This is a genomic window from Sporosarcina sp. AD_1, assembly GCF_057373025.1.
In genome coordinates, this window is record NZ_JBPVIR010000003.1 from 170,291 (window position 1) to 227,167 (window position 56,877).

The 56,877-nt window shown below is 45.7% G+C and carries 69 protein-coding genes (2 of these 69 only partly in view); 7 read left to right on the forward strand and 62 right to left on the reverse strand.

The features are described from left to right. Positions 1-594 carry the 3' portion of a polysaccharide deacetylase family protein gene (locus ACSW3C_RS07035; RefSeq protein ID WP_486561744.1) on the forward strand. 66 nt of this gene lie to the left of the window's left edge, so 594 of the gene's 660 nt are visible here — the last part of the coding sequence; its start codon lies off the left edge, out of view; it ends in the stop codon at positions 592-594. Between the two features lie 85 nt (positions 595-679). Here ACSW3C_RS07035 and ACSW3C_RS07040 read toward each other — a convergent pair whose 3' ends face one another. Then, complete coding sequence (locus tag ACSW3C_RS07040) at positions 680-1,345, reverse strand: KinB-signaling pathway activation protein (RefSeq protein ID WP_486561745.1); 666 nt, start codon at positions 1,343-1,345, stop codon at positions 680-682. 141 nt (positions 1,346-1,486) lie between these two features. On the opposite strand from ACSW3C_RS07040, the gene gerD reads away from it, so the two are divergent. Then, complete coding sequence (gene gerD, locus ACSW3C_RS07045; protein WP_486561746.1) at positions 1,487-2,086, forward strand: spore germination lipoprotein GerD; 600 nt, start codon at positions 1,487-1,489, stop codon at positions 2,084-2,086. 16 nt (positions 2,087-2,102) lie between these two features. Here the strand turns inward: gerD and ACSW3C_RS07050 are convergent, their stop codons facing one another. Next, complete coding sequence (locus ACSW3C_RS07050; RefSeq protein ID WP_238083614.1) at positions 2,103-3,158, reverse strand: Mrp/NBP35 family ATP-binding protein; 1,056 nt, start codon at positions 3,156-3,158, stop codon at positions 2,103-2,105. 76 nt (positions 3,159-3,234) lie between these two features. Continuing rightward, complete coding sequence (locus ACSW3C_RS07055; protein ID WP_486562110.1) at positions 3,235-3,948, reverse strand: N-acetylmuramoyl-L-alanine amidase; 714 nt, start codon at positions 3,946-3,948, stop codon at positions 3,235-3,237. Between the two features lie 273 nt (positions 3,949-4,221). Between ACSW3C_RS07055 and ACSW3C_RS07060 the strand changes: the two genes are divergently transcribed. Then, positions 4,222-4,758, forward strand: coding sequence for a YceI family protein (locus tag ACSW3C_RS07060; protein ID WP_486561747.1), 537 nt, complete (start codon positions 4,222-4,224; stop codon positions 4,756-4,758). Positions 4,759-4,912: 154 nt separating this feature from the next. Here ACSW3C_RS07060 and ACSW3C_RS07065 read toward each other — a convergent pair whose 3' ends face one another. The 11 genes from ACSW3C_RS07065 to ACSW3C_RS07115 form a co-directional block, all read right to left on the reverse strand. Further along, entirely contained in the window at positions 4,913-5,209 is a 297-nt protein-coding gene (locus tag ACSW3C_RS07065; protein ID WP_486561748.1) for a rhodanese-like domain-containing protein, read from the reverse strand. Between the two features lie 80 nt (positions 5,210-5,289). Further along, positions 5,290-6,351 carry a suppressor of fused domain protein gene (locus ACSW3C_RS07070; RefSeq protein ID WP_486561749.1) on the reverse strand — a complete coding sequence of 354 codons (1,062 nt, stop codon included), beginning with the start codon at positions 6,349-6,351 and terminating at the stop codon, positions 5,290-5,292. Between the two features lie 361 nt (positions 6,352-6,712). Next, complete coding sequence (locus ACSW3C_RS07075) at positions 6,713-6,904, reverse strand: hypothetical protein (protein ID WP_486561750.1); 192 nt, start codon at positions 6,902-6,904, stop codon at positions 6,713-6,715. A 224-nt stretch (positions 6,905-7,128) separates the two neighbouring features. Next, entirely contained in the window at positions 7,129-9,510 is a 2,382-nt protein-coding gene (locus ACSW3C_RS07080) for a S8 family serine peptidase (RefSeq protein ID WP_486561751.1), read from the reverse strand. Positions 9,511-9,546: 36 nt separating this feature from the next. After that, positions 9,547-10,821, reverse strand: a complete 1,275-nt coding sequence (locus tag ACSW3C_RS07085; protein WP_486561752.1) for an L-cysteine desulfidase family protein — start codon at positions 10,819-10,821, stop codon at positions 9,547-9,549. Positions 10,822-11,069: 248 nt separating this feature from the next. Next, entirely contained in the window at positions 11,070-11,450 is a 381-nt protein-coding gene (locus tag ACSW3C_RS07090) for a MerR family transcriptional regulator (RefSeq protein WP_486561753.1), read from the reverse strand. A 12-nt stretch (positions 11,451-11,462) separates the two neighbouring features. Then, positions 11,463-12,569 carry an FAD-dependent oxidoreductase gene (locus tag ACSW3C_RS07095; RefSeq protein WP_486561754.1) on the reverse strand — a complete coding sequence of 369 codons (1,107 nt, stop codon included), beginning with the start codon at positions 12,567-12,569 and terminating at the stop codon, positions 11,463-11,465. A gap of 208 nt (positions 12,570-12,777) precedes the next feature. Beyond that, positions 12,778-13,182 (reverse strand): disulfide oxidoreductase, encoded by a 405-nt coding sequence (locus ACSW3C_RS07100; RefSeq protein ID WP_486561755.1) that lies wholly within the window; start codon positions 13,180-13,182, stop codon positions 12,778-12,780. Then, a complete protein-coding gene (locus tag ACSW3C_RS07105) occupies positions 13,172-13,825 on the reverse strand; it encodes a DsbA family protein (RefSeq protein ID WP_486561756.1) in 654 nt (217 codons plus the stop codon). The genes ACSW3C_RS07100 and ACSW3C_RS07105 overlap by 11 nt, the downstream gene beginning before the upstream one ends. A gap of 44 nt (positions 13,826-13,869) precedes the next feature. After that, positions 13,870-14,718: a M56 family metallopeptidase gene (locus ACSW3C_RS07110; RefSeq protein WP_486561757.1), complete on the reverse strand. Its 849-nt coding sequence runs from the start codon at positions 14,716-14,718 to the stop codon at positions 13,870-13,872. Positions 14,719-14,721: 3 nt separating this feature from the next. Continuing rightward, complete coding sequence (locus ACSW3C_RS07115) at positions 14,722-15,135, reverse strand: BlaI/MecI/CopY family transcriptional regulator (protein ID WP_486561758.1); 414 nt, start codon at positions 15,133-15,135, stop codon at positions 14,722-14,724. 295 nt (positions 15,136-15,430) lie between these two features. Between ACSW3C_RS07115 and helD the strand changes: the two genes are divergently transcribed. Beyond that, positions 15,431-17,767 (forward strand): RNA polymerase recycling motor HelD, encoded by a 2,337-nt coding sequence (gene helD, locus ACSW3C_RS07120; protein WP_486561759.1) that lies wholly within the window; start codon positions 15,431-15,433, stop codon positions 17,765-17,767. A 63-nt stretch (positions 17,768-17,830) separates the two neighbouring features. Here the strand turns inward: helD and ACSW3C_RS07125 are convergent, their stop codons facing one another. The 7 genes from ACSW3C_RS07125 to fdrA all read right to left on the reverse strand — a co-directional run bounded on the left by ACSW3C_RS07125 (position 17,831) and on the right by fdrA (position 27,691). Then, entirely contained in the window at positions 17,831-19,087 is a 1,257-nt protein-coding gene (locus ACSW3C_RS07125) for an MFS transporter (RefSeq protein ID WP_486561760.1), read from the reverse strand. Between the two features lie 238 nt (positions 19,088-19,325). Then, positions 19,326-20,045, reverse strand: coding sequence for a response regulator transcription factor (locus ACSW3C_RS07130; RefSeq protein ID WP_486561761.1), 720 nt, complete (start codon positions 20,043-20,045; stop codon positions 19,326-19,328). Continuing rightward, on the reverse strand, positions 20,042-22,669 hold the full coding sequence (locus ACSW3C_RS07135; RefSeq protein WP_486561762.1) for an ATP-binding protein: 2,628 nt from the start codon (positions 22,667-22,669) through the stop codon (positions 20,042-20,044). Before ACSW3C_RS07135 ends, ACSW3C_RS07130 begins: the two co-directional genes overlap by 4 nt. A 63-nt stretch (positions 22,670-22,732) precedes the next feature. After that, complete coding sequence (gene arcC / locus ACSW3C_RS07140) at positions 22,733-23,671, reverse strand: carbamate kinase (protein ID WP_486561763.1); 939 nt, start codon at positions 23,669-23,671, stop codon at positions 22,733-22,735. Between the two features lie 4 nt (positions 23,672-23,675). Then, entirely contained in the window at positions 23,676-24,590 is a 915-nt protein-coding gene (locus ACSW3C_RS07145; protein ID WP_486561764.1) for an oxamate carbamoyltransferase subunit AllH family protein, read from the reverse strand. Then, positions 24,590-25,852, reverse strand: a complete 1,263-nt coding sequence (locus ACSW3C_RS07150) for a YlbE family protein (protein WP_486561765.1) — start codon at positions 25,850-25,852, stop codon at positions 24,590-24,592. The genes ACSW3C_RS07145 and ACSW3C_RS07150 overlap by 1 nt, the downstream gene beginning before the upstream one ends. 90 nt (positions 25,853-25,942) lie before the next feature. Beyond that, positions 25,943-27,691 (reverse strand): acyl-CoA synthetase FdrA, encoded by a 1,749-nt coding sequence (fdrA, locus tag ACSW3C_RS07155; protein ID WP_486561766.1) that lies wholly within the window; start codon positions 27,689-27,691, stop codon positions 25,943-25,945. 297 nt (positions 27,692-27,988) lie between these two features. Between fdrA and ACSW3C_RS07160 the strand changes: the two genes are divergently transcribed. Both ACSW3C_RS07160 and allD read left to right on the forward strand, forming a co-directional pair. Then, positions 27,989-28,870 carry an alpha/beta hydrolase gene (locus ACSW3C_RS07160; protein ID WP_486561767.1) on the forward strand — a complete coding sequence of 294 codons (882 nt, stop codon included), beginning with the start codon at positions 27,989-27,991 and terminating at the stop codon, positions 28,868-28,870. 18 nt (positions 28,871-28,888) lie between these two features. Further along, entirely contained in the window at positions 28,889-29,938 is a 1,050-nt protein-coding gene (gene allD, locus ACSW3C_RS07165) for an ureidoglycolate dehydrogenase (RefSeq protein ID WP_486561768.1), read from the forward strand. 48 nt (positions 29,939-29,986) lie between these two features. Here the strand turns inward: allD and ACSW3C_RS07170 are convergent, their stop codons facing one another. Continuing rightward, on the reverse strand, positions 29,987-31,222 hold the full coding sequence (locus ACSW3C_RS07170) for an allantoate amidohydrolase (RefSeq protein WP_486561769.1): 1,236 nt from the start codon (positions 31,220-31,222) through the stop codon (positions 29,987-29,989). A 151-nt stretch (positions 31,223-31,373) separates the two neighbouring features. After that, entirely contained in the window at positions 31,374-32,345 is a 972-nt protein-coding gene (locus tag ACSW3C_RS07175; protein ID WP_486561770.1) for an alpha/beta fold hydrolase, read from the reverse strand. A 579-nt stretch (positions 32,346-32,924) separates the two neighbouring features. On the opposite strand from ACSW3C_RS07175, the gene ACSW3C_RS07180 reads away from it, so the two are divergent. Then, positions 32,925-33,071 carry a tyrosine-type recombinase/integrase gene (locus ACSW3C_RS07180; RefSeq protein WP_486561771.1) on the forward strand — a complete coding sequence of 49 codons (147 nt, stop codon included), beginning with the start codon at positions 32,925-32,927 and terminating at the stop codon, positions 33,069-33,071. Positions 33,072-33,189: 118 nt separating this feature from the next. On the opposite strand, the gene rpsI is transcribed toward ACSW3C_RS07180, so the two are convergent. From rpsI to rpsL, 39 genes are all read right to left on the reverse strand, one after another. Further along, positions 33,190-33,582, reverse strand: a complete 393-nt coding sequence (gene rpsI / locus ACSW3C_RS07185) for a 30S ribosomal protein S9 (protein ID WP_238080276.1) — start codon at positions 33,580-33,582, stop codon at positions 33,190-33,192. 19 nt (positions 33,583-33,601) lie between these two features. Then, positions 33,602-34,039: a 50S ribosomal protein L13 gene (gene rplM / locus ACSW3C_RS07190; RefSeq protein WP_238080277.1), complete on the reverse strand. Its 438-nt coding sequence runs from the start codon at positions 34,037-34,039 to the stop codon at positions 33,602-33,604. A 166-nt stretch (positions 34,040-34,205) separates the two neighbouring features. Beyond that, positions 34,206-34,952 carry a tRNA pseudouridine(38-40) synthase TruA gene (gene truA / locus ACSW3C_RS07195; protein ID WP_486561772.1) on the reverse strand — a complete coding sequence of 249 codons (747 nt, stop codon included), beginning with the start codon at positions 34,950-34,952 and terminating at the stop codon, positions 34,206-34,208. 10 nt (positions 34,953-34,962) lie between these two features. Further along, positions 34,963-35,760, reverse strand: a complete 798-nt coding sequence (locus tag ACSW3C_RS07200; protein ID WP_486561773.1) for an energy-coupling factor transporter transmembrane component T family protein — start codon at positions 35,758-35,760, stop codon at positions 34,963-34,965. Further along, complete coding sequence (locus tag ACSW3C_RS07205; protein WP_486561774.1) at positions 35,757-36,629, reverse strand: energy-coupling factor ABC transporter ATP-binding protein; 873 nt, start codon at positions 36,627-36,629, stop codon at positions 35,757-35,759. Before ACSW3C_RS07205 ends, ACSW3C_RS07200 begins: the two co-directional genes overlap by 4 nt. Continuing rightward, positions 36,605-37,453, reverse strand: coding sequence for an energy-coupling factor ABC transporter ATP-binding protein (locus ACSW3C_RS07210; protein WP_486561775.1), 849 nt, complete (start codon positions 37,451-37,453; stop codon positions 36,605-36,607). The genes ACSW3C_RS07205 and ACSW3C_RS07210 overlap by 25 nt, the downstream gene beginning before the upstream one ends. Positions 37,454-37,887: 434 nt before the next feature. After that, positions 37,888-38,268, reverse strand: coding sequence for a 50S ribosomal protein L17 (gene rplQ / locus ACSW3C_RS07215; RefSeq protein ID WP_207959134.1), 381 nt, complete (start codon positions 38,266-38,268; stop codon positions 37,888-37,890). A 27-nt stretch (positions 38,269-38,295) separates the two neighbouring features. Next, on the reverse strand, positions 38,296-39,240 hold the full coding sequence (locus ACSW3C_RS07220) for a DNA-directed RNA polymerase subunit alpha (RefSeq protein WP_184209307.1): 945 nt from the start codon (positions 39,238-39,240) through the stop codon (positions 38,296-38,298). A 135-nt stretch (positions 39,241-39,375) separates the two neighbouring features. After that, the gene (rpsK, locus tag ACSW3C_RS07225) at positions 39,376-39,765 is read right to left on the reverse strand and encodes a 30S ribosomal protein S11 (RefSeq protein ID WP_184209308.1); all 390 of its coding nucleotides are present in this window, start codon (positions 39,763-39,765) and stop codon (positions 39,376-39,378) included. Positions 39,766-39,788: 23 nt separating this feature from the next. Beyond that, positions 39,789-40,154 carry a 30S ribosomal protein S13 gene (gene rpsM, locus ACSW3C_RS07230; RefSeq protein ID WP_238080282.1) on the reverse strand — a complete coding sequence of 122 codons (366 nt, stop codon included), beginning with the start codon at positions 40,152-40,154 and terminating at the stop codon, positions 39,789-39,791. 24 nt (positions 40,155-40,178) lie between these two features. Then, on the reverse strand, positions 40,179-40,292 hold the full coding sequence (gene rpmJ / locus ACSW3C_RS07235) for a 50S ribosomal protein L36 (RefSeq protein ID WP_076758849.1): 114 nt from the start codon (positions 40,290-40,292) through the stop codon (positions 40,179-40,181). A gap of 39 nt (positions 40,293-40,331) precedes the next feature. Then, entirely contained in the window at positions 40,332-40,550 is a 219-nt protein-coding gene (infA, locus tag ACSW3C_RS07240; RefSeq protein WP_184209310.1) for a translation initiation factor IF-1, read from the reverse strand. A 417-nt stretch (positions 40,551-40,967) separates the two neighbouring features. Continuing rightward, complete coding sequence (locus ACSW3C_RS07245) at positions 40,968-41,621, reverse strand: adenylate kinase (protein ID WP_207959135.1); 654 nt, start codon at positions 41,619-41,621, stop codon at positions 40,968-40,970. A gap of 51 nt (positions 41,622-41,672) precedes the next feature. After that, positions 41,673-42,965 (reverse strand): preprotein translocase subunit SecY, encoded by a 1,293-nt coding sequence (gene secY, locus ACSW3C_RS07250; protein WP_238080284.1) that lies wholly within the window; start codon positions 42,963-42,965, stop codon positions 41,673-41,675. Continuing rightward, the gene (gene rplO, locus ACSW3C_RS07255) at positions 42,965-43,405 is read right to left on the reverse strand and encodes a 50S ribosomal protein L15 (RefSeq protein ID WP_207959137.1); all 441 of its coding nucleotides are present in this window, start codon (positions 43,403-43,405) and stop codon (positions 42,965-42,967) included. Before rplO ends, secY begins: the two co-directional genes overlap by 1 nt. Before the next feature lie 33 nt (positions 43,406-43,438). Then, complete coding sequence (gene rpmD / locus ACSW3C_RS07260; RefSeq protein WP_238080285.1) at positions 43,439-43,621, reverse strand: 50S ribosomal protein L30; 183 nt, start codon at positions 43,619-43,621, stop codon at positions 43,439-43,441. Positions 43,622-43,634: 13 nt separating this feature from the next. After that, positions 43,635-44,135 carry a 30S ribosomal protein S5 gene (rpsE, locus tag ACSW3C_RS07265; RefSeq protein WP_207959138.1) on the reverse strand — a complete coding sequence of 167 codons (501 nt, stop codon included), beginning with the start codon at positions 44,133-44,135 and terminating at the stop codon, positions 43,635-43,637. Between the two features lie 22 nt (positions 44,136-44,157). After that, positions 44,158-44,520 (reverse strand): 50S ribosomal protein L18, encoded by a 363-nt coding sequence (gene rplR / locus ACSW3C_RS07270; RefSeq protein ID WP_486561776.1) that lies wholly within the window; start codon positions 44,518-44,520, stop codon positions 44,158-44,160. A 33-nt stretch (positions 44,521-44,553) separates the two neighbouring features. After that, positions 44,554-45,093, reverse strand: a complete 540-nt coding sequence (rplF, locus tag ACSW3C_RS07275; protein ID WP_486561777.1) for a 50S ribosomal protein L6 — start codon at positions 45,091-45,093, stop codon at positions 44,554-44,556. A 30-nt stretch (positions 45,094-45,123) separates the two neighbouring features. Further along, positions 45,124-45,522 carry a 30S ribosomal protein S8 gene (rpsH, locus tag ACSW3C_RS07280; RefSeq protein ID WP_184209324.1) on the reverse strand — a complete coding sequence of 133 codons (399 nt, stop codon included), beginning with the start codon at positions 45,520-45,522 and terminating at the stop codon, positions 45,124-45,126. 29 nt (positions 45,523-45,551) lie between these two features. Continuing rightward, on the reverse strand, positions 45,552-45,737 hold the full coding sequence (rpsN, locus tag ACSW3C_RS07285; protein WP_066366377.1) for a 30S ribosomal protein S14: 186 nt from the start codon (positions 45,735-45,737) through the stop codon (positions 45,552-45,554). 19 nt (positions 45,738-45,756) lie between these two features. After that, on the reverse strand, positions 45,757-46,296 hold the full coding sequence (gene rplE, locus ACSW3C_RS07290; RefSeq protein WP_486561778.1) for a 50S ribosomal protein L5: 540 nt from the start codon (positions 46,294-46,296) through the stop codon (positions 45,757-45,759). A 27-nt stretch (positions 46,297-46,323) separates the two neighbouring features. After that, complete coding sequence (rplX, locus tag ACSW3C_RS07295; RefSeq protein WP_238080289.1) at positions 46,324-46,689, reverse strand: 50S ribosomal protein L24; 366 nt, start codon at positions 46,687-46,689, stop codon at positions 46,324-46,326. 35 nt (positions 46,690-46,724) lie between these two features. Further along, positions 46,725-47,093 (reverse strand): 50S ribosomal protein L14, encoded by a 369-nt coding sequence (gene rplN / locus ACSW3C_RS07300; protein ID WP_184209331.1) that lies wholly within the window; start codon positions 47,091-47,093, stop codon positions 46,725-46,727. 39 nt (positions 47,094-47,132) lie between these two features. After that, positions 47,133-47,396 carry a 30S ribosomal protein S17 gene (rpsQ, locus tag ACSW3C_RS07305; protein ID WP_184209333.1) on the reverse strand — a complete coding sequence of 88 codons (264 nt, stop codon included), beginning with the start codon at positions 47,394-47,396 and terminating at the stop codon, positions 47,133-47,135. Positions 47,397-47,413: 17 nt separating this feature from the next. Beyond that, positions 47,414-47,614, reverse strand: a complete 201-nt coding sequence (rpmC, locus tag ACSW3C_RS07310; RefSeq protein ID WP_025783856.1) for a 50S ribosomal protein L29 — start codon at positions 47,612-47,614, stop codon at positions 47,414-47,416. Further along, a complete protein-coding gene (gene rplP / locus ACSW3C_RS07315; protein WP_184209335.1) occupies positions 47,604-48,038 on the reverse strand; it encodes a 50S ribosomal protein L16 in 435 nt (144 codons plus the stop codon). The genes rpmC and rplP overlap by 11 nt, the downstream gene beginning before the upstream one ends. Before the next feature lies 1 nt (position 48,039). After that, positions 48,040-48,696: a 30S ribosomal protein S3 gene (gene rpsC, locus ACSW3C_RS07320; protein ID WP_184209337.1), complete on the reverse strand. Its 657-nt coding sequence runs from the start codon at positions 48,694-48,696 to the stop codon at positions 48,040-48,042. A gap of 3 nt (positions 48,697-48,699) precedes the next feature. Next, entirely contained in the window at positions 48,700-49,044 is a 345-nt protein-coding gene (rplV, locus tag ACSW3C_RS07325) for a 50S ribosomal protein L22 (RefSeq protein WP_238080290.1), read from the reverse strand. Positions 49,045-49,063: 19 nt separating this feature from the next. Then, positions 49,064-49,342, reverse strand: coding sequence for a 30S ribosomal protein S19 (rpsS, locus tag ACSW3C_RS07330; protein WP_191693410.1), 279 nt, complete (start codon positions 49,340-49,342; stop codon positions 49,064-49,066). A 60-nt stretch (positions 49,343-49,402) separates the two neighbouring features. Then, complete coding sequence (gene rplB / locus ACSW3C_RS07335) at positions 49,403-50,233, reverse strand: 50S ribosomal protein L2 (RefSeq protein WP_486561779.1); 831 nt, start codon at positions 50,231-50,233, stop codon at positions 49,403-49,405. Between the two features lie 33 nt (positions 50,234-50,266). Further along, on the reverse strand, positions 50,267-50,551 hold the full coding sequence (gene rplW / locus ACSW3C_RS07340; RefSeq protein ID WP_238080292.1) for a 50S ribosomal protein L23: 285 nt from the start codon (positions 50,549-50,551) through the stop codon (positions 50,267-50,269). Then, entirely contained in the window at positions 50,551-51,174 is a 624-nt protein-coding gene (gene rplD, locus ACSW3C_RS07345; protein WP_238080293.1) for a 50S ribosomal protein L4, read from the reverse strand. Before rplD ends, rplW begins: the two co-directional genes overlap by 1 nt. A 25-nt stretch (positions 51,175-51,199) precedes the next feature. Beyond that, positions 51,200-51,829, reverse strand: coding sequence for a 50S ribosomal protein L3 (gene rplC, locus ACSW3C_RS07350; protein WP_486561780.1), 630 nt, complete (start codon positions 51,827-51,829; stop codon positions 51,200-51,202). Between the two features lie 41 nt (positions 51,830-51,870). Further along, complete coding sequence (rpsJ, locus tag ACSW3C_RS07355) at positions 51,871-52,179, reverse strand: 30S ribosomal protein S10 (RefSeq protein ID WP_042478628.1); 309 nt, start codon at positions 52,177-52,179, stop codon at positions 51,871-51,873. A 531-nt stretch (positions 52,180-52,710) separates the two neighbouring features. Then, positions 52,711-53,898: an elongation factor Tu gene (gene tuf, locus ACSW3C_RS07360; RefSeq protein ID WP_184209352.1), complete on the reverse strand. Its 1,188-nt coding sequence runs from the start codon at positions 53,896-53,898 to the stop codon at positions 52,711-52,713. A gap of 124 nt (positions 53,899-54,022) precedes the next feature. Beyond that, on the reverse strand, positions 54,023-56,101 hold the full coding sequence (gene fusA / locus ACSW3C_RS07365; RefSeq protein ID WP_486561781.1) for an elongation factor G: 2,079 nt from the start codon (positions 56,099-56,101) through the stop codon (positions 54,023-54,025). Positions 56,102-56,298: 197 nt separating this feature from the next. Then, the gene (gene rpsG, locus ACSW3C_RS07370; protein ID WP_207959161.1) at positions 56,299-56,769 is read right to left on the reverse strand and encodes a 30S ribosomal protein S7; all 471 of its coding nucleotides are present in this window, start codon (positions 56,767-56,769) and stop codon (positions 56,299-56,301) included. A gap of 35 nt (positions 56,770-56,804) precedes the next feature. After that, positions 56,805-56,877, reverse strand: the 3' end of a protein-coding gene (rpsL, locus tag ACSW3C_RS07375) for a 30S ribosomal protein S12 (RefSeq protein ID WP_486561782.1). It continues 350 nt past the right edge of the window; the window shows 73 of its 423 coding nt (coding positions 351-423); its start codon lies beyond the right edge, outside the window — the gene reads right to left on this strand; it ends in the stop codon at positions 56,805-56,807.

The following is a 56,877-nucleotide window of genomic DNA, read 5'->3' on the forward strand; positions in this document are numbered from 1 at the left end:
AAACCTGCATTACTGTCCGTCTTCAAGTTGACGGAGGAGCCGGAACATATTATCGTGCGCGGATCATCCGGTTCGGCTTTAACTGTCAATATTTCATTTGGAGACGTGGAGGTCGAAAATTGGATCGCAAATTTAAACGCCCCCTATCCGCTCTTGTTTCTCGATATGGACTGGGTCGATCGCTTTCCGGAGACAGTGGAGTTGATCAAAGAGAAAAACATTCCGGTGGCTCTATTAGGACATCCCGGGGAAGCATATCACCAAAATACTGAATTGCTGATTGGCCAATTGGAACGGTTTGAAAAAGTTTTCGGTACACAACCTCTCTGGTTCCGAACGGCGGATGAGGATTTTCCTTATCCACTTCGCACTGCATTATGGGAAGCGGAAGTCAATGCCCTTGGCTCTTCTGCCATTTACACTGGCGGAGAAGTTCCACCTGTCATCGAGGGGGAAATTCTATCTGTGCCGCTGCATCGTGATGTCCGAGTATCGTTCGGAGATTTGAAGAACTTAATGGATAGCAGGGAATTTCACCCATTGGAAGATGTACTGTTTGCCATGTCAGTAAAAGTGAAGAAAATACCGAATTAGGGTAGATGCTCCTTCCACTTCGGAAAGAACCTCTATACAAAAGGCGGCTTGGAATCTAAAGATCCAACCGCCTTTTTCATGTTTATTATGATTTCGCCAATTTCCGTGCTTTTCGGCGCTCCTCCAATTTGGCTTTGTCCTCGTCAGATTTCCGATTATACTTCGGCAGCATTAATAATTGATATGCATTAACCGCAAGCAATGGGAATAATAAGATCGTCACCCATGAATCAATATTGCCCGAGCGAACCATTAACGCAGGCAACCATTCAAGTGTCGTAATGACAATCATGAAAAACAAGGCGGAGATAAGGGCGTGTTTTTTAGTCCACTGCGCTTTGTAATAAGCTGTGACAATGGAAGTAGCCAATAGTGTGAACAGCAACACTAAATATAATACCGTCCGTCCCGTATTTCCAGACGTCAGTTCAAATCTGAAGAAGATAAGATCAAACAGGACAACCGCGATGATCAGCAGCTGAACCCAATTCCATAACGTTAACGAGCGGAACATGTTCACCCCGAATTGGTGTACTGTCAAATAAGCAAAAAAGCCCATTTGTGCTACAACACTCATTGTAAAACCGAGAAAGATCATCCATAAGAAAGCGCCGATAAATTCCAGATATTCTCCGGACGCCACATATTGCGAGAAGAATTCCCACCGGACAATCAACCCTACGATTGCCGTGATCCCTCCTCCAATCAACAATGCATTAAAAAAGAACTTTACCCAATTTCGTATTGTCACTACATCGTTCCCCTTTTCAATTGCTTCCATAAGTGTATCAACGTTTTTGCAAAAAATCTATTTCATTGTGCTATCTATGCATATTACGCACCATATTGTGAACAATAATTGAAAAAGCAGCTGGAAGGGAATTTGATATCCATGAGAAAGAAGTGGATCTTTATCGTCGCTTGCGCGTTTCTGCTGATGGGCTGTACTCAGCAGCAGCAGAATCCGAATTATGACGAAATGAAAAAGATGATGACCGATGCACTGCAAACCGAAGATGGTAAAAAAGCACTCCGGAAAACATTAAGTGACCCTGAATTTCGGGAGCTGATTGTGTTGGAGCAGCCGGAAGTGAAAAAGTCCATTGAAGATACACTGCTGTCGAAAAAGGGCGAGGATTTCTGGAAACATGCGTTTGAGGATCCGAAATTTACAGAAGCTATTGCCAAAAGTATGAAAAAACAACAACAAGACATCATGACACAACTCATGAATGATTCATCATTCCAGAAGGAAATGCAGGATTTCTTTGCTCAACCGGATATGCAGAAGCAAATGGAAACGATATTAAAGTCATCCGAGTTGAAAAAACAAATGGAAAAATCCGTCGAGGATACGATCAACAATCCACTCATGCAAGCCAAGTGGCAGGAATTAATTTTAAAAGCCGGAGAAGTCACACCGACTAAAGGTGAAAAAGGCGGGGGCGGCCAAGGTGGCGGAGGAGGAGGAAAAGGCGGAGGAGGCCAATAAGCCTTCCCCGCCGTTTTTATTTCGTCTTTTCAATTACTTCTGAAGCGATCTGCTTGTAAATGGAGCCAATTGGATGATCTTCCGCATATACGGATGGAGCGAAATCACTTTCATTCCAATCAGGCTGTCCTAATGGAATCTGCCCTAACAATTCTGTACGCAGTTCTTCAGCAAGCTTCGGGCCGCCTCCCGAACCGAAGACGTACTCTTTCTCTCCCGTTACTTTCGATTCGAACCAAGCCATATTTTCAATAACACCTAAAATCTCATGTTCCGTCTGAAGCGCCATAGCACCTGCCCGCGCAGCAACGAATGCAGCGGTTGGATGTGGAGTGGTTACGACAATCTCCTTGGATGATGGAATCATCTGGTGGATATCAAGCGCCACATCCCCTGTGCCCGGCGGCAAGTCCAAGATAAGATAATCAAGAGGACCCCATTCTACATCTCGGAAGAATTGGTCGAGAACCTTGCCTAACATCGGCCCGCGCCAAACAACAGGCGCATTATCTTCAACGAAGAAGCCCATGGAAATGACCTTGACGCCAAATCGGTCGACCGGGATGATCCGGTCGCCGCGAACGATCGGCAAATCAGTGATCCCCATCATATCTGGAATGCTGAATCCATAAATATCCGCATCAATTAAACCGACCTTTTTGCCAAGTCTGGCAAGGGCGACAGCCAGGTTGACAGATACCGTCGACTTGCCAACACCGCCTTTGCCCGAAGCAATTGAAATGAAGGTAATATCATTTAAAGGAGAGAGCAGGTCTTGTGTCTCTGCTTCCGTTGCGGTTCCTCTGAATTTCTCAAGTGTTTCGGCTGGCAGTTCTTCAAAGCGAATTCCAACTGAATCGGCTCCTGCCGCTTTTAATACTTCGACAACTTTCATTTGCAAAGCCATTTGTTCCGCCGTATTAATTTTGGCTATGGCAAGCTTCACACTGACGTGCGCTTTTTCCTCTTTTACGGACACATTTACAATTCCGCCAGTCTCGGATAACGGTCTATGTAGAAACGGATCTTGTAATTCGCCGACAATGTCACGGACGTTCTGTTCTGTCAACACGATAAAACACTCCTTAGAGGCTAATTTTCTCCTCTAAGTATACCATAGTACAACTCATTCAAAGCGGGTATCTGCTTTATCTCTCTTCTAAATCATAATATTGAATGATTCCTTCTACAATGGAGTCGGCCACTTTGGCTTGGTAAGCCGGGTCGACGAGCAATCCGCGCTCTTCCGGATTGGAGATGAAGCCTGTTTCAACCAGCACAGAAGGCATGGGAACTTTTTTCAATAAATAGACCCCTTTTATCGAGAGAGCCTCACGATCTGTGTTTTTCAGCGTATTCCGGATCGACATTTGAATGGAATTCGCCAACACTTCTCCTGACGGATGGCCGTCTGGATGATAAAACACTTGAGCGCCCCGCCACTGGGAATCCGGGATTGCGTTGACATGTACGCTGACAAATAAATCCGGATCTTCCTCCATCACAATGCTCTCCCGAAGCTTCAAATCGGCAAATTTCCGTTCCCGATTCGTCCCGAACTTCTCACTCGGTGCATGCTCCGCAATAGCGTCCCCATTTTTTTCACGCGTCATCACAACAATGGCACCCTTTTTTTCAAGCTTCTTCTTTAATTCATGAGAAATGGATAACGTGATGTTACTTTCAATTACTTCATCCACAGAAGCACCTCCATCCATCCCTCCATGACCCGGATCCACCACGATTTTCACACCGGCTAATTTTTCCGGCAAAAAAAAGCCACGGTCGGACGCCTTCACGCCATACAGCACCACACCTAATGAACAGACAAATAATAATCCGATAATGAGCCATCGCTTCATCTCGACACCGCCTTTTTCCACACTATACGCGGCGAACGGGTGGGATATGCATAGCTTGTATTTATCAAGACAGGTCTTCGCCACTCCCTTACGACGTCCTCTCAGCCGTCAATCTTCTATTCGAAAAGAGCCATAAAGCCTTACAGGACAATGCTTTCATTTCTTATTCAATTTTTTGAAGTATTACCCATTGACGATTTCCTCAAAATCAACTATCCTTAATTCAAGATATCTCGAATTCGAGATAAATTTGAATGACAGGAGAGATTTTGCATGGCAAATTGGACAGTAGACAACTCGCATTCCAGTATCGGTTTTTCCGTAAAACATATGATGGTATCAAAAGTGAAAGGTGTATTTGAAGATTATTCCGCTACTTTAACGGCAGAGAATTTGGCAGACTTGACGACAGCTTCCATCACTTTCGATATTAAAACCGCTTCGATTAACACAAAATCAGAGGATCGTGATAATCATCTTCGTTCCGCTGACTTTTTCAACGTCGAGGAATTCCCTGTGATTTCATTTCAATCGACAAACATCGTGAAAGACGGCGATGACGAGTACAAAGTGACAGGCGATCTGACAATCAAAGACGTAACCAAACCTGTCACGTTTGATGTGGAATACAACGGAAAAGGAACAAACCCTTGGGGCGTTGACGTTTATGGATTTGAAGCTGAAACTAAACTGAACCGGGAAGAATTCGGTTTGACTTGGAATGCCGCTCTTGAAACAGGCGGAGTTTTGGTAGGAAAAGATATTAAGATTACAATCGACTTGGAAGTGAATCCTGCGCAAGCCGAATAAGGATGATGTAAGACTACGACAACAACATTTTTGCTTTTATTCGCGAAAAGAGCCCTTCGGCACAAACCGGCGGGATCTTTTTGCACTTCAAATCGATGAAAGAAGAAAAAATCTCATCCTTCGTGAAAATAAAGAATGAGACATTGGATGGTCTTTATTCAACTTCGCCTTGCCACGCCAGCATGCCGCCGACCATATTCGTTACGTCATAGCCTTGGCCTTCAAGAAATTCACAAGCACGTCCACTGCGACCGCCTGAACGGCAAATGATAATATACGCCTTATCTTTATCTATTTCGTCCAGACGCTCCGGAATTTCCCCAAGCGGTATATGGATAGCCGTCGGAATCATGCCTTGTGCCACTTCATCATCTTCCCGAACATCGATCAGATGGAAGGACTCTCCTTGTTCCAGTTGTTCCTGCAGATCATTTGTTGTAATCTCTTTCACTTTGGTTCCTCCTCGGATAAGCATAACTCCATGATATACACCAGTTCATACCTCGTCCATCGAGATGCTTCCTAGATTTTTCAGCCGATCGTTCTGACAATGTTGCCTTCCTGATCCGTAATGGTTGTCTTCACGATATGAATGTTCATTTTCTCCTTCATCGGCACTTCGAATTCACCCTGTTTTGGCAATAGCTTTTGGCTCATGTCCTTAACAGTTTCGTCATTCAGTGTTATTTGGATAAAATCATCCGATTGCTCAAATGCGGCCTCTTGTCCCGGTTTAAATGCAACACGGATGCCCGCCCCCGATAGCGTCAATTCTTTTCCTTTGAGCAACCGGCCGCGAAGCAACTTCCCGACGATCTCCGCTTGTTTTGCTCCAATTGTCAGCACAGAAGGCGTTTGGCGAAGCCACCCCTTCTTTCCAGCACTCCAATCGAGTTGATCCACAAACAAAAATCCCGTATTGGAACCCTCTTTCTCCATTCCCTCGTGGACAATTTCAGCAACCGAGCGATCCGCCAACAGTGTGTCACGCTCTAAATCCGTTATATAACTAGGAATGTGAGGCAGCCCGGCTGCGAGCACACCTAATGTATTCCACGTTTGCATCGCTTCCAATTCATCATGCGTTATGCCAACCATTTGAATAAATTCAACGTGTCCATTCGGCGTATTCATTGCAGCCAGCTCCGGATCCTTCACAAATGCCAAGGCAGTTAATTGGGTATCTGCCTCCAGGCATATTGGACCGTTCGCATCCAAATAGTCACCCACCTGAAACACATTGCCGCTGTTAAAGACATACCGGCCCATATTTTGCAGTAAATTTAACGCCCATGCCGGCGGCTCTTCCTCCTGCTCTGCCCGGACAAGTCGAAAAGTCAATTCAAAACCATACCCGCTTTCGTCCGGATTTTCCGTTTCTTTCTCATAGAGTTCCGAAAAGCCATACGTCACAAAATGCCAATGCGGTACCGGCTCAACCGCCTTATACACACTAATGCCATCAAGCGGATCCGATCCACCAAGCGCATACGAAATAAGCGTCCCATAATGCTTTGGTTCCTGCTCCCCATAAATCGCCGCTACCGCGTGATCAATCGCATCCCAGCCTGTAGTCATCACTTCTTCGCTCACGATACAACCCCCAATGTTTTCATTTATTAGATATACCTATTTTATCAAAACTATTAATTCAACGCCTGCTTCGGGGATGCTCGTTGTTACCGGATGGCTGCTTCGATTTGTTTCGTGAGTACTCAAGTAATTGCAAGAGTGCTCGTATCCGCGGCTGGAGTCCGCGATTATTTGAAAAAGTCCTCGTATCTGTTGTCGGAGTCCGCAATTAATGAAAAGAGTGCTCATATAATCAAGAAAACTGCTCGTATGCATTTTCGAGGTCCTTCATTTAACGATCAACCACTCGTATGTCATGGGCTACCACTCGTATCAGCCGGCTACCGCTCGTATGTCACGGGCTACCACTCGTATAAACCGGCTACCGCTCGTATGTCCCGAGCAACCACTCGTATAAACCGGCTACCGCTCGTATGTATCGGGGAACCACTCGTATAAACTGGCTACCGCTCGTATGTCCCGAGCAACCACTCGTATAAACCAGCAACCGCTCGTATATCCCGAGCAACCACTCGTATAAACTGGCTACCGCTCGTATGTCCCGAGCAACCACTCGTATAAACTGGCTACCGCTCGTATGTCACGGGCTACCACTCGTATCACCTTCTACAATCACTTTCACAGTCCATCTTAATTCAAGGAACAATCAACTCCAGCAGGTTGCATGTCTATTTCACAGGTAGCTTCCCGTACTCAGCTGAACGCCAAAAAGGACTGTCCCGCTAATCAGTTTCCACTGACGTATCGGACAGTCCTATGTCTTAATCATTTCACCTATTATTGCACTACACATTCAGCGGCATTTCCAGCTGCATCTGTCACCACGATGGTGAGAAGATCTTTCCCCGCTTCCCACAAAGGCAGTTCAAACGAAAACGTCCCGTCTTGATTCAGCAAGAAAGGTACCGACTCACCTGCTTGGCCGTTTTTCGTCAAGGTGTACGAGGCCTGCAGTTTTTCATTCAGCTCAAAACCTTCTCCGATTTCTTCTAATGCCTGATTAAATTCGATATATTGGTCTGTCACTTGGCCTTTCACCGAGGCCGCACGGATGGAAGCAGTTACCACAGGCATTGACGTTTTCACAAAGACGGGACCAATGCTTCCAGTCAGGGCGAGCGCTTTTACCATTCCTGTAAAATCAACTGAATAGATTCCATCCGCCAGTAGCGTCTCTTCTCCCGACCAGGAGGATTTGTATCGTTGAAGTATCGGAAACTCCCTCGTCCCAAGGCTAATCCCGTCTTGATAGAACAAACTATCTACCGGTTCTTTTGTTATATAATTAACAAGTTCCAAGGATGGATAAGACACGTCGGTGTTCACCGACAACCTGACAGCCACGTGTCCGTCTGCTTCCCTTTCAGTAAAGGAGAGATCCGCCTTGGGCATGCTAAACTCCTCAATGGCAGGCGTGACAGTCGCTCCATTGCTGAAGTCGGCTGCAAATGGCAATGATATTTCAACCGATCGGTCGCGGCTGGCAATTCGGATATAGCCTGTTAGCTCGTCTCGATATTTAGTATTTAAATTCTTTGAGGCTTTTAATGAAACCCGCAACCTTTGTTCTCCATTGAGTGTAAAGGACGGCTGATCAATCGTCACTTCCGCATCTCCAAACGATGTAATCACTTGAACCGTGACATCATATTCTCCGCCAGCCCCTTTAATATCTTTTACAAGAAGCGGCTTGGAAATCAAAATATCCTCGTCAAGCGTTACGGCACCAAACGTAATGGTACCTTTTTGATTTTCCACCCGTTCCCCCTCGCCATTCACATCGACCTCTTCAATCGAATAGGCGAGGATCACCGGATGAACAGCTTTATAAGGCTGTACGCGTCCAGCTCCCTGATCGAACACATCAAACTTTTCAGTATCCAGCACTTTCGCTGTATTTGAAAGCGCCACTTTGATATCAAACGGCGTCCAGTCGGGATGGGCTTGCTTTATGAGTGCAGCTACCCCAGCTATGTAAGGTGCTGCCTGCGAGGTTCCAGTTTCCCGTTTATAGGCATCCTTATAAAGCGCGTCTGACTTATCTTCCTCATATCTCGGCATCGTTGAGAAAACTTCTGTTCCTGGCGCCAGCACATCGGGCTTTATGTCGAATTTCGGTTTGGACGGTCCCCGGGAGCTTGAGCTGTCCACCTGATCATCCCGCGTCGAATTGCCGACTGAAATGCCAAGTCTGGAAGTGCCGGGAGCCCGAACGGAACCGCGAACCGGCCCCGTGTTGCCAGCCGTACTTATCGCAACGACCCCAGCCATCACTGCATTATTCAGGGCGATCGAAACTGCATGGGTTTCCAAATCGCTATCCAGGCTTAGCGAAAGGTTAATTACATCCATCTTCTGCGCGACCGCTTCCTCAATTCCTTTGAGAAGGTAGGATGTTTTTCCGGTCGTATACGCGCCAAACACCCGATAGGCATAAAACTCAATTTTAGGAGCTACCCCTTTCACTCCATTTTTCCCTGCCAAAATTCCAGCGATATGCGTTCCATGATACGATTCAAATGCGGCTCCGGTAGAAGGATGTTTTTCCGGAGCTCCTTCCGGGCGTTCAGCAGGTGACGTCTCGGAAGGATCGTCTTCCTCCCTCGACCGGGCGTATTCTTCCGGATTGGATTGATCTACAAAGTTTTTTCCGCCTTTATATACGTCTTTTAAATCGGGATGGTTTTTGTCTATGCCCGAATCAAGAACCGCCACCTTAATTCCCTGTCCCTCAATTCCTTCTGCCCAAAGAGCTTGCAACTCGGGATAGAGGCAATCCATGTCTGCTTCTTTCTCAGAATCACCTGTAACCAGTGCGGTCCCCGCTCCTCTCACTTGCATATCCGGTTCGATCCAAACCACTTCCTTGAGGGAACGGACTTTTCCGATGTCTTTCCGTCGGATAATTGCAGAGAATGCATTTAGTACGGTGCGAAACGGCTGAACTTCACTAACCCTGATGTTCCTTGCAGCCATCTCATGAATGACTCGCTGTTGTTGCAGGTTTACGGCTGCATCCGCTTTTTTATAAGCTTCGTCAGTGAAAGGAATGCCGTCCAATTCCGCCGCACGTCTCTGCAGAACGATAGGATCTTCACTCAAGTGAACGATGACAGCTATTTCTTCCTCTTCAGATGATCTGTTATACAAATTCCGCATGTAGAATCTCCTTTAGCTGTTCTTCACAAGTTCTCATCATTTGTTCATCATTAATTTCAATATCCACTCATCCGTTTGCCGGGTTCCTTCATTTCCAAGCGTACAGAAGGCTTCAATGCTCTTTTCGACATCATCGTGAATAAAACCGTCCGTCGATTGAATTTCTTGATGGCTCATTGCAAGCAGAGCCGATTGTACGGCTACATTGGAGCAAGTGGAGACCTTCATGGCACATCCAGCTTTCGCACCGTCGCAAATCATTCCGGATACATTGCCAATCGTGTTCTGCACCGCCGCTTTCACTTGCTGAAGTGTACCGCCAAGCAAATAAACGATGGCGGCGCTGGCTCCCATTCCGGCAGCTGTTACACCGCATAACGCCGATAACCGGCCAAATTTTGATTTTATATGAATGGTGACGAGGTGGCTGAGCGCTACAGCGCGGATCATGACTTCCTCAGAAACTTGAAGCTTCTCTGCTGCGGCAACGACTGGCAGGGTAACGGCAATCCCTTGATTTCCACTACCTGTATTCGCCATAACCGGCAGGGTGGAACCCGCCATCCGCGCATCGGAACCAGCTGCAGCGAGCGACATGGCCGCCGTCGCTAAGTCATCTGAGAGTATTCCTTTCTTCACGTTTTCCTGAATCGTCCGGCCGACATTTAACCCATAATCGCCAGACAGCCCTTCCAGCCCGATCACTTTATTCAGTTCAATACTTCTCTTCACAAGAGCCAATTCCGATAACTCCACTTGCAGCACCCACTCATAAATTTCATCAAGCGTCAGTGCCTCTAGCTCTTCCTCTTCCGATTGGATGCGGATGTTTTCACACCCTCCGCGGAATACAGCTTCGCCATCCACTTCAATTAACGTAATATTGCTATGGTTATCGCTAATAATTACACGAGCTTCCTTTTGATCTGTCTTCACCTTCACTTCAATATATAATCTTTTCGGCGTATCGGCCTGGCCCGCCTCGATTTTTCCTTCTTTTATAAGTTGAAACGCTTTCATCTCATCGTCTTTTGTCAGGCCATCCAGCAGTTCCAACTTCCTCTCTGGATTTCCTCCTACCGCACCTATGGCAGCAGCAAAGTCGAGGCCTTTTCCTGTCATGCCCGGAATACCGACGGATTTTGCATTCTTTATGATATTTCCGCTGGCCATCACGACGATTTGCCGAATTTCGCCTTCCGCATGGCTCTTGGCTGTCGCCGCTGCTAATGCGATCGCTACCGGTTCAGTGCACCCCAATGCCACAACTAGCTCTTTCTCTAAAATCGCTGAAATTCTATTTCTTTCCATTTCACAACCCCCATTTGTTCATCATGTTGCTGCCGTCCTCATCCAATTAAGCGCAACAACTTATCTGCTCTTTCCCTTGAACATACTGACTTTCGTCCTGAAGTTCAATGGGGTTCGTCTATTATGGAGTTTTTCATGTCAGGTTGGGCAGCATCCACTCCAATCCAACAAAAAACGCCTATCCGGCGTAACCAAATAGGCGAGGTGCGAATGAATATGGATACTGTTTTATAAGTGGGTTCATCAATTCAAATAGGATCTTCAGATTTCATTTCCGCCATCAAATCGAAATAGCGATTCGCTTTCTCTTCAATGTAAGCTGCTCTTCGTTTTGCTTCTTCCAGCTGGGCAAGCGCTGCAGCTTGTTGTTTAAGCATGATCTCATAGCGCTCCGGCACGGTGGCATCCCCTTCCTGGCAGAGGGAGATATATGTTTTAATATCGGTGAGTCCCATGCCACAATGCCGGAGATGCTTTACACACAATAGCCAGTTAACCGCAGCTTGGTCAAACTGGCGATTATTATGTTCGTCGCGCCGCAAATTTGGCACTAGTCCTTTGTCCGTATAGTAGCGGACTGTATGCTCGGTTAAATCAAGCAAGGCAGCCACTTCCTTCACAGTGTACATTGCCAACCTCCTTTATGGGCGTCCAAATGAACGGCTATAAAATTGTCCTGATTGAACCATCCGGCGTACTTTTTCCAGACGGCGGGATTCATATTCAGCCAATGCTTGAACGGCCGCCTGTCCTTGTACTCCATCTTCCGCGCATACTCCTAAAGCCACAGCATCCTGCAACGATTCATTAAACCCGCTTGCCGTAACAGGAGCCGGGACATGTGCCGCATCACCCACGAGCGCGACCCGGCCCTTCACCAGCCGAATGGGCACATATTCTTTAATCGGAATTCCAATTAGCGTCCGTTCTTGAATGGCATGACGGGCAGCAAATCGCCAAGGTTCCGGCCAGCCTGCAGTCTCTGCCTCCAGCTCTCTGAGCGTCTGCTCGGGAATATCCCGTCCATTCAACGAATGACAAACGACCATCCCTTCGACACAGCCCAGCTGGCGCAATAAGCCGCTTCGCTTATTGTCATACCATGTACAGCCGATTCGTCGGCTCCCGGCAACAGAAGATTTATCCTCCCTTTCAATAATGGAGCCGAACTTAAAACCATCATAGCTGTCAAACATCTCAACGGAAGTACCACTAGCTGCAGGACGAAGTGATTCGGGCAAATCATTCTCACCGACGGAGGCAAGCCATCCCATATAGCCAGCGTATGTAGCGTTCGGTTTATCTGGAGAGACATATTTTCGCACCTGGCTATTGTGCCCGTCCGCACCAATCAACAGATCTGCTTCGATTCTCTCCCCTTGATCGGTTACGACCCAGGCCGACTCCGCATCCTGTTCTACTGCGACGATACGCGTATTATAGTGCAGCTTGATCCTGTCATTCTGTTTAGCCGCCTCCCGCAGACGCGACTCGATCGAAACCCAAAGCTGGACGGAACTTCTCCCTCCCGACACAAGTTGCTTCAGCAGTTTCTCTGTCTTCGAGCGACCGAACGTTCCACCGTCTACACGGAGTCCCGATCCGCCAATCCGATGTTCCCCGACTTTCTCTACTATGGTGACCTCGACACCCTCTTGCGCGAGGGCAATGCCGGACATGAGCCCTGAAAGTGAGGCACCGACAATAACAGCCGCCCCTTTTTGTCCTATCTCTTGCTCCACATTCATAACGCCGAGCCCCCTCCCGATTTTTTAAAGAAGTATATCACCTTCGAGTGACTCTAAGTCAACCTGAAAGGGTTACTTCCGAGAGAAGCGCCAGCCATAGGAACAGAAAAAGCCTGCTCGTTTTGACAGCATCAAAACAAACAAGCTTATATCTCTTTAAGCCAGGTTATCCAAAGATGAAGTAACCTTCGTGTCTGCACCAATTAGATTACTTGCGCTTCCATAGGACAACCATGAGAGTTGTAATAAGGGCAAAAGCGAGGAATGCCATGAAAGGAATTGTAATGAATCCTAAGTAATTTACGTACTGGCCTGAACACGGCACACCGCTTGTACAAACGCTGAATTGCTGTAACGAAGGGATTTTCTGCAGTGCGTAATGATAAGAAGAAACGGCCACACCAATAATTGATAAAGGCAGTGCATACACATATACATTTTTATCATTGCGGTAAAAAGCAATTCCCAGCAACAGGACCAGCGGATACATCAGAATACGTTGGTACCAGCAGAGATCACAGGGGGTGAACCCCATTCTTTCGCTAAAAAACAAACTTCCTGCCATGGCGATTATAGCTGTAATCCACGCAAGCAATAACGGTTTATTTACCACTTGCCGTCGCCTCATCTACCTGATCAAAGAAATCCTTCATACTGCTTCCTTCAAACAACTTTCCGTTAATAAAAATCGACGGTGTTGAGGATATTCCTAAATGATTCGCTATGCTCATGTCCTTCTTCAAAGCTTCATTCCCTTTTCCTTCTTGATACGCGTCCAGCACCTGCTGTACATCCTCTGTGCTGGCAACTTCAGCTAACAGCGTTTCCATAACATTATCTGTGAATTGCATGGCTTTACCAGATTCGTCGGTTTGATTGGCGAACAATAAATGATGGAACTTCCAGAACACATCATTGCCGAGTTCCTTATAGACAGTCTCAGCAAATTGAGCAGACGCTGTCGAGTCAGGACCCATGAAAGCATAGTTCATAAAATAAAATTTGGCCTTCCCTGTTTCAACAAGCTCCTTTTCAATTACCGGAAGAAGACTGTCATTAAAATCTTTGCAATGAGGGCATTGATAGTCACCAAACTCAACGATATCGACCGGTGCAGATGCATCCCCTAAAAAGGGCTGCCCTTCATAGTTAATGTCGGCGGACTCCTTTTCTTTTCCTGTCAGCACAATAATCCCAATGATACATACAGCTATAACTCCAACAAACCAAAATATTTTCTTTGACAACGGTATCACTCCTAAACGAAAACTACATGATGTAGTGTGATGAGATAAAAAATTTACGCAAGCGCGTAAATAAATAGGCCACTAATGATACTAAAGACTACAATTGACAGAAAGACTGTTTTTATCGGCAGCCGCAACCGAAAATCATGGACTGGATTCAATATCGATTCAATCCGAAGATCAACGGCAGTCGCAGCAAATGAAACAAATGTAAACGGCATCTTCTCTTGCTTCCCTACTTTAACCATCTTCACAAGCGCACCGCCCAAATGAACAACTGTCCCTTGTCGTTGAATTGCAAATTCATCTGCCAACACTTCCTGCACAACCTTGTATTGATGATAGAACCATTTTTGAATTGGAATATACCACATGACAGAAGAACTGAGAGATAATAAGAAAACTTTTAAAGGATCGCGATTTACTTTATGGTACACTTCATGAGCCACCACCGCCTCTAGCTCTTCTTGACTTAATAAATGAAATAAGCCAGTTGTAATGATGATTTTAGGTCGGATAAACCCCATTGTAAACGCAGCAGGCGTCGGATGCGAGAGAACAATTATACATTCTTTTCCGAGCTTGAAAACTTGATTTAACTTCTTTGTAAGTTCCCTTTCCTTGTACTGCTGAAAATGCTGTTTCATTTTAGCCATTTGAATCCATTGCGAACCAATTTTCCATAACGAAAACAACAATGTATACATGACCAGTCCATCAAGCACATGCATCAAGGATGACAGTCCAATTTCATTCAGCCAGCTATGACATACGGAAACCATGTTGAGTTTCATATCGCAACCTGCAAATATAGAAACAGCATAAAGCACCATTTGAAAAATGATGAGGCTTGTTATGAGAAGCGAGACAGTCAAAATAAAAAACGATTGGCGTTTTACCATACATTACAGCCCTTTTTTCAATTCTTCAATTTTACGTTCCAGCTTCGCGACAAGATCGTCATCAGCTTCCTCAAGCGCGTCCAGCATATGGCTGACGACCACACTTCCGAACTCGTCCATCAGTTCGTTTGTCATTTCTTTCGACTGGCTGTTCAAAAACTCTAATCTGGACTGAACCGGTTTAAATAAAGAAGATCTCCCTTCGGTTCTCTTTTGAAGAATATTCTTCTCTACCAGTCGATTCATCACCGTCATTACCGTGTTAAAATTCGTTACCTTTTCCTGATCAAGAACTTGCTGTACTTCCCTTATGGTCAGTTCTTCAGCATCCCATAAAATGTCCATAATTTTTGCTTCAAGGGGCCCAAAAAAACGGGTCAGTCCCCTCTCATTTAATTTAAAGTTGTTAACTCTCAACTTAGAACACCTCACACTACATATTGTAGTGTCATGTTTTACATTATGCAATAGATACTTTCTGACTTGCAATACATAAAAAAAGCTCACCCTCTCAGAATTGGGGTGAGCCTGCGTTTCGGAAAATCCTCGTATAAAACACTAAAAAACTCATTGAATAAAATGAGTCCATATGGTACTTTTATATAGATAGACATTTATATATAAAAACGTCTATATTTATCCTATCTTAATTGTACAACATAACCTAGTTGTTCGTCAACCCTTTTACTCATTTTTTTAAGGAGCGTGTGCTATGAGGTCAAATTTTGAGCAGGAACAGCAAAGAGTAACTGATGTGATGGAGTTAATTCAAAACCAGATTCGCCGGTTGGAGAAAGAAACTTCACAACGCCGGGACGAAGTGGTGAGCATTCGAAGACATTTTTGGGATGAGGTCAAGGTGAATACGGATTCGTTCGATGATTATCTTGAAACCATTATCGGCTTGCGGCAAGAAGCTCAGGCCCTTTCTGTCAGCCAAAGCACTCATCGGCAAGCTTCCAAAAAATTATCCACACTTCGTCGGATGCAGGATGCCCCCTATTTTGGCCGGATCGACTTTCTGGAAGACGGCTTTTCATCTGACGAACAAATCTATATTGGCATATCCACGCTGACGAACGAAAGCGGAGAAGACTTTATTATCTACGATTGGCGGGCGCCAATATGTAGCGTTTATTATGATTATCAGCCCGGCACAGCCGAATATTCGACACCCGGTGGCATGATCCAGGGAGAATTGTTGAAAAAATGGCAGTATCTCATTCGGGGCGGTGTTCTCCAATCCTTGTTCGATACGAGTCTCACAATCGGCGATGAAATATTGCAGGAGGTATTAGGGAAAGGCACCGACAAACAGATGCATTCAATTGTTGCCACTATACAACAGGAGCAAAATAAAATCATCCGCCACGATGAAGGCAAACTGCTCATCGTCCATGGCGCGGCAGGCAGTGGAAAAACGTCTGCGGCGCTTCAGCGGATTGCCTATTTGCTATATAAATATCGTGACACGATCAAAGCAGATCAAATCATCCTTTTCTCGCCGAATACGATGTTTAATCATTATGTCGCCAATGTGCTTCCGGAGCTGGGTGAGGAGAACATGCAGCAGGTCACCTTCCAGGAATACCTGGACTATCGGCTAGGGAAACTGTTCAATGTTGAAAATCCTTATGATCAATTGGAATATGTGTTGACTGCCGAACATAACAGTTCCTACGACGCAAGAGTGGCAAGCATTCGCCTCAAGGCCTCTACTCCATTTTTCGAAGCAATTGAATCCTATCGAAATGCCTTGGAGACATTCGGAATGGTTTTTAAAGGAATCGCATTCAAAGGGGAAACCATTGTAACTGCAGAGCAAATTGCTGAACAGTTTTACGAGCACGACACAGCACTCCGCTTTCATAATCGCCTAGAAAAGTTAAAGGATTGGCTGGTGCAGAAGATAGCCAGCTTCCAAGAAAGAGAGTGTACAAAACCGTGGGTTCTCGAGGAAATCGAGCTGCTTAGCAATGAGGAGTACCATAAAGCACGCATGCTTCTGGCAAAAAGGCATGGCGTAAAAAAAGAAATGATGGCGGATTTTGATGTGGATCCAGACGAACTTGCCCAATTGATCGTTCGGCAGCGGATGAAATCATTGCGGAAACGTGTCGAAGCATATGATTTTATTCATATGAAAGAGATTTACAAGCAGCTATTTACTTCCCCCGAGCAAATTAGGCAATGGTATGACGGAGAGCTGATTGAGGAGTGGCCTGCCATCTGCAAGGAAACACTGACAACGATCAACGATGGAATCTTGCTATACGAGGATGCCACACCGTTTTTGCTATTACAGGAGCTCATTCTCGGGTTTCAATCCAACCGAACAATTAAACATATTGTCGTAGATGAAGCTCAGGATTATTCACCTTTCCAGTTCGAGTATTTACGACGGCTGTTTCCCGCTGCCAAGATGACGGTGCTTGGAGACTTTAACCAGGCCATTTTCGCTCACGCAAGAGACCGGATTGACTTTCAAACACTCACCGGGCTGTATGGGCCGGAACAAACGGAAGTCGTCCACTTGGCCCGGAGCTACCGTTCTACTAAACCTATTATCGAATTTACTCGAAGGCTCGTCCCGAACAGCGAGGAGATAATTCCATTCAACCGCGACGGCGAGCTTCCTGTTCTGAAACAGCTCGAAAGCAAGGAGGCACTGCACCGCCACATCACCTCGAAGGTGGCAGAACTGCAAAGCCTCGGCTGTCAGAGTATCGCCATCATATGCAAATCAGCGGCTGAAAGCCAGGATGCCTATGATGCCTTATCCAATATCGAACATATTAAGTTCCTCAAGAAAGGCACAATGGAATACGAGCAAGGCGTTGTCGTCATTCCATCTTATTTGGCGAAGGGAATTGAGTTTGAAGCAGTTATTATTTACAATGCATCCGAAGAAGTGTACGGGGATGAAAGCCTGCAGCGTATTTTCTATACCGCTTGCACGAGAGCGATGCATTACCTGTATTTATACAGCGTCGGAGAGCCGACTTCCTTGTTGCACACTGTTCCTGAAGAATATTTCATACAAGCATAATCAAAAAAGCGCCACTTTGTTCCCTGCGGAACGAAGCGGCGCTTTATTTCATATCGGTTTAAATCAACCACCTGTAACGGCTGTATCTTCAGTCGTTACACGTTTCTCTTCTTTAATTAATGCTGCTGAAATAGTACCAATCACAAGCAGGAAGCCTGCGAAGTAGAAGCCCATGTTCAAGCTGCCTGTAACGTCAGTCAAGAAACCTGTGATGTATGGTGCCAAGATGGAACCACACATCCCGATAAAGTTATACACACCGAATGAAGTAGAGTATGCATTCTTCGGCGCATTGTCTGCCACAACGGCAACCAATACCGGGTTTGTACTAATTTTACCGAAAATCCCGTAACCGATAAGAGCAGCATATAATACCCACATGCTATCAAACGCTACGATTGATACAAGTGCAACGAGGGAAGCTGGAAGCATGATGAGCAATACCGGACGGCTCTTCCCTAGACGGTCAGCAACCCAGCTGAAGAAGATAGAAGCCGGAATGGCTGCCCAAGGTACGAGTGAAGATACAGTCGCAACCGCGCTTCCTTCAATACCGCGTGCATGTTGCAAGTAGTACGGCATCCAAGTTACAACAACGAAGAAACCGTAGATGGCACAGAAAATTGTAATGTAAGACATGAGCAAGTTGCGATTTTTAAACAAAACGCTCATTTTAAGTTTTTCTTGTTTATCGAGTACAGCATGTACTTCTTTGCCTTTTGGCTTTTCCTTAACGAGCCACCACATGAGCAAACCGATCAAGACAACCGGAATAGCGACGATATAGAATGGCGCTCTCCAGCTCATCCCTGCTTCAAGCGTGAAGCTGGATAAGTAGTAACCTGCGGAAAGACCGAATGCCATACCGCTGTTAATGATCGCAGAACCGACAGTCAAATGCTTTTTCGGAATCGCTTCAGAAGACAATCCATACTGTGGTCCGTAGTAGAATCCTTGGAAAATACCAACCATGAGCCACATTAAGATAAATAGGAAGAAGCTAGGCATCGCGCCTGAGATTGCTGCAAAAAGTCCAAATAAGATAATACCCGGGACCAACACTTTCTTCTTCCCGATTTTATCTCCTAACATACCAGATGGAATGTTAAGTCCTGCATAACCGATGAAAAAGATACTGCTGATCATACCAAGTTGTCCCGCAGACAAACTGAATTCATTTTGAATATCGTCCATGACAGGGTTTAAGATTGCACGTGTTCCGTAGATTGCAACCCACCCTAAAAAGAATACGATAACGGCTTTGACCCAATACGGGATCAATTCGTCCTTCTGGCCATTATCATGTACTTGCTTCGCCATTATGAGTGCCTCCTCATTCTTTCTATAATGGTACTTCAGGAAAATGATCATTTACCTTGCACTGTTATCATACGGCAGAGAGCATTGCAGACGAATAAAAACACGTAATGCGACATTGCTAAAACATTAAATTTCTAAGTAATTCCTGCGAATCTCAAATTGACCAATAGCTTGCGCCTGTTTATCCGATTCAGACAGACCAAATACGACTTTACATGCAGTTTTAGCCGGACGTTGATCAATTGATATGAATAGCTGCGACACTTTTCAACATATAACCAAGACCCGGATACGTAATGATATACTCTTCCGGTTCCTTCAGTCGTTCTTTAATTTTGCGCCGGATTCGTGCTATTCCGACACGCAAATATTCCACGTCATCCCGGTACTGAGGGCCCCACACTTCGGACAGCAGGGTTTCGTGCTGAACGACCTTGTCCAAATTGAGCGCCAGGATTTCCAATAACAGAAACTCGGTTTGTGTGAATTTCAATTCTTCTCCATCAATCCACACCCGCTTGCTGCCTACATCAACTTGAATGGAGCCTGTCTCAATCATTGAGGAGGCGTTTACAGTCCCTTCCGTGAGAGCCGGCTGGCTTCTGCGCAAGACGGCATTTACACGGGCGAACAGCTCATCCAACGAAAAAGGCTTCGTCAAATAGTCATCTGCGCCAAGATTTAAGCCATTTACTTTGTCTTTCGGGTTGCTTCGCGCCGTTAACATGATAATGGGTGTATGTGAAAACTTCCGGAGCTCTTTTAACACATAAAATCCATCCTTGCCCGGCATCATAATATCGAGCAAGATTAAATCTGGCGAAATGAGATCATAGTTTTCAAGCAGCTCTTCTCCAGAAGATGCCGTCTCAACGTCATATCCAACCGAACGTAAATTTGCTGAGATGAAACGTAGAATCTTCGCTTCGTCATCTACGACACATATTTTTTGTTTCATCCCTTACCACCCTCTCTTAATGGAAAGTAAAGTGTAAATGTACTGCCTTTTCCAGGCGTGCTGTCCGCTTTGATTTTCCCCTCATGGGCTTCCATGATCCCTTCGCAGATCGACAGCCCGAGACCCGTTCCGCCGGAGCGCCGTGTTGCGGTCACGTCCACCTGATAGAAGCGATTGAAAATCTTCTGCAGATGCTCCTTGGAAATCCCAATTCCATTATCCGATACAGCAATCGTCAGCCAATCGCCCTTCTTTTCAAGCGTCACGTCAATTTGCTTTTTCGGATGGTCATTGTAGCGGAGCGCATTAGTAAACAAATTGACCAGCACTTGCTGCACACGTGTTTTATCCGCATAAAAGAACAGATAATCTTCCGCTTTGTTATGAAACTCGATTTTTGCATTCTCTTTTAATACGAACGGAATCAGCTCAATCGATTTTTCAATCACATGGTCCGCTCGAATCATATTGCGCTCGATATACATGGAGCCCGATTCGATTTTTGAAATGTCCATCCAATCGTCAACCAGCTGCTGAATACGCTCAATGTCTTCATGGACCCCTTCAAGCAGCTCACGCTGGAAATCGGGCTCCCATTCAACATTATCGCGAAGCAACGTCTCGACGCTTCCCCGAATGTTGGTGATCGGCGTCTTGAACTCATGCGATGTCAAGGAAATGAGGTTGTTTTTCAACGTATCAATTTCCTCTTCTTTCGTAATATCACGAATGAGCAGACCCTCACCAATCTTTTCTTCATCGGAAACAACAGAAAACTTATGGAGCATGTAGAAGTCGGTATCCCCTGTTTTCGTCTTGTGCTCTAGCTTCAATTCATTTACACCGCCATTAAAGTAGGAAATTAACTCTTCTTCGGTAATATCGAATAATTTGCTAAGCCGCTTTAAGACATCCGGCAACCGTTTCAGCTCCACATTTAATCCATCGCCATCAATTACATTTAAGAAAGATTCATTGACGTAATCGACTTGGTAATTATTATTCAACAGCATAATTCCTTCCGACATACTTTCAAGAACGGCATCGAGCTCTGCGTGTTTATTGCGATAGCGCTCAAATAACAATTTGTTTTGCATCATAATGGCCAGCGACCTTGAAAAAGTTTGCAGGAAAGACTGTTCTTTTGACTCAATGGTCTGTCCTTCTAATAAATCAATGATTAAATAGCCATTCGGCAATTCGCTCAAAATGATGGGTTCAATTCGCTGATTTGTGCCTTGGACATGCTGCTCCATGTATTGCTGCAAGCTGATGTTTTTAAAAATATGCTCACGTGTCACAGCCAGCTCGCGGAACCAGATATGTACTGAAAACGGAACAGTCGGCTCCATTTTCTGCAGGCATAATTGAATAAAATGAGGCAAATCCACCTCAGAAGACACAGGTGTAATTAACTTATTGACGGCCAGCAGTTCGGCATTCCGCGTCTCCAAATTAGCTGTTCGCTCTTGCACACGCGCCTCAAGCTGTGTGTTCAACTCCATCAATTCCGCACGATTCTCCTCGATTTCGAAAAGCATTTCATTGAAATGCTTGAGCAGGTCCGTCATTTCCTGAGGCCCGTCAATCTGTTCTGCAATTTGTACAGGCTGATTCGATTTGTAGCTCGCTGAATACCGTTTGATCGTATCTAGCAAATTTCGAATCGTTCTTTCTAGCCTCGCACTGAGGTAAAGACTCGCTAGAACAACCAGCAATGCCGTTAAGGGAATAAACCACAAAATCGTAATAGCCGCATCTTTCAGCGGTTTCAAAATTAGCGTGGACGGGTTGGCAATCCATAGCGTCCAACCGAGATTTGAAGTTTTGGTGTATGTGATGAATTCCTTTTCCCGGCCTTCTTCTTGTATCGTCATACTTTTGACCGTTCCGCTATTGCTTTGATTGATCGTCTGGACAATTTTAGAATCCGTCAAGTTGACTATCTTCGTTTTAGTGTCAATATCCGGATGGATAATGACATTATTATCTTGATCCAGCAAAACGGCATAATTCGCCTCACCGGAAATACGGGTCGATACATACTTTTCTAAAGCATGTAAGTCGATTGCCCCTAATATGTAACCTTGCATTTGACCGCTACTGTTAAAGATTGGCGATACAATAGCAACAAGAAGTGTATCGGTCCCCCCTCTGCCATGGAAAACCGGAGATACAACTTGCCGCTTTGTTTTCAGTAACTCTTTGTAATACGATCGATCACTAAAATCAATATGTTCGCGCGTCGCGCCATCTGTATAGACAGGGGGATAGAAGACGAGCGACTCTCCATGTTTATCCCCGACATACATATTTACGAATCCAGGATAGTGGGCTTTGACGTCGCCTAGCACCTCTTCGATTTTTTGCATATCGTCGGACTCCAGCAAAGGTGCGATTATGGAAGACAAGGTCTCAATGACGCTGCCATGCTGTTCCATGTAGCTTTCTACATTATCATCTAGAAACTCGGTCACTTTCGTCTGGCTGTCTTGATTATCTTTAATCAAAGAGGAGAGCTGAAAGAATTGAAAAATCCCAAGTGAGATAATTGTCGTCAGCCCAATCGCTAAAAACGAATAGCTCAATTCCTTTCGAAACGAGCGGGATGGTATTTTCTTCATTCAGTCCCTCCTCTATGAATAACAATCTACGATGTAACCTCTTTATAGTAATATATAATAATATTATTTTGTAATTTGAGTGCCTGCTTTGCCTTCAACAGCTAAATCTGCTTGTCCCAGAGAACAGATAATTGCACGGCCGCCGCGTTCAGCAAATTTCATGGCCGCTTCCATTTTAGGACCCATGCTGCCTGCAGAGAACTGTCCTTCATCTGCATATTTCTTTGCTTCTTCTAACGAAATGCAGCCAAGCGCTTTTTGATCCGGCTTGCCGTAATTCACGTAGACATTATCTACATCTGTCAAAATCATGAGGACATCCGCCTCTGATTCTTCTGCAAGACGGAATGCACTGCGGTCTTTGTCGATGACAGCTTCAATGCCAGTCAGGCTTCCATCTTCTTTACGTGCGACTGGAATGCCGCCACCTCCAGAAGCAATGACGATGACTTCGTTATCTGTCAGCATTTTAATAGTTTGTGAGCTTAAAATGGATTTCGGTTCAGGTGAAGCAACCACACGTCTCCAGCCTCGTCCTGCATCTTCTTTCACGACCCAGCCTTTTTCTTGAGCCAATTGTTTCGCTTCTTCCTCTGAATAGAAGACACCAATCGGCTTGGACGGATCAATAAATGCCGGATCTTCCGGGTCCACTTCTGTCTGTGTCAGCATGCTGACAACTTCGCGGTCCAGCTTCAACTTATTCAATTCATTTTTCAATGCTTGTTCCATCATATAGCCGATAAAACCTTGCGACTCCGCACTGCAAACATCCAATGGAAGCGGAGGAACGAAATCTTTCGCTTCTTCGTTTTGACGAAGAATATTCCCGACTTGAGGGCCATTTCCATGAGTTACAATGACCGTGTGTCCGTTCTTTACAATCTTCGAAATGATTTCTGTGCTGATTCGTACGTTTTCGTATTGATTTTCATACGTCGCTTCCTGTTTTGGTTGGAGAATTGCATTTCCTCCGAGCGCGATTACTACTTTTTCTGCCATATTCTTATTTCCTCCTTTTTATCAATAAACCAAGCAACATCCCAAAAACCGTGTCGATTCCGGAACTATGCCCCATATCAAGCAAATCTTCAATGACTGGTTCCAATGTATACATATCGGTCTTCTCTGTTAACGCAGATGCTGCCTTCACAACCGTCGAGCTGAATTTGCCATCCAGTGCATACAGCAAATATTCTCGGCCGACATCCGTAGTCAGATTTTCTTCCGCCACTAAACGGCGAAGCGTTTGATGTGCCTCTGAAGAAATCAAGCCAGCAGCTTTATGGATGGCCAAGATCCCGACAAGATGATCGTCACCTGATGGGGTGAGCCCCTGGCCTCGGCCCAAAAAGAACCGCAGGCTTTGTTCCAATTTCTTTTGATCAGATGAAAGGAGAACCGCAACGAGCTCTTTCAGTTGCTGGCCTGTTTCGCTGGCAGGCATACTTCCTTCCAGATAGTCCGCTACAAACTCCTCAATATCAATGCCCAATCCCGTTTTCATCGGTTTCTCTACCAATATGGATAAAAGCATGACCAAGTTGTTCGTCACATGTTCTGCCTCAAGCTCACGACAGGACAACTCCCAATGAAACGGGGCGGCTTCAGCAAGCGAAACGGTAAGTGACGCCGCTTCAAAGATCAGCTCCTGCGAATCCGCTTGCCATCTCACCAGGCTTTCCTGTTCAATGGCTTTTACAAAAGAGTGCACATCCTCACCCGATAGGTGAATACCGAATGGAAGCTCGCCATTCTTCTTCGTTCCGATGAAAAACAACCTGCTGTCCATCTGGATATTCACGCCATTTTGGAAGACACTGTGTACAAATCCTTCCGGGCGCTCAGAAAGCAGCAGAGGAATACGTTGCTCGTATCCCTTTGCTGCTACAACTGTTTTGTTTCCTGCCCCGCTGTTCATTAGATCAAGCCGAGTTTAATCGCGTACGCTTCCAATGCTTTTTCAAAGCATTCTTTCGGTGCACGAACCGTACCTGCTCCTACTTGTCCCATTCCAGCTTTCTTATGGGCAATCCCTGTATTAATGACTGGCTCAATGCCTGTCTCCACTACTTTACGTGCATCAATTCCAAGACAAGCGCCTTGGAAGTCCCACGTAGGAATGGTGAAATTGCTGTTTTGTGAGACGCAGATTTCAGCCATTTCGTTACTTGTCGCAAGCGCATCGTCAAAACCGCCTGCACCGACAAAGCGAGTAACGCCTGGAGCAGCGATCATTGCCATACCGCCGACGCCGAATGTTTCTGTAATGGCGCTGTCCCCGATATCCGGGTTGGCATCTTCTTGTGAGTAACCTGTGAAGAATAGACCTTGCGGCGTGTTAACCGGTGCTGTGAACCACTCGTCACCCATTCCGCTAATACGGATTCCGAAGTCTTTACCATTACGGCACATTGCAGTAACAACTGTTCCGTGTTCAATCGTGCGCGCCGCATCCATGACTGCCTTGCTAGTTGCCATGGCAATGTTCAGGAAGAACTGGTCAGTATCCGCAAGGAACTGAATGACATCTTTGCGATCTTTATCATCCATTTCTACTTGTACGATGTACGGGCTGATTTCCTTTAGGAAGATCAAGGATGCCGCAATATTACGTTGGTGGAACTCGTCACCCATTGTGATCGCTTTTGCAATCATAACGTTCAAGTTCAAGCCGTCTTCTGTCAGCTTAAGAGCTTTCGAGATTGTCGGACCCAGTACGTTTTGCATCCATTTCAAACGGTCAATAACTTCTTGTGAGTTTGCACCGAAACGAAGCACTTTTCCGATACCTTCGTTCATAATGCAGTACGCTTCATTGCCATCCGTGCGGTTTTCTACAACAAAGACAGGCATGTTGGCAGACGTAATTCCACCCATAGGACCTACCGCGTTCACATGGTGGCAAGGGATGAATTTCACTTCGCCGGAAGCAAGCTGTTGTTCCGCTTCTTCTGGAGTAGCTGCCCATCCTTCATAGATCGATGCACCGATGCAAGAGCCTTGCATTGGGCCAGTCATGTCTTCCCACTTAATTGGAGGGCCGGCATGGAGCAATACTTTACCATCATTTAGTTCTTTTACTTTTTCTTTAGCCGGAACAACGTCTACTAAGAATGGCGCTGAGCCGGTAATTTTGTCGATGACTGCCTTGTTTGCTTCATCCATTGAATTGTATTTCATACTCGTTCCACCTCATTCGTTATATTTAATGCCGTTCTATCCCGATATGGCAAAGGGCCAGACCTTCCTTCACTATCTTGCCGTCCCGTATTACTTCAACAAGCTAAGGATTTTAGCCATACGCTCGTTTCCGCCGGCAATTGGACGCCAGTCATATTGCACGAATGGAGTGCCTGTGTCTGCAAGCGCATCCGTAAAGCCTTTCAAACCGACATTGATGACACGCGGACGGTCTGAAACGAGGGAAGCGATTTCTTCAGAAACGGACAGATCGAATTCCTTGCCCGACTTTTCGCCTTCCACATGCTTCTTTTCATAGTCCTCTACATGTAGCCCTACAATGCTAAGTGCTGTACGCACTGCTTCGTTGTTCGTTTCTTTCACAATGATGCCTGCTTCTTTCAAAGCTTTCACATGGCCATCGTAGCTTTGCGGGTCATTTTTCGTACCGCAGACGGTTGCGACGACATGCAGTGTGCGTCCATCTTCTTTTGCAGTAGCCACTGCTTTTTGAATGGAAGGAAGCAATGCACTTGCCATGTCATCATGTGAACCATAGCCAAGTACGAAATCAAGAAGAATGACTGCTGTAGATGCATCCGCACCTGCCTCTTCGATAAATTTCGAACGTGTTTCCGGATCAATCATCGGATGCGGCTTTCCTTGTGTGTACTTGTCATCACCAAGGTCAACAACTTCATGGCCTTCATGTTTAAGAACATAGCCTTCTTCGTTTTTGATATGAGTTCCAAGTCCCAAAGCGTCTGAGATCAAGATCGCTGCTTCGGAAGCGAGTGTTCCGCCAGAATACAAGCCCTTTAATGTACGTTGGCCTTCTTTAAGATCTGTGTTGGCCACTGTGAAATCACCGGCATTATAATCCGGTTTTACTTCATTGCCTTTTGCCAGGTCAACAGCGATGTAAGCTGTCTCTGCAAGTGTGTATGCCTGATATACATTGCCAACGTATTGCTCCGGTTTTTCACCGAGGAATACGGCAACGACAGGTTTTGTCAAGCTTTGTAGCAATTCCATTACTTCATTTCGGACATGCTCTGCAGGCGGCTTCGAAATGATTGTGATGATTTCTGTCTGGCTGTGATTTTCGAGTGCACGGATGCCATCCATCATCGTGATTGCACCGATCGGATCTTTCAAGTCACGTCCGCCTGTTCCAATCGCATGGCTGACACCTTCGCCAAGACGGTCAATGATCGTCGAGACTTCTTGGATTCCTGTTCCGGAAGCCCCTACAATACCGATACGTCCTTTGTTTACTACGTTAGCGAATGCAAACGGTACGCCATCCAAAATACCTGTACCGCAGTCTGGGCCCATGACAAGCAATCCTTTATCATGCGCTTTTTGCTTTAAACGAAGCTCGTCCTCGATCGATACGTTGTCACTGAATAAGAAAACGTGAAGTCCACGGTCAAGCGCCTTGTCCGCCTCGTCCGCAGCATATTGACCCGGCACTGAAATCATAGCGACATTCGCTCCTGGCAACGCGTCCACTGCTTTGTCCCATGTACGCACTGTTTCAAAGCTTTGTTTTTTATTGCTGATGGATTGGTCTTTCAAGTACTGATCTACTTTTTCTAGCACTTTGTCAATTAAACTAGCATCGTCTGTGTCTACAACGATTGCCATGTCGTTTGATTCGGCTGCTTCCAATTCAGGTGTATGCAATCCAGCTGTATTGAAAATATCCTTGTTCGCCGGAGTCGCCATCATAATTTGCACCTTGTTAAGCCCTTCCATCGTCGACACGGAATTCGTTAGCAACATCAGGTTGATGGAGTCTTGGTACGAGTTCTTCTTAATAATCGTATGAAGCACAAAAATCACTCCTCTATTTTTTTGAAAATCAGCACAGCAACTCACATGCCACAATAATTCTCAGAAATAATTGCATGCAACTGTTGATTTTCTACGCCAAAATCATTGTAACTGAGGCGCCATTGCAGACGAATAAAATCCACGGGTCCCACATTACAAAAACGTAAAAATTCTGATCAAAAGCTGTTTTCTTAGCGAACGGTAGTATAGTATGTAGGAGAAAATTGTTGAAAAGAAATAGATTTTGAACCTAACGATCACCTAAAGAAGTTCAAATACAGAGGAGACGAAATGATCATGGCAGAAACATTTGTCTATCGGCAAGTCGGAGAGTGTTCTATTGAGGGCGTGCTCCATCGCTCACCTGTGAAGCAGGCGCCTTTGCTTGTTTTCATCCACGGAGGCGGACTGGTGTGGGGCACGAAGGACGATTTACATAAAGAACAAATAAAACGGTACACCGAAGCAGGATTCCACGTGTTTTCCGTCGATTACCGCCTGGCACCGGAAACAAAGCTGCCTGGCATTCGGGAAGATATTGAAAGTTTGATCGTGTGGTTAAAAACAGAGGCTTCTTCTAAGTTCGACTTTGATTCAAACCGCGTGGCTGTAGTCGGCAGTTCGGCTGGCGGTTATTTAGCTTTGCTGTCCGGCACTTTTGCCATCAAGCCGGATGCCATTGTGTCTTTCTACGGTTATGGACAAGTTACCGGAGACTGGTATAAGAAACCGAGTCCTCACTTTACAGCGATGCCTACTGTTCCTGAAGTGCTTGCAAACCAACTGGTGCAACCCTCGCCTATTTCTTCTGCTCCGATTCAAACAAGATACGCCATTTACTTGTATTGCCGTCAAACGGGGTCATGGCTTGATTGGGTGGCAGGGAAAGAGCTTGCCGAGGACGAAGAGGACTTGAAAAACTTTGCGCCTGTCGAGCTGGCAGACGCTGCATATCCGGCCACCTTGCTAATTCATGGAGATGCTGACAAGGATGTTCCGTACTCGGAATCGGTCGGGATGAAAGCGAAGCTGGATGCCCTGGGGGTCTGCAATGAACTGCTGACGATCCGTCAAGGACAGCATAATTTCGATGCGAACATGGAGGATCCGGACGCGATATATGCAGTAGAACAAACGATACGATTCCTGAAAGACCGCTTAAAAATCGAAGAATCATAACAAAGGGGAGTGCTGGAAATGAGAGTGAGCTTTGACGAGCTGAAAATGTTAATAGCACGGAAATTGACGAAAGCAGGTCTCCAGCCGGCGCACGCAGAAACGGTTGCCGATGTACTGGCGCATGCAGATGCCCGGGGGATTCATTCACATGGTGCTATGCGGGTCGAGTACTATGCGGAGCGTATTGCAAAAGGCGGTACAACGATTGAACCGGATTTCAAATTTACAAAGACCGGAACGGGAACTGCCGTGCTGGATGCCGATAACGGGGCCGGGCATGTGGCGGCGAAAGAAGCAATGGAGTACGCCATTCAAATGGCACGCGAAAACGGTACAGCCATCGTTGGCATACGCCGAATGGGCCACAGCGGAGCACTGTCTTATTTCGTCGAGCAGGCTGCAGAAGCTGGTATGATCGGCATTTCCATGTGCCAATCGGACCCTATGGTCGTTCCGTTTGGCGGTGCAGAACCGTATTTCGGCACAAACCCGATTGCTTTCGGCGCACCGGGCAAAGCGGACGATAAAATCATAATTGATATGGCGACAAGCATCCAGGCTTGGGGGAAAATCCTGCATGCCCGTTCAAAGCAAGAATCCATCCCAGATACGTGGGCAGTCGACAAGGAAGGGATTCCAACAACGGACCCCTTCAAAGTGAACGCCCTTCTGCCGATTGCCGGGCCTAAAGGGTATGGCCTCATGATGATGATCGACATCTTATCAGGCGTTCTGCTTGGCCTGCCATTTGGCAAGCATGTGTCCTCTATGTACCACGACCTGACTGCAGGCCGTGAGCTGGGCCAGCTGCATATTGTCATTGATCCCGGCGCTTTCACAAGCACAGACTTGTTCCGCGAAAGCATTTCCGGCATGATGAAGGAATTGAACGAGGTGAAGCCTGCTCCAGGATTTAATCAAGTGCTGTATCCGGGACAAGACGCCTTGCTGAAAGAGCAAGAGTCCAGGAAGAACGGGATCGACATAGTCGATGACATTATCGACTACTTGCGGAGCGATGTCATCCATAACAATCAATATGATCATAAAGATCCGTTTGCGAAGTAAAACGACGAATGAGCGCAGCCAGGTTAACTCCCGGCTGCGCTCATTTTATTAATCCACGATCTGTGCCTGCTTTAACAGGAAAGCCCGCAAGACTTGCGCGCCTTCCATCAGCTGCTCCATGGATGTGAATTCCGCAGGATTATGGCTGAGCCCATCCTTGGACGGAACGAAAATCATGCCTGTCGGACAGAGGGACGCCATATTCATCGCATCATGGCCGGCGCCGCTCGGCATCTTCATCCAAGCGATCCCTTGTGCCTCACAAACTGATTCCAAATCCTCCACTAGCGCGTTGTCCATTTGAACAGGCGTCTCGCTTGAGATTTCCTCCATCCAGATATTCAGTCCACGAGCTTGCTTCACATCGTCTATCGCTTTTTCAAGTGCCTCCACCACCCGTTGACGGGATTCAAGGCTCGTCCCCCGGATGTCGACGTCCAATTCCGCAAGCCCCGGCACAACATTCATGGCCCCAGGCTTGATGGAAAAGACACCGACCGTACCGACTGTACCATGTGCAAGCTCCTCGATCGCTGCCCGTTCCACGGCAAGCGCGATTTCTGCTCCTCCAAGAAGGGCGTCATGCCGATAATCCATTGGTGTAGTGCCGGAATGATCCGCCGTCCCTTCCACATGCACGTGAAAACGGATTGGTGCGGCAATAGCCGACACAATGCCGATCGAAATATCTTGTTTTTCAAGGACGGGCCCCTGTTCCACATGCAGCTCAACGAAAGCCTTGAATTCATCGCGAAAACGTTTTGCCAAATGAACCTCTTCCAAATCAAGACCATTCTCTTCGAATGCATGCATCAGCGTGACTCCATTTTTATCTGTTAAAGACCTGGTGTACGCCGGATCCAGCCGGCCCGTCATCGCTTTGCTTCCTAGAGTCGACGCGCCAAAGCGGGCAGACTCTTCACATGCAAATATGATCACTTCGAGCGGATGCAAAGTAGCAATGCCTTCATCCGCTAGTGAACGCATAATTTCAAGAGCAACAAGAACGCCCGCCGTCCCGTCAAATTCTCCAGCAGCATACACCGAGTCAATATGCGAACCCGTCGCAACAACCGGCAAGTCGGGGGCAGTCCCTTCCCGGCGTGCAATAACATTCCCCGCATAATCCGTCCGCACCGTCAGACCCGCAAGCTCCAGCTGCTCGATCATATAGAGCCGAGCATCGCGTTCCATTTTTGTATAGGCCAGTCGATTAATGCCTTCTCCTTTGTCCGTGAACTTCGCAAGTTCTTCAAACGAGAGGCGCAGCCGATCCATCTTCATGGCAATTCCCCCCTCTTTCTATAATCGTGTTTCTATTTACAAAATTGTTATATCTCCAAGTATCGCAAGTTGAAGCTAGAAAATCAAATCTGTTTTTGGGATGATTATCGAGCGTCTCAGACCTGCCAATTGGTAGCTAAACAACCACTACTCATAATATTGTTTGTTGTGGCACGTGCTTCTTAATAATTTCTCTAATGGCACCAATTACAATGTCTGGGTGTTCTAATTGAATAAAATGCCCACTTTCTTTAACAATTATTTGGGAACTATTAGTTGAAAGCGAAAGTAAGCTTTTCTGCGATTCCATCCAACCTTTAAAAACTTTTTCCGTTTTTCCTGCTGTAATAACTACCAAAGGTATATTTCCAATTGAGCTAACTTTACTCATCTGCTCAACACTTGTTGTTAACTGCCGTGCTTCCTGCAACATCGTTGTGTTTGAATAATGTTTGTAAAAAAAAGCTTCGTCTAATTGGCTATTCACATAGGAAAGCCTTTTTTTACGTTCATTAATGTGCGGAATAAAACCCATTTTCCCGAACAAACGGAAAACACCTAATTTATTTAAGGCAATTGAAATTGACATAACGAAAACCATACCAATTAAAGTAGGCTTTTTGAAATAGCTCCTATAACACTCAACAGAACCACCATCGACAAGAACGATACCAACAATTTTTTCTGGATATTTGTGTGCGAAGAGACACATGCTTAAAGCGCCTAGGGAATGACCAACTAATATATAGGGTGGCTTTTCTCCAGCATTAACTAGTAACGTATGAAGTTCCTCTACAATTTGTTCACTTGTTCGCGGCTTTTTACTCTTTTCACTTAATCCCATTCCGGCTCTGTCATAAACAACAGTTCTTGCCATTTTAGATAGTTCCGGCTGAACCAGACTCCAATCGCTAGTTGCTAAACATACCCCATGTCCACATTCAAAGACAATTGTTGGATCCGCCTCACCTTCACCATACATATGGAGTTGTGTTTCTCCTATATTAACTAACATTCCACTTGGTATACATCGCTTTTCGTCCTTTTTTAATAAGATGTATTGAAAGGTAATACCACTGACTATAACGATGATAAAAATGAAAACCAAGGTAATTACTATCAACTTAATCCCTCCTAAAATGGTTAACTAATTTCCCCTTTACATCAATTTAATCTTGACCACTATATTATTATGGGTATTAAGAGATGAACCCGTTTAATTTACTTCTCAAATTCTCTCCTTCAATGACTAATTAATGAATAATGGAATAGCGCATACCCTTAACTACGCCAATAGTAGTATACAGTACCGCATGTCAGATAATTCTTATTTTTAACACTTACAATACCATAGCACATTTATTATCACAACTTGATAGATACAAACAAATTGCCCAAACAAAAACAGGCTATCTCGTGGAAATTGAGATAGCCAGTATTCTTCCATGAGGAAAAATTCTCTTCCATACTTTTAAAACAAAGGAATCTAAGCGGGTTATTAGCTTGAATAACAAGACACTAGCCCTGCTTAAAAAATGGCGTATAAGGCAAAGTGAAGCTTATTTAGCAGGTAAGGGCTACTTGAATGCTATTCGATAGGGCTATGGGTACCCAATACGCTTAGCGTATCCAAATGATAAGCTAGCAGTGATGATTACGAAACACGGCGATACATGGTTTACGCCATACTCATGCTTCCCTTTTGTTTGAGGCGGGAGCTAGTATAAAAGAGGTTCAGGAGCGGCTAAGTCACTCCGATATACAAATGACAATGAACATCTATACACACGTTACGGACTATATAAAAGAACAAACAGCGGAGAAATTCCAAAGGTACATTGAGCTGTGAAATGTGGTCAACTGTGTTCAGTAAAAATTCCGTGGTCAAATTGTCGTCAAAAGCTATTTTCAAGCATAAAAAAAGACCCTTTCCACATGAGTGGAAAGAGCCTTGAAACGTATATTGATTAACGCTTCGAGAACTGCGGTGCGCGACGTGCAGATTTAAGACCGTATTTTTTACGTTCTTTCATACGTGCGTCACGTGTAAGCAATCCAGCAGCTTTAAGAGCCGGGCGGAAGTCAGGATCTACGTTAAGTAGAGCGCGAGCTACGCCGTGGCGGATAGCGCCAGCTTGACCTGTGTAACCGCCGCCGTGGACGTTTACATGGATGTCATAGCTTCCAAGTGTTTGTGTTGCTACTAGTGGTTGTTTGATCACTTCGCGAAGTGTTTCGAATGGTACGTAGTCTTCTACGTCACGGTTGTTGACGACGATTTTTCCTTCGCCAGGAACGAGACGTACACGAGCTACTGAACTTTTACGACGGCCAGTGCCGATATATTGTACTTGTGCCAAAGGTGGTTCCTCCTCTTAATTATCCACGAAGCTCGTATGCTTCTGGTTTTTGTGCCGTATGTGGATGTTCCGCTCCAGCATACACGTGAAGTTTCTTGATAGTTTGACGACCTAGAGGACCTTTTGGAAGCATCCCTTTAATCGCTAGTTCCAACATTTTTGTTGGGTAGTTAGTACGCATTTCAAGCGCTGTACGAGACTTGATACCACCTGGGTGGTTCGAGTGGCGATAGTAAATTTTGTCGTGTAGTTTGTTTCCAGTAAGGTGAATCTTGTCCGCGTTGATGATGATTACGTGATCACCAGTGTCAACGTTTGGTGTGAACGTCGGTTTATGTTTACCGCGTAAGATCGCTGCAACTTCAGATGCAAGACGTCCAAGCGTCTGGCCTTCAGCGTCGACAACGAGCCATTTACGCTCTACTTCGTGACCTTTAGCCATGAATGTTGTACGCATGTATTGTTCCTCCTAATGAATGTCAAAATTGTTCCGTTTTCTCTATCCCTAAACACAAATAAACTTTCCGGGGCTTATTGTGGGGTTATTGAAATACCATTTATCATCTTATAATGTTTACCACTTTAAGTCAAGCATTTTTGTGAAAACACCAGGAAAAGTTGGCTCAGCCGTCATATGTGACATTAACAAGGTACAAACCGTGAGCTGGCGCGGTTTTTCCTGCCCTTTTACGGTCTTTCGCCTCTAAGATCGCCTGAATGTCCGCCGGCTCGTTCCAGCCGATTCCAACGGCCAGCAGCATGCCTGCAATGGTCCTCACCATATTGTATAAAAATCCATCGCCTTCGACTGTCATGATTAATTCCTCGCCCTGCTCCTCAATGGTGAGCATGCGTATCGTCCGCACTTTACTTGCAGTTGCCGTTTTTGAAGAGCAGAAACTAGTAAAGTCATGAGTCCCCATGAAATACTTCGCAGCTTCCCGCATACGCCCGATGTCTGGATTCCATTTGCCCAAATGAACAGAATAATTCCGCTCAAACGGGCTCTGCACTTCACTTTTTGTCCATTTGAACATATACGTTTTTCCAGTTGCCGAATAGCGGGCATGAAAATCGTCATCGACGAATTCAACAGACTCCGCCCGGACATCTTTTGGGAAGTACACATTCAGCGCCATTTTCCACCGTTCCAGCGATAGATCAAGCGGTGTGTCGAAATGGATGACCTGTCCCAGGGCATGCACGCCTGCATCCGTCCTGCCGCTCGCTACAGAGAAGATCGACTGGTCCTTATGGAGCTTGCGGAGCCCCTTATCGATTTCTGACTGCACCGTGCGCATCTTCGGCTGATACTGGTAGCCTGCAAAATTTGTTCCGTCGTAGGAAATGACAGCTTTCACTCGTCTCATCGTATCCCTCCTAACTCCGAAGCAAAAGTAATGCGGCCAGCAATAAGCCAAAGATGACAAGAGCTACCGTATCACGCCATTGCCAATCCAATTGGCGGTATCTCGTGCGTCCTTCTCCTCCGCGGTAGCCGCGGACTTCCATCGCGATGGCCAAATCCTCTGCCCGCTTAAAGGCACTGACAAACAAAGGAACGAGCAATGGGACTACGGCCTTGATCCGCTCTTTCAGAGAACCTGTCGTTAAATCGGAACCCCTGGCCAGCTGGGCTTTCATGATTTTATCTGTCTCGTCCATCAAGGTTGGTATGAACCGCAGAGAGATCGACATCATGAGCGCCAGTTCATGGACAGGGAGCTTCACCTTTTTCAACGGATTCAGCAAGGTCTCCATGCCGTCCGTTATGGAAATCGGTGAAGTCGTCAAAGTTAGAATCGTCGTCATCAACACGAGAACAAGGAAACGAACGGATATATAAATCCCCTGCCGGAGCCCTTCTTCATAAATCCGGATGAATTTCCATTCAAATAAAATCGGTCCTTCTTTTGTGAAAATGAAATGCATTAACAGCGTAAAAGCGACCAGGAATAAAATCGGTTTTAATCCATTAAACAAAAAATACAAACGGATTCTTGACGTGAAGATGGTCAGCAGCGTAAACGCCAGCAGGACGGCATACGTCGCTGTATTATTGGCGAAAAAGACGGCTACGATGAACAAAAAGACAAAAATCAATTTCGAACGGGGATCCAGCCGATGGACGAAGGAATGGCCCGGAATATAGCGGCCAAAAATCATTTTTTCCATCATCTTCGGCCACCTGCTTCCTTCAATACCACGGCCATCTCTTTTGCGAGCTCCTCTTCTGTCAATGCTAGCCGCCCGAGCTGTTTACCCGTCAGTTTTTCAAAATCCCGCTGGAATTGAACAGAACGCGGAACCCCTAACCGGTAGGAAGCCAGCTCCTCCGCCTGCCCAAATACATCCTCCGGCGTGCCGGATAAGACAGACTTTCCATCGTGCATGACGAGGACCTGGTCGGCATATCTCGCCGCGTCCTCCATACTGTGCGTGACGAGAATGGTTGTCAGGTTCTCTTCCACATGCAAACGGTGGAACAGTTCCATAATCTCTTTCCTGCCCCGCGGATCAAGTCCCGCTGTCGGTTCATCCAAAATGAGTACAGAAGGATTAAAAGCAAGAACGCCCGCAATTGCCACCCGGCGCATTTGACCGCCTGAAAGATCGAATGGTGACTTCTGTGCGACATCCGGCGGCAAGCCGAGGAGCTTAATCAGTTCATGCGCCCGACTTCTTGCTTCCTCTTCCGGAATGCCAAAATTCAATGGACCGAACATAATATCCTTTTCAACCGTTTCTTCAAACAGCTGGTGTTCGGGGAATTGAAAGACGATGCCGACATGCTTTCTAACATCCTTTAATGCCTTCCCTTTCGTATCGGATGTAATGACAGTCGGACCGACGCGCACAGAGCCTTCAGAAGGCTTCAGGAGCCCGTTTAGATGCAAGAGCAGCGTGGACTTGCCTGAGCCAGTATGTCCGATTATGGCCGTGTAGGAGCCTGATGGGATGGTCGCATTGACCTCTTCCAATGCTCGTTTTTCGAAAGGCGAATCCTTCGCATATAAATAGCCTACTTGTTGAAGTACGATGTCCATAGTTCATTCACCAACTCTTCTTCTGACATATGGTTACCATTCAAATCAATGCCCTCATCTCGAAGATAGCTGGACAATTTCATGGAAAACGGCAAATCAAGTCCGATCGCTTCCAGCTCATCCCCTCTTTCGAAGATCTCCGCGGGCGATCCAATGGCAAGCACCTTTCCTTGATTCATGACGATGACGCGGTCAGCCAACAGGACTTCTTCCAAGTCATGCGTAATAGAGAGAACCGTCAAGCCCGTTTGCCGTTTCAGCTCCTCTACCACCCGGATGACTTCATCCCGGCCTTGCGGATCCAGCATGGAAGTCGCTTCGTCCAAGATGAGCAGCTCAGGCTCCAGGGCAAGCGCCCCTGCGATTGCTACACGCTGCTTCTGTCCACCAGATAGATGATGGGGTTCGTGGTCCAGAAAGGACTCCATCTTCACCTGGGCAAGGGCAGAATGCACCCGCGGCACCATCTCCTCAAAAGGAACTCCATTGTTCTCCAAAGCAAATGCGACATCATCCTGAACGGTCGAACCGACAAACTGATTGTCGGGATTCTGAAAAACGATGCCCATTCGTGACCGGATCTCCCAAAGATTCTCTTCGCCCAACTCTTCCAGGAAGACGCGAATCGTCCCTTCGCTTGGGAACAAGAGTCCGATGATCAATTTAGCCAAAGTCGATTTACCGGAACCATTATGTCCAACTATCGCAATCCATTCACCCTCTTTGATGGTGAATGAAATATCATCCAATGCTTTTCTGCTCTCCTGCTCGTCTTCTGTTGCATATGTGAATGAAACATGTTCTAACGAAAGGATTTCCTTCAATTCGACCACCCCAGACTGAATCGTTATGTATCATATGGAGCATCATGTCCGTAAAGAATTAACTCTAATACGGCCCGTCCGACGGAAATGTACATTGACAAGCTGTTACGGCCTCCACCGATCATGCGTAGGGTGGGGGTCTTACAGCCAGTGAATGCAGATTTAAAAATAAAAATAAAAAAAGCGCGCACCTCATCCGAAGAAATGCGCTCATATCTATAACTGATAGCGGGTGCTCAATCCGAATCAGCGGATGAGGTACGTAGAGCTAGACCAATGGAGGTATAATACCTGCCATCAATCGTAACACTCAGCTTTTCATATTGTCGTATAAATCTATTGTAAAAGAAGGGTGTGGCTATGCGAATGCCAGACACACCCTCCTCCGATTCCAAACAGACACCGGCGGCATATGTACCGTCCGTCTAGATGGATTAAACTAATTCGATAACTACTACAGGTGCTCCATCGCCACGGCGAGGTCCCATTTTCATGATACGTGTGTAACCGCCTTGGCGATCTGCGTAGCGTGGTGCAACTGTATCAAACAATTTTTGCAATGCAAATGTCGTTTGCTCTTTGCCCTCTTCGTCTTCAGTTACAATCACTTCACGACGAATGAACTCAGCAGCTTGACGACGCGCATGCAAATCTCCACGCTTACCAAGAGTGATCATTTTTTCGACTACGGAACGCAATTCTTTTGCGCGCGCTTCAGTCGTTTGGATACGCTCATGAATAATGAGGTCTGTCGCTAAGTCGCGTAGCATCGCTTTACGTTGTGAACTTGTGCGTCCAAGTTTTCTGTATGCCATAGAAGTTTCCCTCCCTCAATTTATTTCTTAATCTTCCGAGCGTAACCCAAGGTTCAACTCGTCCAATTTCGCCTTCACTTCTTCAAGTGATTTACGGCCAAGGTTTCGCACTTTCATCATTTCATCCTCTGACTTGTTAGCAAGTTCAAGGACTGTATTGATGCCTGCACGTTTCAGGCAGTTATAAGAACGAACGGAAAGGTCAAGTTCTTCAATCGTCATCTCAAGGACTTTCTCTTTCTGGTCTTCTTCTTTTTCCACCATGATTTCAGCAGATTGTGCTTCGTCAGTCATGCCGACAAAAATGTTCAGATGCTCCGTCAGGATTTTTGCTCCGAGCGAAACAGCTTCTTTCGGACCGATGCTGCCATCTGTCCAAATATCAAACGTCAACTTGTCAAAGTTTGTGCTTTGACCGACCCGTGTGTTTTCAACTTGGAAATTGACGCGTGAAACTGGAGTGTAAATAGAGTCAATCGGAATAACACCAATCGCAAGATCCTCACGTTTGTTCTGATCAGAAGGTGCATAGCCGCGTCCACGGACAGCATACATGCGCATGCGGAGATGTCCGTTTTTGCCAAGCGTTGCGATATGAAGATCAGGGTTCAGCACTTCGACATCACTGTCGTGAGTAATATCAGCTGCTGTTACAACTCCTTCACCTTTTACATCTATTTCAATCACTTTCTCATCATCTGAGTAGATTTTGAGAGCAAGCTTCTTCACGTTCAAAATAATTGTTGCTACGTCTTCGACGACACCTTCAATTGTAGAGAATTCATGAAGAACCCCGTCGATCTGAATAGATGTTACGGCAGCTCCTGGCAATGAAGAAAGAAGCACACGGCGCAAGGAATTCCCTAACGTATTTCCGTATCCACGCTCCAATGGTTCAATAATAAACTTACCGAACTTGGAATCTTCGCTGATCATAACTGTTTCAATCTTCGGTTTCTCAATCTCGATCATTCATTTACCCTCCTTCAAAACGTCTAGTATATAGGCCGTTCCATATTGAAATCGATTCGTATAGACAACAAATTGCAATCACACAATTCATTTTTGCCAAAAATTGTGCTTCTCAATCAATTGGAGAACAAACCTTTATACACGACGACGTTTTGGCGGGCGGCAACCGTTATGTGGTACCGGAGTTACGTCTCTGATTGCTGTTACTTCAAGACCTGCAGCTTGTAGTGAACGAATTGCAGCTTCACGTCCAGCACCTGGTCCTTTTACTGTAACTTCCAAAGATTTCAAGCCATGCTCCATAGATGCTTTCGCAGCTGTTTCAGCAGCCATTTGTGCAGCGAATGGAGTTGATTTACGGGAACCTCTGAAACCAAGTGCACCAGCGCTTGACCAAGAAAGTGCATTCCCGTGGCTGTCAGTGATCGTTACGATAGTATTGTTGAACGTCGAACGGATATGTGCAATACCAGTTTCAATATTCTTTTTTACACGACGTTTACGAGTTTGTTGTTTACGTGCCATGTTTAGAAAACCTCCCTTACTTATTATTTCTTCTTGTTAGCAACTGTCCGCTTAGGACCTTTACGAGTACGTGCGTTGTTTTTCGTGTTTTGTCCGCGTACTGGCAATCCACGACGGTGGCGGATTCCACGGAAGCTACCGATTTCCATCAAACGTTTGATGTTGAGGGAAGTTTCACGACGAAGATCCCCTTCAACTTTCAAGCCGTCGATTTGCTCACGGATTTTATCTAGTTCTGCATCAGTCAAATCGCGAACGCGTGTGTCTTCAGAGATACCAGCGTTAGCCAAGATCTTTTGTGCAGTAGTTTTACCGATTCCGAAAATGTATGTCAATGAAATGACAACGCGCTTATCGCGCGGTACGTCTACTCCAGCAATACGTGCCATATAGAGTGTGCACCTCCCTTTGAATTAGCCTTGTCTTTGTTTGTGTTTAGGATTTTCACAGATTACCATTACTCGGCCGCGTCTGCGAATGACTTTGCATTTTTCGCAGATCGGTTTTACAGATGGCCTTACTTTCATCTTACCCAACCTCCTTCAATATTCCGGAGTTGCAAAAGTTTATTTGAAACGGTATGTGATCCGACCGCGTGTTAAATCGTAAGGCGAAAGTTCCAATGTCACTTTGTCGCCTGGCAGGATGCGGATAAAGTGCATACGGATCTTGCCTGATACATGCGCAAGAATCGTATGGCCATTTTCCAATTCTACCTTGAACATCGCGTTCGGCAACGTTTCGACTACGGTTCCTTCAACTTCAATTACGTCGTCCTTCGCCATCAATCCTGTCTCCCTTCTATATCCAATAAAGGTCCTAACCATCTAGCGGCAGCAGTCGCCTTCAAAGCTCCTTCAACATATGTCCGGATTGCATGAGTGATGTTCGAAAGACGTCTGTCACATTTCGTTTCCCGTAAGTCAGTCCCCGACTATTGTTGTGGAATATCGCATCGGAATAGACACGACCGACAGGATTGCCGTGGAGGAACCCCGAATTCGTTTTAGTCCTTTTCGACAAATACATTATAGCCACTCGCATGGCGAATTGCATTTGATTCGATCTGGTGCGAATCATCATCGGGCTCTTACCAGTTCCTATACCGGGCATCATATGCTTTTGCAGCTCGTTAATCGTACTTTCCGTGCAGCAAGTGCTGCCCTTTACAGAAGGCGTGCATGAATTGTGCCCGGAAAGGATCACTGTGCGCTTTCGCTAAGGATTGCGTCCAAATCTTTAAAAACGTCATTGATGTCCTGCTCGCCATCAATATTTGAAAGCACGCCTTTTGCATCATAGAACGCTAATAGCGGTGCTGTTTGATTCATATTTACTTCCAGACGGTTCGTGACAGTTTCCGGATTATCATCCGCTCGCTGATAAAGTTCCCCGCCATCCTTGTCACAGACACCATCCACTTTAGGTGGATTAAACTGCAAATGATAGGATGTGCCGCATACTTTGCAAATTCTGCGACCGGTCAATCTTGCGATCAGTTCTTCCTTTTCGACTTTGATGTTTAGCACATCTGTGATTTTTCGTCCCATATCAGCGAGAAGCTGATCGAGCGCCTCGGCTTGAGGCACTGTGCGAGGAAATCCATCTAAAAGGAAACCTTTGTCGCAATCCGACTTGCTTAATCGTTCACGAACGATTCCGATAGTCACTTCATCAGGCACAAGTGCGCCTTGATCCATGAACGACTTTGCTTTGACTCCAAGTTCCGTGCCTTCTGCTATTGCAGCACGGAACATATCGCCTGTAGAAATATGAGGGATTTCGTACTTCTCGACAATTTTGTCTGCCTGTGTGCCTTTGCCGGCTCCAGGTAGACCCATTAATACGATATTCATACGTCTTGCCCTCCATCCATATTACACCGATAGGGCCAAACCTATACGGATTTATTTCATGAAGCCTTTGTAATGCCGTTTTACGAGTTGGGATTCCAACTGCTTCATAGTCTCAAGGGCAACCCCGACGACGATGAGCAAGCTCGTTCCACCGATCTGAGCCGACTGTGGAAGGTTGGCTAGATTGATGAAGAAAATCGGCATGACTGCGACGAGCGCCAAGAAGATGGAGCCGACGAATGTCAGTCTGTACAAAGTGCTAGTCAAGTATTTTTGTGTGTTTTGTCCTGGACGAATGCCCGGGATGTAAGCACCTTGCTTTTTCAAGTTGTCCGCCATATTTTCTGGATTCACTTGAATGAATGCATAGAAATAGGTGAACGCAAGGATTAATGCTACGTAAATGATCATTCCGACAGGATGTGTGTAATCGAATGTCCGAGTGATGAACTTCGTTACGCTGTTCTCGCCGAAAAATGCCGCCAATTGCTGTGGTGTGATGAAAAATGCCACGGCAAAGATTACTGGAATAACTCCGGCTGCATTCAATTTCAATGGCAAATGAGTTTGTTGTCCAGCAGTTGTTTGACCGCGTCCAGTCACTCGTTTTGCATATTGAATTGGAATTTTACGAAGCGCTTCTTGTACGTATACGACACCAGCAATGATTGCGATAATGACAATCAATAAAAGTGCCATCGTTGCAATACGGATGAATAGCAGGTCGCCCGCATCTTGAATTTGAGTGGCATACAGTTGGTTAACCGCGTTCGGGATACCCGCCGCAATACCAGCAAAGATGATAATGGAAATCCCATTACCGACACCTTTTGCGGTAATTTGTTCACCTAGCCACAACAAGAATGAAGTTCCTGCTGTCAGAACGATTGCAATTACGATGTAAGTGGAAATGCCTTCATCCTTGATCAGCGTGCCACCGAACATTTGGTTAAACCCGAATGACATGGCAATCGCTTGGATAAAAGCAAGAACAACAGTGAAATAACGTGTGAACTGGGCAAGCTTCCGTCTTCCGACATCCCCTTGCTTCGCCCACTCTGTAAATTTCGGAACGACATCCATCTGCAATAACTGCACGATGATGGATGCGGTGATGTAAGGCATGATTCCCATCGCAAAGATAGAGAACTTGGATAATGCCCCACCACCAAATGTGTTTAAGAAACCGATAAATTGGTTATTGGTTGCTTGTAAAGCAGTCGCGTCAACGTTTGGCACTGGAATGAAAGTTCCGAGCCGGAAAACGATGAGCACGAGTAGTGTGAAAATGATTTTAGACCTGATATCTCTAACGCGCATAAAGTTGGAGATTGTCTGAAACATTATACCACCTCGGCTTGCCCGCCCGCTTTCTCGATTGCTTCTTTAGCGGAAGCAGAGAATTTGTGAGCTTTGACAGTGATCTTTTTCTCAAGAGTCCCATTACCAAGAATCTTAATACCGGATTTTTCATTGCTCACAATTCCTGTTTCGACTAGCAATTCAGGCGTTACTTCCGTGCCATCCTCAAAACGGTTAAGTGTTTCAAGGTTAACGATCGCGTATTCCTTACGGTTGATGTTCGTAAATCCACGCTTAGGAAGACGTTGGAAAAGTGGAAGCTGACCACCCTCGAATCCAAGACGAACGCCGCCGCCGGAACGAGCCTTTTGACCTTTGTGACCTTTACCGGAAGTTTTACCAGTACCGGAACCGATACCACGTCCAATACGCTTACGTGATTTACGTGCGCCTTCGGCTGGTTTCATTTCGTGTAATTTCATCCTTATCGGCACCTCCTTATTCGAAAATGTGGATTATTGTTCTTTTACAGATACCAAGTGGCTGACTTTGTTGATCATGCCGCGGATTGCGACGTTATCTTCATGTTCAACCGTTTGGTTTAATTTGCGCAGACCTAATGCTTCAACTGTTTTGCGTTGTGCCGGTTTAGCACCGATCACACTTTTAGTAAGGGTGATTTCAAGTTTGTTTGCCATTGTATTTCCCCCCTCAACCTAACAGTTCTTCTACGGATTTGCCGCGCAATTTTGCTACGTCTTCTGCGCGTTTCAAGCTCTTCAGCCCTTCAATTGTTGCACGGACCATGTTAATCGGTGTGCTAGAACCTAGAGATTTTGAAAGGATATCCGTGATTCCTGCTAGTTCTAGTACCGCACGGACAGGTCCTCCGGCGATAACTCCAGTACCAGGTGCTGCTGGTTTGATAAGGATCTGTCCAGCACCGAAACGTCCTAGTACTTCGTGTGGTGTAGTTCCTTGTACCATTGGCACTTCAATCAAGTTCTTCTTCGCATCTTCGATAGCTTTACGGATTGCATCTGGAACCTCTTGTGCTTTACCAGTTCCGAAACCGACACGGCCGTTTTTATCTCCGACTACGACAAGTGCAGTAAAACGGAAACGACGTCCACCTTTAACCACTTTCGCTACGCGGTTAATCGTAACTACGCGTTCTTCGAATTCACTTTTAATCTGATCATTACGACGCATGAAATATGTCCCTCCTTCTTAATTAAAATTCCAGTCCATTTTCGCGTGCTGCGTCCGCAAGAGCTTTGACACGGCCGTGAAATAGGTATCCGCCACGGTCAAAAACGACTGACTTGACGTCTTTTTCAACGGCTTTTTTCGCGATCATTTCGCCGACTTTAGCTGCTGCTTCAGCATTGCCTTTTGCGTCAGCACCGAACTCTTTATCCATAGTGGAAGCACTTGCAATCGTAACGCCATTCACATCATCGATTAATTGTGCATAGATATGTTTATTTGAACGGTATACATTCAAACGTGGACGCGCTGCGGATCCGCTGATTTTCGTACGCACACGTGCGTGACGTTTTTTACGTACAGCGTTTTTATCCTGTTTTGTGATCATCGTGGTCACTCCTTCCGGATGCCTTAAGCGGCATTATTTACCTGTTTTTCCTTCTTTGCGGCGGATTTGTTCGCCTTCGTACTTAATACCTTTACCTTTGTAAGGCTCTGGTGGACGTACTTGTCTGATGTTCGAAGCAAGAGCACCTACACGCTCTTTGTTGATGCCGCGAACGATGATCTTTGTATTGGAAGGAACTTCAACTTCGATTCCTTCTTCTGGTGTGAACTCAACTGGATGAGAGTATCCAACGTTCAATACAAGCTTTTTACCTTGAAGTTGTGCACGGTATCCTACCCCGACAAGTTCAAGAGTACGCTCGAATCCTTGAGATACACCTACGACCATGTTGTTCAAAAGTGAACGAGTTGTTCCGTGGATGGAACGGTGTTCTTTCGCATCAGAAGGACGGACCAAAGTGATAACGTTGCCTTCTTGTTCGATTTTGATATCAGTGTTAAATGTATTTGTAAGTTCGCCTTTCGGTCCTTTTACAGTAACGTGGTTGTCATCAGAAATAGTGACAGTTACGTTTTCAGGCACCTCAATCGGCTTTTTGCCAATACGGGACATTCAATTGCACCTCCATTCTATTGTTGCGGATTACCAAACGTAAGCTACGACTTCTCCGCCTACTTGTTTTGCACGAGCTTCCTTATCTGTAAGGAGACCATGTGATGTGGAAACGAGGGCGATACCTAGACCATTCAAAACTTTAGGCACTTCGTTCGTTTTTGCATAAACGCGAAGACCCGGTTTTGAAATACGTTTAAGACCAGTGATAACACGCTCGTTGTTTTGACCATATTTCAGGAAAATGCGGATGATGCCTTGTTTGCTATCTTCCACGTATTCGACATCGCGGACGAAACCTTCACGCTTCAAGATTTCTGCGATTTCTTTTTTCATATTTGAAGCAGGTACCTCAAGCTTCTCGTGGCGAACCATGTTCGCGTTACGGATGCGTGTAAGCATATCTGCAATCGGATCACTCATTGTCATTCCATTAACCTCCTTCCCAAGTTAGGGGATTACCAGCTAGCTTTTTTGACGCCTGGGATTTGTCCCTTGTATGCAAGTTCGCGGAAACAAATACGGCAAAGTTTGAATTTACGATATACGGAGTGCGGACGACCACAGCGCTCGCAACGTGTATATTCTTGTACTTTGAACTTTGGCGTACGTTTCTGTTTAACGATCATTGATTTCTTAGCCACGTTTTCGCCTCCCTTTTATTTACTTTTGGAACGGCATGCCGAACTGCGTCAATAACTCACGTGCTTCTTCATCGGAGTTTGCAGTCGTAACGATGACGATATCCATTCCACGTACTTTTGATACTTTATCGTAGTCAATTTCAGGGAAAATGAGCTGTTCTTTAACACCTAGCGTATAGTTGCCGCGACCATCGAATGCTTTTTTAGAAACACCGCGGAAGTCACGTACACGAGGAAGTGAAATAGCGATCAGCTTGTCAAGGAATTCATACATGCGATCTCCACGTAGCGTTACTTTCGCTCCGATTGGCATACCTTCACGTAGACGGAATCCAGCGATTGACTTCTTCGCTTTTGTAACTACTGGCTTTTGACCAGAGATAATTGTTAAATCTTCTACTGCCGCATCTAGTGCTTTTGAGTTTTGAACTGCATCACCCACACCCATGTTGATGACGATTTTCTCGACTTTCGGCACTTGCATGACAGACTTATATTCAAACTTGCTCATAAGAGCAGGTGTGACTTCTTTTACAAATTTATCTTTCAGACGGCTCATTCTAAAGAACCTCCCTTCTTCAAGAGATTATTTTTTTTCTTTAAGTTCTTTTTTGCTAATTACGTCAAGTACTTCGCCGGACTTTTTAGCAACACGGGATTTGATGCGGTATGTTTTGTCGCCTTCCGTTTTTTCCTCGTATTTATAACCGACGCGAGTAGGTTCGCCCGATTTAGGATCGATTAGCATTACGTTAGAAACATGGATAGCTGCTTCCATGCTCACAATGCCTCCTTGAGGATTTGCTTGGTTCGGTTTCGTATGCTTTTTGACGATGTTAACACCTTCGACAAGAACTCGTTCTTTGTTTGGAAGTACTGAGAGGATGACGCCAGTTTTACCTTTGTCTTTCCCAGTGATAACTTTTACTTTATCGCCTTTTTTAACGTGCATTGTATCGCACCTCCTTGATTGGCACTGTCATGTGATTAAAGAACTTCTGGAGCTAGTGAAATGATTTTCATGAAGTTGTTGTCGCGAAGTTCGCGGGCAACTGGTCCGAAAATACGAGTTCCACGTGGGCTCTTATCATCACGGATGATTACGCATGCGTTTTCGTCGAACGTAATGTAGGAGCCATCTTTACGACGCACTCCGCTTTTCGTGCGGACGATAACAGCTTTAACAACGTCACCTTTCTTGACAACGCCGCCTGGTGTTGCTTTCTTGACCGTAACAACGACGATATCACCGATATTCGCAGTCTTGCGACCAGTTCCACCAAGTACTTTAATTGTTAAAACTTCACGCGCACCTGAATTGTCGGCAACTTTCATACGAGTTTCCTGTTGAATCATTGAGGCTACCTCCTCTCGGAATTTACTTTCCGAACGTTATTAAATGATGACCGCTTTTTCGACTACTTCGATGAGGCGGAAACGTTTTGTTGCTGATAATGGGCGAGTTTCCATAATGCGAACGATATCGCCGATTTTCGCTTCATTCATTTCATCATGTGCTTTAAATTTCTTTGAATACTTTACACGCTTGCCGTATAAAGAATGCTTTTTGTGTGTCTCTACCATTACGGTAACTGTTTTATCCATTTTGTCGGATACGACACGGCCTGTATATACTTTGCGCTGGTTACGCTCAGTCATGGCTGCAACCTCCTTCATCAGTTATTTGCACTGATCTCTCTTTGACGTATTACAGTTTTCATGCGCGCAATCGATTTGCGAACTTCGCGGATGCGTGCAGTGTTTTCTAATTGTCCTGTCGCTAATTGGAAGCGAAGGTTGAAAAGCTCTTCTTTCAGTGATTTTACCTTTTGCTCGATTTCTGCAGTTGTCAAGTCACGGATTTCATTAGCTTTCATTAGACTCACCACCAATTTCTTCACGTTTAACAAACTTGCTCTTTACAGGCAGTTTGTGCGATGCGAGTCGAAGTGCTTCACGTGCAACTTCTTCAGACACACCTGCAATTTCAAACATTACTCGACCAGGTTTTACAACTGCTACCCAGCCTTCAACAGCACCCTTACCGGAACCCATCCGGACTTCAAGAGGCTTTTTCGTATATGGTTTATGCGGGAAAATATTGATCCATACTTTACCGCCACGCTTCATGTAACGTGTCATCGCAATACGGGCAGATTCGATTTGACGGTTTGTGATCCAGCCAGATTCAGTAGCTTGGATGCCGAATTCACCGAATTGAACTTTTGCGCCGCCTTTTGTCATACCGCGCATTTTGCCACGGAATACACGACGGTGTTTAACGCGTTTAGGCATTAACATATTATTTGCCTCCTTCCTCAGAGTTCTTCTTCACTGGAAGGACTTCTCCCCGGTAGATCCATACTTTAACGCCTAGCTTACCATAAGTAGTATCGGCTTCTGCATGTGCATAGTCGATGTCAGCACGTAATGTATGGAGAGGAACAGTTCCTTCGCTGTAGTGTTCCGCACGAGCGATGTCAGCACCGCCAAGACGTCCGGATACTTGCGTTTTGATACCTTTAGCGCCAGCACGGATTGTGCGTTGGATCGCTTGTTTTTGTGCGCGACGGAATGATACACGGCTTTCCAATTGACGTGCGATTGATTCTGCAACCAATTTCGCGTCAAGATCTGCACGTTTGATTTCAACGATATTGATGTGAACACGCTTGCCAGTGATTTCGTTAAGCTGTTTACGAAGTGCCTCGACTTCAGAACCGCCTTTACCGATCACCATACCTGGCTTCGCAGTGTGAATAGTAATGTTAACACGCTTTGCTGCACGCTCGATTTCCACTTTGGAAAGCGCTGCGTCAACTAGGCGTTGTTCGATATATTCACGGATTTTCAAGTCTTCGTGTAATAGGTCTGCGTAGTCTTTTTCTGCATACCACTTCGAATCCCAATCACGAATGATGCCAACCCGTAAACCATTAGGATGTACTTTTTGACCCACGAATTATCCCTCCTTCTTTTCAGATACCACTACAGTGATGTGGCTAGTACGTTTGTTGATCGCACTTGCACGGCCTTGTGCACGTGGACGGAAACGTTTCATTGTCGGACCTTCATCAACGAATACTTCGCTTACGATGAGGTTCTCGACATCCATTTCATAGTTGTGTTCAGCGTTTGCAATTGCTGATTTCAATACTTTTTCTACAACCGGAGATGCCGCTTTAGGCGTCAGGCGTAGAATCGCGACAGCTTCACCGATTTTCTTGCCCCGGATAAGATCAACGACCAAACGGACTTTGCGAGGAGCAATACGGACTGTGCGGGCAGTAGCTTTTGCTTGTTGCATCAGGAATACCTCCTCTCAATTAGCGTTTTGTTTTCTTATCGTCGGCACCATGACCTTTGTAAGTGCGCGTAGGTACGAATTCGCCCAATTTGTGACCAACCATATCCTCAGTCACATAAACAGGTACGTGTTTGCGTCCGTCGTATACAGCAATCGTCAATCCAATGAAAGACGGGAAGATAGTAGAACGGCGAGACCAAGTTTTGATAACCTGTTTCTTTTGTGCATCTTTTTGTGCATCAACCTTTTTCAATAGATGATCATCTGCAAAAGGTCCTTTTTTCAAGCTGCGGCCCATGTCGAAACCTCCCTCCGTGATTGTACTACGGCCCAGTCATTGAACCGCAGTGCCATCACATTATTTTTTACGACGACGAACGATAAGTTTGTCGGATTTGTTGTTTTTCTTACGTGTTTTGTAGCCAAGAGCCGGTTTGCCCCAAGGTGTAACAGGAGTTGGACGACCGATTGGTGTACGTCCTTCACCACCACCGTGTGGGTGATCGTTAGGGTTCATGACAGAACCACGAACAGTCGGGCGCTTGCCTAACCAACGAGAACGACCTGCTTTACCGATGTTGATCAATTCGTGCTGCTCGTTACCAACTTGACCGATAGTAGCGCGGCAAGTAGCAAGAACCATTCGAACTTCACCAGATTGTAGACGGATGATGACATATTTGCCTTCACGACCTAGAAGCTGTGCAGATGTACCTGCAGAACGTACTAGCTGTCCGCCTTTACCAGGCTTCAACTCGATGTTGTGGATCGTAGAACCCATTGGAATGTTTTCTAGTGGAAGTGAGTTTCCTACACGGATATCAGCTTCCGGTCCAGACATGACAGTCATGCCTACTTCAAGACCTTTTGGTGCTAGGATGTAGCGTTTTTCTCCATCTGCATAGTTAATTAATGCGATGTTAGCAGAACGGTTTGGATCGTATTCGATCGTAGCAACGCGTCCTGGAATGCCATCTTTCAGACGTTGGAAATCGATGACACGGTATTGGCGCTTGTGGCCTCCACCTTGGTGACGAACAGTCATCCTACCTTGGTTGTTACGGCCGCCTTTGCGTTTGAGCGGTGTAAGCAATGATTTTTCCGGCTTATCTGTCGTGATGGCAGAGAAGTCAGAGCTAGTCATGTTACGACGTCCGTTGGAGGTAGGTTTGTATTTCTTAATCGCCATTGGTGTTCCCTCCTTCGTTTAATTGCGTTTCAATTACATTTCAAATAGTTCGATGTCTTTGGAGTCTGCTGTTAACGTAACGATCGCTTTGCGGCGTTTGTTTGTGTAACCAGCATGTTTGCCCATACGCTTGAACTTACCTTTGTAGTTCTGAACGTTGACTTTTTCCACTTTCACGCCGAAGATTTCTTCGACTGCTTGCTTTACAAGCGTTTTGTTAGCGCGTGTATCCACTTCGAAAGTGTATTTTTTTAACTCCATTTGTTCAGAAGAACGCTCGGTAATGACCGGACGTTTCAATACATCACGTGCTTCCATTAACCAAGCACCTCCTCTAATTTTTCAACTGCACCTTTCGTGATGACAAGCTTGTCATGAGCGACAAGGTCAAGAACGTTGATGCCGTTAGCTGTAACTACGCTTACGCCAGGGATGTTACGAGCAGACAATGCCACTGTTTCATCTAGGTCAGCAGTTACGAACAATGCTTTTTTCTCGATTGAAAGGTTTTCAAGCACTTTTACAAATTCCTTTGTTTTTGGTGCATCGAAAGCTAGGCCTTCCAATACGATGATTTCTTCATCGCGAACTTTTGTGGAAAGTGCAGAACGAAGAGCTAAGCGACGAACTTTCTTAGGAAGTTTGTAGCTGTAGCTTCTTGGAGTTGGACCGAATACGATACCGCCTCCACGCCATTGTGGTGAACGGATGGACCCTTGACGAGCACGTCCTGTTCCTTTTTGGCGCCACGGTTTACGACCACCGCCGGCTACTTCCGCGCGAGTTTTTACTTTATGGTTACCTTGGCGCAAAGAAGCGCGTTGTTGAACCAATGTTTCAAATAGGACAGCTTCGTTCGGCTCGATTCCGAAGATTGCTTCGTTCAATTCGATTTCGCCGACTGAAGAACCTGTCTGGTTTAGTACGGATACTTTAGGCATTCCTGTTTCCTCCTTCCTTTAGAAATTAGTTCCCTTTAATAGCACTTTTCACTTCGATCAATGATTTGCGTGCTCCTGGAACATTACCTTTAACTAGCAACAAGTTACGCTCAGCGTCAACTCGTACGATTTCAAGGTTTTGAATAGTAATTGTTTTCCCGCCAGTACGTCCAGGTAGTTTCATACCTTTGAATACGCGTTGTCCGTCAACAGCTCCTAGGGAACCTGGTGCACGGTGGAAACGGGAACCGTGGCTCATTGGGCCGCGGGAATGTCCGTGGCGTTTAATAACACCTTGGAATCCTTTACCTTTTGATACTCCTGTAATGTCAACGATATCGCCTTCAGCGAATGCGTCAACTTTGACTTCCTGACCAACTTCGTACCCAGCTACATCCATTCCGCGGAATTCACGGATGAAGCGCTTAGGTGCCGTTTCAGCTTTTGCAACGTGTCCCTTTTCAGGTTTGTTTGCAAGCTTTTCACGTTTATCTTCGAATCCAAGCTGGATTGCTTCGTAGCCGTCTGTTTCAACTGTCTTCTTTTGAAGAACTACGTTTGGAGCAGCTTCAATCACAGTTACTGGGATCAAATCGCCGTTTTCAGCAAAGATTTGCGTCATACCGACTTTTCTTCCTAAGATTCCTTTGGTCATTTGTCACACCTCCTGAAATAGTTTGTTTTGTATTGGTAAGATTAAAGTTTGATTTCGATGTCTACGCCTGACGGTAAGTCAAGTTTCATCAATGCATCGACAGTTTGTGGTGTCGGATTGACGATATCGATTAGACGTTTATGCGTACGCATTTCGAACTGCTCGCGCGAATCTTTGTACTTATGTACCGCACGAAGGATCGTGTATACAGATCTTTCAGTTGGCAACGGAATCGGACCTGATACGCTAGCACCTGAACGTTTTGCTGTTTCAACGATCTTTTCAGCAGATTGATCAAGAATACGGTGATCATATGCTTTTAAACGAATACGAATCTTTTGTTTTGCCATTATTTTCCCTCCTTTTTCGCCTATTTTCTAGACATTCTCCACGGAAATTTCCCACACGCGCGCCATGGCAAAGCGGCCGGGCGTGTCGGCAACCTCCCGCTTCATCGCAGTCAAAGACCAACATTCAACATTATACATAATGATATAGATTTCCGCAAGTCTTTTACGGAAAATCTTTTCTTTAACCTTGCTTATTATATATTCTCCGGTTCAGATATTCAAGTGGTATCCATACATTTGGAAAAAAGTCAGAGAAGTGCGTAACCTCAACGGTCTGCATACGCTACGTTTGTCGGTTTCTTTAGTGTTACCTCTACTCTAGCTCAGACGAATTACTAAGTTGTTTTGAAATGATCTGTATGGGAATCTCGGAATCAAGCGGGCAATTTACCTCAGACGAGAGTCTGCGAGAGCTCGAAGATCATAGAAGATTGAGCTAAATCGTTCAATGGACAGCACGCAAAGTATTTATAGACATGAAAAATCCCGCCACAAGGACGGGATTTCCATGATTGCAATCAATGTACTATCTTACTTTTCGATTGTAGCAACAACGCCAGCGCCTACTGTACGTCCACCTTCACGGATTGAGAATTTAGTACCTTCTTCAATCGCGATTGGAGAGATCAATTCAACAGTCATTTCAACGTTGTCTCCAGGCATAACCATCTCAACGCCTTCTGGAAGAGAGATGATTCCAGTTACGTCAGTTGTACGGAAGTAGAACTGTGGACGGTAGTTAGAGAAGAATGGAGTGTGACGTCCACCCTCTTCTTTAGAAAGAACGTAAACTTCTGATTTGAACTTAGTGTGCGGCGTGATTGTACCTGGCTTAGCAAGAACTTGACCACGTTCGATATCTTCACGAGCTACCCCACGAAGAAGTGCACCAATGTTGTCTCCAGCTTCTGCATAGTCAAGAAGCTTACGGAACATTTCAACACCTGTTACAGTTGTTGATTTTGGTTCTTCAGTCAAACCGATGATTTCTACAACGTCACCGACTTTAACTTGGCCACGCTCAACACGTCCTGTAGCAACAGTACCACGGCCTGTGATCGAGAATACGTCCTCGACTGGCATCATGAATGGCTTTTCAGTGTCACGTGGAGGAGTTGGGATGTACTCGTCAACAGCGTTCATAAGCTCAACGACTTTCTCTTCCCACTCTGGTTCTCCTTCAAGAGCTTTTAGAGCAGAACCTTTGATGACTGGTAGGTCGTCGCCAGGGAACTCATACTCGGAAAGAAGGTCACGAATTTCCATCTCAACAAGCTCAAGAAGTTCTTCGTCATCAACCATGTCACATTTGTTCATGAATACAACTAGGTAAGGAACACCTACTTGACGTGAAAGAAGGATGTGCTCACGAGTTTGTGGCATTGGGCCGTCAGCAGCAGATACTACTAGGATACCGCCGTCCATTTGAGCAGCACCAGTGATCATGTTCTTAACGTAGTCAGCGTGTCCTGGGCAGTCAACGTGTGCATAGTGACGCTTTTCAGTTTCATACTCGATGTGTGAAGTGTTGATTGTGATTCCACGCTCTTTTTCTTCTGGAGCGTTATCAACGTCAGCGTATGATTTCGCTTCTCCACCCATTTTCTTTGAAAGAACTGTAGCGATTGCTGCAGTCAAAGTTGTTTTACCATGGTCAACGTGACCGATTGTACCAATGTTAGCATGCTCCTTGGAGCGGTCGAATTTTTCTTTAGCCATTTTGGAATTCCTCCTTAAAATGTGAGTGTTTTAATTTTATATAGCTATGGAAGCTGGAGGTTCATTCCCTCCAACTATCCATATCTTACAAGTAATCAACTGTAGAAACAAGGACGAAATACAATTATTCGCCTTTATTTTTTTTGATGACTTCTTCAGCGATTGATTTCGGTACATCTTCGTAGTGATCGAATACCATTGAGAACACACCGCGTCCTTGTGTATTCGAACGTAGAGATGTTGCGTAACCGAACATTTCCGCTAGTGGAACCATTGCGCGGACAACTTGTGCGTTACCGCGTGCTTCCATACCTTCTACGCGTCCACGACGGGAAGTGATGTCACCCATGATATCTCCCATGTATTCTTCTGGGATGATGACTTCAACTTTCATCATTGGCTCTAGAAGTACTGGATTACATTTAGCTGCTGCGTTTTTAAGTGCCATAGACGCAGCGATCTTGAACGCCATTTCGTTGGAGTCAACGTCATGGTAAGATCCGTCGAAGAGACGAGCTTTAACATCGATCAATGGATATCCAGCAAGAACACCATTGTCAAGAGAATCGCGAAGACCTGCTTCAACGGATGGAATGTATTCACGAGGAACAACCCCACCAACGATTGCGTTTTGGAATTCGAATCCTTTTCCTTCTTCGTTCGGAGCGAACTCGATCCAAACGTGTCCGTATTGTCCACGACCACCGGATTGGCGGACGAACTTACCTTCAACTTCCGCAGCGCTGCGGAATGTTTCACGGTAAGATACTTGTGGAGCACCTACGTTAGCTTCAACCTTGAACTCACGGCGTAGACGGTCAACGATGATATCTAGGTGAAGCTCACCCATACCAGCGATGATAACTTCGCCTGTTTCTTGGTCTGTATGTGCACGGAATGTAGGGTCTTCTTCTTGCAATTTCGCAAGAGCCGTACCCATTTTGTCTTGGTCGCCTTTTGTTTTTGGCTCGATTGCAACGGAGATTACCGGTTCAGGGAATTCCATTGATTCGAGGATGATTGGCGCCTTTTCATCACAAAGTGTGTCCCCAGTTGTTGTATCTTTCAATCCAACAGCTGCCGCGATTTCACCCGCGTGGACTTCACTGATCTCTTCACGGCTGTTCGCGTGCATCTGAAGGATACGTCCAACACGCTCACGCTTGCCTTTTGTCGAGTTCTGTACGTAAGAACCTGATTGAAGGACACCTGAATAGACACGGAAGAATGTAAGTTTACCAACGTAAGGGTCAGTCATAACTTTAAAAGCAAGCGCAGAGAATGGATCTTCATCGCTTGGGTGACGCTCTTCCTCTTCTTCAGTATCAGGATTGATACCGTTCATGGAAGGGATGTCAGTTGGTGCTGGCAAGTAGTCGACGACTGCGTCAAGAACAAGCTGAACACCTTTGTTTTTGAATGCTGTACCACAAACGACAGGGTAGAACTCTACCGCGAGTGTCGCTTTACGGATAGCTGTTTTGATTTCTTCGACTGTAAGCTCTTCGCCGCCGAGGTATTTTTCCATAAGATCTTCATCGAAATCGACAACCGCTTCGATTAGCTTCTCACGGTACTCTTCAGCTTGTGCACGGAACTCTTCAGGAATTTCCTCGACAGTTGTATCTGTACCAAGGTCATTACCATACATAGTCGCTTTCATCTCGACAAGGTCGATGATTCCGCGGAATGTATCTTCGGAGCCGATCGGCAATTGGATCGGGTGTGCATTCGCTTGAAGACGGTTGTGAAGTGTGCCTACTGAATAAAGGAAATCTGCACCTGTCTTGTCCATCTTGTTGACGAACACGATACGAGGTACACCATAAGTAGTAGCCTGGCGCCAAACTGTTTCAGTTTGAGGCTCAACACCTGATTGCGCATCAAGAACTGTTACAGCACCATCAAGTACACGTAGTGAACGCTCAACTTCAACAGTGAAGTCCACGTGTCCCGGTGTATCGATGATGTTTACTCGATGGCCTTTCCATTGTGCAGTTGTTGCCGCAGAAGTGATCGTGATACCACGCTCTTGCTCCTGCTCCATCCAGTCCATCTGAGAAGCACCCTCGTGCGTTTCTCCGATTTTATGGATCTTACCTGTGTAAAAAAGGATCCGCTCAGTCGTCGTCGTTTTACCAGCGTCGATGTGAGCCATGATACCAATGTTACGAGTATTCTCTAAGGAGAACTCTCTAGCCATTTTGTATATCTCCTTCCGTTTCGGGTTGGGGCGTCAATCAAATCACACCTCGGTGTATGTATTATCAGATCAGCAAGAGCGAGCTCGTAAAATTTCTCTTGAAAATCTTTGCCATGCACCAAAGGCTTTTATCTCCGTTCAGCAAAAGCTAGCACGCGTTGCAAAATCTTCTGCTGAAAAAAGATAAATGTCCGATCTTACCAGCGATAGTGAGCGAATGCTTTGTTCGCTTCAGCCATCTTGTGCATTTCTTCACGACGTTTTACGGAAGCACCTGTGTTGTTGGAAGCATCAAGGATTTCATTCGCAAGACGTTCCTCCATTGTTTTCTCACCGCGTGTACGGGAGTAGTTCACAAGGTAGCGCAATCCTAGAGTCGTACGGCGTTCAGGACGTACTTCGACTGGAACTTGGTAGTTCGCACCACCGACACGGCGAGCACGTACTTCAAGTACAGGCATTACGTTGTTAAGTGCAGCTTCAAATACTTCAATCGGGTCTTTTCCGGAACGTTCTTTAACAAGTTCAAACGCACCATAGAGGATTTTTTGAGATGTACCTTTTTTACCGTCTACCATCATTTTATTGATAAGACGAGTGACAAGCTTGGAATTGTAAATCGGATCCGGTAATACGTCACGTTTTGCAACAGGACCTTTACGAGGCATATTGTGTTCCTCCTTTCGAAATGATCATTTCGTTATTAGTTTTTCTTTTCTTTTGGTCTTTTCGCACCGTATTGAGAACGGCTTTGCATACGGCCAGTTACGCCAGCT

Coding starts and splice junctions, on each gene's coding strand:
- secY (WP_238080284.1), bottom strand. CDS start 42,965: ATGTTTCAGACAATCTCCAACTTTATGCGCGTTAGAGATATCAGGTCT.
- ACSW3C_RS07220 (WP_184209307.1), bottom strand. CDS start 39,240: ATGATCGAGATTGAGAAACCGAAGATTGAAACAGTTATGATCAGCGAA.
- rplO (WP_207959137.1), bottom strand. CDS start 43,405: ATGAAATTACACGAAATGAAACCAGCCGAAGGCGCACGTAAATCACGT.
- ACSW3C_RS07085 (WP_486561752.1), bottom strand. CDS start 10,821: ATGGAAAGAAATAGAATTTCAGCGATTTTAGAGAAAGAGCTAGTTGTG.
- rpsK (WP_184209308.1), bottom strand. CDS start 39,765: ATGGCACGTAAACAACAAACTCGTAAACGTCGTGTAAAAAAGAATATT.
- ACSW3C_RS07205 (WP_486561774.1), bottom strand. CDS start 36,629: ATGGACATCGTACTTCAACAAGTAGGCTATTTATATGCGAAGGATTCG.
- ACSW3C_RS07125 (WP_486561760.1), bottom strand. CDS start 19,087: ATGGCGAAGCAAGTACATGATAATGGCCAGAAGGACGAATTGATCCCG.
- ACSW3C_RS07170 (WP_486561769.1), bottom strand. CDS start 31,222: ATGAAGATGGATCGGCTGCGCCTCTCGTTTGAAGAACTTGCGAAGTTC.
- rplB (WP_486561779.1), bottom strand. CDS start 50,233: ATGGCGATTAAGAAATACAAACCTACCTCCAACGGACGTCGTAACATG.
- rpmD (WP_238080285.1), bottom strand. CDS start 43,621: ATGGCAAACAAACTTGAAATCACCCTTACTAAAAGTGTGATCGGTGCT.
- infA (WP_184209310.1), bottom strand. CDS start 40,550: ATGGCGAAGGACGACGTAATTGAAGTTGAAGGAACCGTAGTCGAAACG.
- ACSW3C_RS07135 (WP_486561762.1), bottom strand. CDS start 22,669: ATGAAGAAAATACCATCCCGCTCGTTTCGAAAGGAATTGAGCTATTCG.
- rplW (WP_238080292.1), bottom strand. CDS start 50,551: ATGGAAGCACGTGATGTATTGAAACGTCCGGTCATTACCGAGCGTTCT.
- ACSW3C_RS07080 (WP_486561751.1), bottom strand. CDS start 9,510: ATGCGGAATTTGTATAACAGATCATCTGAAGAGGAAGAAATAGCTGTC.
- truA (WP_486561772.1), bottom strand. CDS start 34,952: ATGAGACGAGTGAAAGCTGTCATTTCCTACGACGGAACAAATTTTGCA.
- rplV (WP_238080290.1), bottom strand. CDS start 49,044: ATGCAACAAGCAAAAGCTACTGCCCGCACAGTCCGTATTGCTCCTCGC.
- ACSW3C_RS07090 (WP_486561753.1), bottom strand. CDS start 11,450: ATGTACACTGTGAAGGAAGTGGCTGCCTTGCTTGATTTAACCGAGCAT.
- tuf (WP_184209352.1), bottom strand. CDS start 53,898: ATGGCTAAAGAAAAATTCGACCGCTCCAAGGAGCATGCTAACATTGGT.
- helD (WP_486561759.1), top strand. CDS start 15,431: ATGAGGTCAAATTTTGAGCAGGAACAGCAAAGAGTAACTGATGTGATG.
- ACSW3C_RS07130 (WP_486561761.1), bottom strand. CDS start 20,045: ATGAAACAAAAAATATGTGTCGTAGATGACGAAGCGAAGATTCTACGT.
- rpsQ (WP_184209333.1), bottom strand. CDS start 47,396: ATGACTGAGCGTAACCAGCGCAAAGTATATACAGGCCGTGTCGTATCC.
- rplQ (WP_207959134.1), bottom strand. CDS start 38,268: ATGGCATACAGAAAACTTGGACGCACAAGTTCACAACGTAAAGCGATG.
- gerD (WP_486561746.1), top strand. CDS start 1,487: ATGAGAAAGAAGTGGATCTTTATCGTCGCTTGCGCGTTTCTGCTGATG.
- rpsM (WP_238080282.1), bottom strand. CDS start 40,154: ATGGCACGTATTGCTGGAGTAGACGTACCGCGCGATAAGCGCGTTGTC.
- ACSW3C_RS07095 (WP_486561754.1), bottom strand. CDS start 12,569: ATGAATGTGGAGCAAGAGATAGGACAAAAAGGGGCGGCTGTTATTGTC.
- fusA (WP_486561781.1), bottom strand. CDS start 56,101: ATGGCTAGAGAGTTCTCCTTAGAGAATACTCGTAACATTGGTATCATG.
- rplF (WP_486561777.1), bottom strand. CDS start 45,093: ATGTCCCGTATTGGCAAAAAGCCGATTGAGGTGCCTGAAAACGTAACT.
- rpmC (WP_025783856.1), bottom strand. CDS start 47,614: ATGAAAGCTAATGAAATCCGTGACTTGACAACTGCAGAAATCGAGCAA.
- rplC (WP_486561780.1), bottom strand. CDS start 51,829: ATGACCAAAGGAATCTTAGGAAGAAAAGTCGGTATGACGCAAATCTTT.
- rpsS (WP_191693410.1), bottom strand. CDS start 49,342: ATGGGCCGCAGCTTGAAAAAAGGACCTTTTGCAGATGATCATCTATTG.
- rpsE (WP_207959138.1), bottom strand. CDS start 44,135: ATGCGTCGTAATGATCAGATTAAAAGTGAATTCGAAGAACGCGTAGTT.
- ACSW3C_RS07160 (WP_486561767.1), top strand. CDS start 27,989: ATGGCAGAAACATTTGTCTATCGGCAAGTCGGAGAGTGTTCTATTGAG.
- rpsH (WP_184209324.1), bottom strand. CDS start 45,522: ATGACAATGAGTGATCCGATTGCAGATATGCTTACACGCATCCGTAAC.
- rplE (WP_486561778.1), bottom strand. CDS start 46,296: ATGAGCCGTCTGAAAGATAAATTTGTAAAAGAAGTCACACCTGCTCTT.
- arcC (WP_486561763.1), bottom strand. CDS start 23,671: ATGGCAGAAAAAGTAGTAATCGCGCTCGGAGGAAATGCAATTCTCCAA.
- ACSW3C_RS07245 (WP_207959135.1), bottom strand. CDS start 41,621: ATGAATATCGTATTAATGGGTCTACCTGGAGCCGGCAAAGGCACACAG.
- rplD (WP_238080293.1), bottom strand. CDS start 51,174: ATGCCTAAAGTATCCGTACTAAACCAGACAGGTTCTTCAGTCGGCGAA.
- ACSW3C_RS07200 (WP_486561773.1), bottom strand. CDS start 35,760: ATGATGGAAAAAATGATTTTTGGCCGCTATATTCCGGGCCATTCCTTC.
- ACSW3C_RS07150 (WP_486561765.1), bottom strand. CDS start 25,852: ATGAAATACAATTCAATGGATGAAGCAAACAAGGCAGTCATCGACAAA.
- rplP (WP_184209335.1), bottom strand. CDS start 48,038: ATGTTAATGCCTAAACGCGTTAAACACCGTCGTGTATTCCGTGGCAAA.
- rpmJ (WP_076758849.1), bottom strand. CDS start 40,292: ATGAAAGTAAGGCCATCTGTAAAACCGATCTGCGAAAAATGCAAAGTC.
- ACSW3C_RS07055 (WP_486562110.1), bottom strand. CDS start 3,948: ATGAAGCGATGGCTCATTATCGGATTATTATTTGTCTGTTCATTAGGT.
- rpsJ (WP_042478628.1), bottom strand. CDS start 52,179: ATGGCAAAACAAAAGATTCGTATTCGTTTAAAAGCATATGATCACCGT.
- ACSW3C_RS07145 (WP_486561764.1), bottom strand. CDS start 24,590: ATGAACAGCGGGGCAGGAAACAAAACAGTTGTAGCAGCAAAGGGATAC.
- allD (WP_486561768.1), top strand. CDS start 28,889: ATGAGAGTGAGCTTTGACGAGCTGAAAATGTTAATAGCACGGAAATTG.
- ACSW3C_RS07110 (WP_486561757.1), bottom strand. CDS start 14,718: ATGGTAAAACGCCAATCGTTTTTTATTTTGACTGTCTCGCTTCTCATA.
- rplR (WP_486561776.1), bottom strand. CDS start 44,520: ATGATCACAAAACAGGATAAAAACGCTGTACGTAAAAAACGTCACGCA.
- rplX (WP_238080289.1), bottom strand. CDS start 46,689: ATGCACGTTAAAAAAGGCGATAAAGTAAAAGTTATCACTGGGAAAGAC.
- rpsG (WP_207959161.1), bottom strand. CDS start 56,769: ATGCCTCGTAAAGGTCCTGTTGCAAAACGTGACGTATTACCGGATCCG.
- ACSW3C_RS07060 (WP_486561747.1), top strand. CDS start 4,222: ATGGCAAATTGGACAGTAGACAACTCGCATTCCAGTATCGGTTTTTCC.
- rplM (WP_238080277.1), bottom strand. CDS start 34,039: ATGCGTACAACATTCATGGCTAAAGGTCACGAAGTAGAGCGTAAATGG.
- rplN (WP_184209331.1), bottom strand. CDS start 47,093: ATGATTCAACAGGAAACTCGTATGAAAGTTGCCGACAATTCAGGTGCG.